Here is a 57,671-nt window from a genome sequence, read left to right as displayed (position 1 = left end):
TTGTCGTGATTGCCGGTCGGGGTTTCGAGCTGGCTGCCCACCGAGAACCGCGTACCGGGCCGGGTAAAAACATACACTTCGCCGAAGAGCGTCGTGTTGCCTAAACCCCATGTTTCGCCTGCCGGGCCCGAAAGATAGATCAGCGGCAGAATACCGCCCGCGCGAAAATAGCGGTGCTCGATAACCGCCGTGACACTGTTCTGCAGATAGCTGCCCTTGCCACCGATGTCAAAACTCGCGTAGCGCGTTTCGAGACCCAGCTGCGATGGCAGCACACCTGTACCCGCGAGCGCCCTCTCGTTGAGCCCCCCGGCAACTGGCAGGGGGCAAACACCCATGCCGCAGCTCGCCGATGCCGTAGTAGGATTCAGCAAAGCGGTGAATACAACCACTGCAATTGCAAATATTTTAGAAAAGTAATACATAAAATCTCCTCAAGATGAATAATTGATTTCTGTTACCGACAGATTTAGCCGCAGACGGCTTTGCCGTGTGCGATCAACATGAGTCGGCTTAGGCCTGACAGTTTCCTTTTTCAGAAAACTGTTGGTGAAAATCTGGCCTTGAGTGAACAATTATCCGGGAGGTACCGGTGGTGAAAGAGAATGCGACGTGGGTGAATGCAAACCCATGGGCAGATGACGTGAAACTGCCACCAGCCCCCGAATTAATTTACAGTCAGGTGACGATGAGACCAGCTTCTCAAACTGCGGGGCATGCGCGACGACATCGTCTGATTCACAGCTGCTGTCTGCCGTGGTGATACGAATTCTCGTCTTTTTCTTCTTGTTACAACCGCACGGACAGGGCTTCGTGCGTTCGATCTTCTGGCGCGTATGCTGGCAATGAAAGAATGCGTTGTGATTTTGGTGCGCGACCGATTCGGCGAAACTGCTGAAACTTGCCAGACTGACGAAAACGAGAAGAGTTGCCCAGACGCGTTTCACGAATGGGCCGCTTTTTTCATCCGAGCAGAATTTTGCTGATGGTCATGAGCTGCATGAAGCTCGTGCCCTCGTAAATTTTGCCGATTTTGGCGTCACGGTAAAGTTTCTCTACCGGGTAGTCTTTCACGAAGCCATAACCGCCGAAGCATTCGACCGCGAGCGAAGCAACGCGCTCTGCTACCTGGCTTGAATGGTACTTGGCCATAGCCGCTTCTTTCACGAAGTCTTTGCCAGCGTCTTTAAGGCGCGCGGCATTATAGACCATAAGTTTCGAAGTCTCGACGTCGATCGCCATTTGCGCGAGCTGAAACTGCATGCCCTGAAATGTCGCGATGGGCTTACCGAACTGGTTTCGGGTTTTGACGTATTCAACCGCGTGGTTCAGCGCCGCTTCGGCAAGGCCTACCATCTGTGCGCCGATGCCGATTCGGCCTTCGTTGAGCGTTTCGATCGCAACTTTATAACCTTTGCCTTCTTCACCGAGCAGGTTTTCGAGCGGCACTTCGCAGTCTTCGAGCACGAGCTCACAGGTCGACGATGCCCGAATACCAAGTTTGTTTTCTTTTTTCGAAACGGAAAAACCTTTGAAGCCGCGTTCGACGATAAACGCAGTAATGCCTTTATAGCCCGCTTCTGGGTTCAGGTTCGCGATTATAATGAAGATATCTGCTTCACCTGCGTTGGTAATCCACAGTTTTTGGCCGTTCAGAATGTATTTGCCGTCTTTTTTAACGGCTTTGGTCTTTAGCGCAAATGCATCTGACCCCGAAGAACTCTCTGAAAGACAGTACGAACCAACTTTGCCCGTAGCGAGCTGCGGCAGGTATTTCTTTTTGAGCGCGTCTGAACCCCAGCGCATGAACGCATTGTTTACGAGTGTGTTCTGCACGTCGACCATCACGCCGACCGAAGGGTCAACCTGTGAGATCGCCTGAACGGCGAGAATCGCCGTGAAAAACGAGGCTTCTGAGCCTTCGAGGCTCTGCGGCACTTCAATGCCCATGAGGCCCATTTCAAAGAGCTTCTTGACGATGTCTTTATTGACCTGTTGCGCTTCGTCCATCGCCGTGACGTGCGGGGTGATTTCTTTTTTCGCGAAGTCTTTTATCGCGTCAAAGTAAGATTGTTCTTCGTCTGAAAGAATGGTGAGGGCTGACATGGGTAAAAGTCAGGGCGCACGACAGTCTGAAAAGGAATATAGGCCTGAAACCTGACCGGCTGTGGCCAATTAGATTTTTCAGTCGGCGGCCAGTGGCCTCTTTCTAAAAGGCCCCGTTATGGCATTTGCACAGAAACTAACGCGTTCGGGCGCATTCTATATTGTCCGCGACGGCGACCCGCTGGTGGCACGGCGTGTGCGCAAATTGCCGATGCGGGGGCTGTTTCGCATTTTGTTTCCCCTGAGCATCATACGTATTCACCGCCCGGCCACCGACGCAAAGGTGTCGATTTTGCCCGATGCCGCAGGTTGGCTCGTTCTGGCGATTGCTGCAGGTGGCGTCGCTGTCGAATTTCTGATGCCTCGAAATAAGTTTCCCCGGGAATACCCTGCCATATTTCCGTTCGCGTTTGCGGCCGCATATCTGTTCAATCTGCTGCTCGACCTGTACCTGACCCACAAAGCCATAAAAAACCTATAGAGTCGAATTCGCGCGCCGCTTGCCTGTACGTGGCGGCGCGGGCAAATGGTTTATGACAACGAAGCCGGTTCTCACACAGATACACTCCACCGAAGGCGGCAAGATATACCAGATTACGATGAACCGCCCCGAGGTGCATAACGCTGTTAACGGCGAAATGGCAAAATACCTCAGCGAAGCATGGCAAAAATTTCGGGACGACGATGCGCTGGTCGTCGCCGTCTTACACGGTGCGGGCGATAAATCGTTCTGCGCAGGGGCCGATCTGACGGCACTCGGCGAACTCGCGCAATTGGGCGAGGGCATGACCCCGCAGGCAATCGAACGATATGCGATGAACGATGCTGGCCCATTGGGTGGCAGCCGCATTGTGCAGCAGAAGCCGGTCATCACGGTGAGCCACGGGTATACATATGCAGGGGGGCTCGAGCTCTTCTGCCACGGGCACATTCGCATCGCCGAGCCGCAGGCGCTGTTTTCGGTGGCCTGCCGGCGGTGGGGAGTTCCCCTCGTCGACGGGGGTACCGTCTATTTGCCCCGGCTGCTGAATTGGGGCGCTGCGCTGCCGCTGATTATCACCGGTCAGCGTATTCGCGCGCAGCGTGCTTACGAGATCGGCCTCGTGTGGGAGCTCGCGAAAAAAGGCAAAGGACTCGACCGCGCGCTTAAAGTAGCGGCACAAATATGCCAGTCGCCGCGCGATGCGCTCATCGCCGATCTTTCATCGGCACTCAACGGATCTCACCTGCCGCTCAGCGAAGCGCTCAGGCTTGAGGCGCGCAATTTGCATCCGGTAGCGACGAGTGAGAGCATGAAGAAGGGCGTTGAGCGGTTTAACAAGGGTGAAAGATTTTGGGCAATCTAGCGGTCGCTTCGAGCGCCTCAGCGACCGCGTGTCACGCCAATCGCACCCTGAGGCGCTCGAAGGGGGCGATCAAAGGTTTTCAATTACGGCATCAGCAAACTCAGAACACTTGATTTCTTTCGCGCCTTCCATCAGGCGCGCGAAGTCATACGTGACGGTTTTCTGCGCAATAGTTTTTGAAAGTGCCGCGATAATCATGTCTGCTGCTTCTTTCCACCCGAGATAGCGCAGCATCATTTCTCCCGAAAGAATGACCGATGAGGGGTTCACTTTGTCGAGACCTGCGTACTTGGGCGCGGTGCCATGCGTGGCTTCAAAAATAGCGCAGCCGTTCTGGTAATTGATGTTGGCGCCGGGTGCAATGCCGATGCCGCCCACCTGCGCCGCGAGTGCGTCAGAGAGGTAGTCGCCGTTCAGGTTGAGCGTCGCGACAACGTCATAGTCTTTCGGGCGCAACAGAATCTGCTGCAAGAATGAATCGGCGATTGCATCTTTTATCAGAATTTTTCCGGCCGGCGGGTTGCCGCCGCATTCATCCCACGAGACGGTTTCGTTCGCGAAGTATTTCTTGGCGGTTTCATAGCCCCATTTACAGAAGTAACCTTCGGTGAACTTCATGATGTTGCCTTTATGCACCAGCGTCACCGACCGGCGTTTGTTCTGAATCGCGTATTCAATCGCTGCCTTGACGAGGCGCTCCGTACCTTCGCGCGATACGGGCTTAATGCCAAAAGACGCAGTCGCCGGAAACCGCACCTTGCCCAGCAGCTCTGATTCTTCAAGCATTTTGATAATCTTCTTGGCTCCGTCGCTCGCTGGTTCAAACTCGATGCCCGCGTAGATGTCTTCAGTATTCTCACGAAAGATAGTCATGTCGACATCTTCGGGTCGCTTCACCGGCGATGGCACGCCGCTGAAATATTGCACGGGTCGCAGGCACACATAGAGATCGAGCATTTGCCGCAGCGCCACGTTGATCGAGCGAATACCTCCGCCGACCGGGGTAGTCATGGGCCCTTTGATCGCAATTTTGAACTCTTCGATTGCCCTCAGTGTCTCGTCGGGAAGCCAGGTATTGGGGCCATATACCAAGTTGGATTTCTCACCGGCATAAACCTCTAGCCAGTGAATGGCTTTGGCGCCCTGATATGCCTTCGCCACTGCCGCGTCGAGCACGCGCACACTGGCTCTCCAGATATCGGGGCCGGTGCCATCGCCCTCAATATAGGGAATTATGGGCTGGTCGGGTACTTTGAGTCTGCCTTTTTCCATGGTGATTTTCTCACCCTGGTCAGGCAGCTGAATCTTATCGTACGCCATCGGGTGTAGAACTGAACACAGCGTGTGGCTGTAAATCTAAACGGGGCCACAATTCAGGTTTAAGTGTGCGCTCTGCACAAAATTCTTGCCACCGCGTTACGCGCGGCGACTCGTCGCTATGCCCAAGATTCCCGTAAATCTTTATGTCATTCATCTCGCGATGATGCTGGCCCCGGCGATGTTCGCCGCTGTTACTTTCTTCATTATTCTGCCCGATGTCAAAGACGCTGCGATCGAAAAGCAAGATTTGCTGGTTTTTCAGACGGTGGCGGCCGCGATGGCAGTCATTGGCGTGGGCATGTCACAGCTCATACCGCGGTTTGTTATGCGTGGCGAGAAGAATGTGCCGCTGCAAAAATATATCACCATGAAAATCGTGCAATGGGCGCTGCTCGAAGGGTCAGCAATGTTCATCGGCGTGGTCTTTTTTCTCAGCCATGAAAAAAATATGCTGATACCGCTCGGCATTCTTATCGCGCTGATGGCCTTTATGCGGCCGACCGTCGAAGAAATGCAACGGCACAATGTTGGCGGCCAGTAGCGTGCAGCTGGCAAACCTCACCGGTCTTGCAGGCATCGCGGCGGTTATCGCAACCTGTTACGCGCTTTCAGCTACGCGCAACCGAATCGACTGGCGAACCGTAATCTGGGGGCTGGTGCTGCAGATTGCCTTTGCGGTGCTCATCATCAGGGGTGAGACTATCGCGCGACTTTTCGACCTATTTCTTCCCGGTGCACAGAGTGTTTATCTCATCGCTATTCTCTTACAGTTGGCAGTTCTCTTCGTTGTCGCGCGTTATATTGCGCCGCTGGCCGCTCGCACGCCGATGCTCTGGGTGCGGCGAATTGTACTCGCCGAAATCGTGATATATGCGCTGAAGTTTAACGTCGTCGGCGCTCTTTTTGACGCGCTAAAAAATGGCGCCGAACAGGTGTTGAAATATTCATCTACCGGCGCGGCATTTGTGTTTGGGGTGTTCGGCTCAGAAGAAGGAATGCGCTCTGCTTTCAGCACGGCACTCGGCGATAAGACGGCGTCGGTGGCCTTCGTATTTGCGTTTCAGGTTTTACCGACGATTATCTTCGTCGCATCGATCTTCTCGGTTCTTTATTACCTCGGTGTCATGCAGCCGATTATACGCGCCATCGCCGGGTTTATGAGCCGGTTTATGCGCGCTTCTGGGGCAGAAACTCTCGATGTTGCGGCGAATATTTTTATGGGCCAGACCGAAGCGCCATTGACGATTAAACCTTACCTTGCAAATCTCACGCGCTCAGAGCTTTTTACGTTGATGGTTTCTGGCATGTGCCACTGCAGCGCCGGCATTCTGGTCGTTTATGTTTCGGTTGCGGGTGTCGATATGCGCCACCTGATGGCCTCGGTCATCATGACTGCACCCGGGGCGATCATGCTCTCAAAGATGGTGATTCCCGAAACGGGCACGCCTGAGACCGCGAAGAACGGTGCAAAGACGCACAGCGAGGCAAGCGACACCAACGGCCCGGTCAATGTCATCGACGCTGCGGCACGCGGCGCGTCAGAAGGTTTGCTGCTTGCGGCCAATGTCGCTGCCATGCTGATCGCGTTTATCGCGCTCATTGCGCTGATGAACGGTATCTGGTCGTCGCTGCGCGACCTGGCGATTGCGCACACGACGGGCTCATTGCAACAGGTCGTCACTGCGGTTCCCCTCACCATTCAACAGCTTTTGGGATATGCCTTTGCGCCTGTGGCATTCATCACCGGTGTACCCTGGGGCGAAGCGGTGCAGGTGGGTAACCTGCTCGGCACCCGCATCGTGCTCAATGAATTTGTCGCTTACATAGAACTCGGCAAGATTAAAGCGCTGCTTTCACCCAAATCATTCATGATTTCAACCTACCTGCTTTGTGGTTTCGGCAGCCTGACTTCGATCGCAATTATGGCCGGCGGTGTTGGTGCGCTCGTGCCATCGCGCCGGGCCGAACTCGCGGCTCTGGGGCTAAAGGCTGTTCTGATAGGCGTCATGTCTAACATTCTGGCTGCGTCCATCGCTGGAGTGCTGTTTTAGGCTCTCAATGCAGCGCAAGCTACCCTAAAACAGCCAGGGAAACCATGCAAAGACTACTCATTATTTCAAAAAAATCCTTGGGCGATATCATATTGCAGACCGGCGTCATTCAGGCGCTCAAAGAAGCACACCCCCGCATGCAGATTACCGTTGCCTGCGACGCGCGTAACGCTTCTGCTGTGCAAAAACACCCCGACGTTGCTGAGGTATTGCCGCTGACTTTGAAGGGCGAACAAGCAGCCGGATTTCTAGGTGTTCTGAAAGCCATTCGCCACAAGCGGTTCGACGCCGTGCTCACATTTGGCCGTGACTCGCAGGCATGCCTTTGGGGCTTTCTGGCACGAATCAAGATTCGCGTCGGCGTGCGCAATCAACCGCTGAAGTTTTTACTCACGCGCACCGCAATCGAGCACGCAACCGAAGTGAACTCGTTCGAATACTATCACAAACTCGGGGCGCTCGTCTCACCACAGCTCAAGATGCAATACCCGGTGATCGGCGTCGAAAAGCAAGAGGTCTCGCGCCTGCGTAACCAGCTCTTTAAGCTGCGCCTGTCGCGCCGGTTTATCATATGGCATATAGGGGCAAGCATTGAAGAGAAGCGGTATCCGGTTTTTCAGATTATCGAGACGCTGCGTCTGTTCAAGAAGAAGCGCATTATCCACCCCGTGCTTTTCGCAGCGGGGCCGGGCGACGAAGCTTTCATTGCAGAGCTCGAGACCGCTGTGAACAACAGCGACCTGAAATCAATGAAAGTCTTCTTTGCCGACGAAATTGATTTCAGCGCAACCGCGGCTCTGTTCACTTTGGCGCACCTCGTCATTTGTAATGACGCCGCCCCTCGCCATGTTGCCGCAGCGATCGGCAAGAAGAGCCTGACACTGATGCCCCGCCACCGCAAGCACAGCTGGCAGGTTTATGGCGAAGCGCAGAAAGCGTATTTTCTCTTTTCAGACGTGCCGATTGAATCGCGGGCCGTCGACACGGTCGAACCCGCCGAACTTGCAGGCATGATTCGCAGACTGATTTGAGAGAATTATATTGGTTTTCGCCGCACCGCGGCGAAAACTAATTAACCCAGTCATGGAATTCAAAAACCTACTCGAAGAGCTTTTAGCAGGGCAAAACCTGCCTGCCGATCAGATAACCTGGCTCATCTCAGAGACTATGCATGGCCGTTTGACAATGGCGCAGATCGCAGCGTGGCTCGTGGCACTGCGCACAAAAGGCGAGACCCCCGAAGAAATTGCCGCCTGTGCAAAAACTATGCGCCAAATGGCGACACCGATCAAGAAAGATGAGCTACCTGAACTTTTTATCGATACCTGCGGCACGGGCGGCGACCGCTCACACCTGATCAATATTTCGACCCTTGTCGCGTTGACACTGGCATCGACGGGCGTTCCCGTTGCCAAGCACGGTAACCGCGCCGTCTCGTCGTCATCAGGTTCGGCCGACGTGCTCGAAGCAATCGGCTACCCACTTGAAGAAGACCCGCAGCGCATTGCAGCGAGACTCAGGCGCACGAATTTCGCGTTCTTCTTCGCACCGCTCTACCACCCGGCCATGAAGCATGCGGGCCCTGTGCGGCGTGAGCTCGGCGTGCGCACCGTGTTTAATGTATTGGGGCCGTTATCGAACCCGGCGGCCGCGCCGGTGCAGCTGATGGGTGTTTATGCAAGGGAACTGCTCGTGCCGGTCGCCGAGACGTTGAAACTTCTGGGACTCAAGGCGGCGCTCGTCGTGCACTCCGATGACGGGCTCGATGAAATATCGCCCCTCGCACCGACCCACTATGCACTTTTGCAATCCGGCAAAATCACAACGGGTATCTTTCAGCCGCCACCGCAGAAATATCTGTCGTCGCTCGATGCGCTGCGGGCAGATACAAAAGAAAAATCGCTCACCGACTTTCGCGCCGTATTGACCGGCCAGAATACGGCGGGGGTATATATGACGGCGCTCAACGCTGCCTTTGCGCGCAAACTCTTCGCAGCCGCAGCCAAGGCAGACGGCAATCCCGAGATTCTGCCTTCACCCGATGAAATCGTCACCGAGTTCAGCCATATCGCGAGCGGCGCGCTCGCCGATTTTTCGGTCTTTCCTTAGACGGCGGTTAGCGGCAACGCCGCGGTGCGATCGATGGCCGCCATCAATGAAAACGCTCGACCTTGACGCGTTTACCTATAGCCTGTCCTGATGCAAGAATGGATTCACGCCCATAAAGAACTGCTCGTCTACGCGAGCATGCCCGTCACGAGCGCATTCGTCGGCTGGCTGACAAACTGGATAGCGATCAAGATGACATTCTATCCCCTGACATTCTGGGGAATACCGCCTTTTCTCGGCTGGCAGGGTATTATACCGCGCAAGGCGCACAAGATGGCGTCAAAGTCAGTCGAACTCATGACGACCAAACTCATTAAAGTCGAAGAAATTTTCGATAAGGTGAAGCCGCATGAGATGGCGCTCGAACTTGCAGAGCCGATGAAAAAGGTGACGCATGAACTCGTCGACGAAGTCGGCCGCTCGGCCAACCAGACAGTGTGGGATCTCACACCGGGCGCGGTGCGCGAGCAGATTGCGAAGCAAGTCAACAAAGAAACCGGCCCCTTGCTCGAAGGGTCAATTAAAGAAATCAAACGCAACATTCTTGCGGTTTTTGACCTGAAGAGCCTCGTCATCAAAAACCTCACCGGCAAAAATGTGGTTCTGCTCAACGAAATGTTTATGCGCTGCGGCAAGAAAGAATTTACGTTTATTGCGCTCAGTGGCATCTACTTTGGTTTCCCATTTGGCATTATTCAGATGGCGCAGTGGTATTTTTACCAGGCGCCCTGGACTGTGCCGATTGTCGGCGTGATCGTCGGCTATTACACAAACTGGCTGGCGCTCAAGATGATCTTTCGCCCGCTGCGCGAGCAAAAAATTCTTGGGTTGGTAAAATACCAGGGCCTGTTTCTCAAGCGCCAGAAAGAAGTTTCAAAAGAATATGCCGACATTGTCGCGAACAAAATTCTCTCACCGCACCAGGTGCTCGAAAACTTCATCTATGGCCGCGCGGCTGAAGCATTCTTCAGCGTCATTCAATCCAATGTAATTCGCGCTCTGGCCAAGATCGAAGGGCTGGCGCAGCCGATCATGAGTTTTGCCGTCGGTTCAGAGAAATACGAATTTCTCAAGTCCCTGATCGTGCGCCGAATCAACGAAGCCGTGCCCAAGTATGCGATGAAAGTTGAGGGCTATCTCGGTAATGCGATGGATCTCGAAAACACGCTCTACGAGCGCCTCAGCAATCTGCCGCCAGAAGACTTTGAAGAACTGCTGCGCACGGCATTTCAAGAAGACGAATGGATTCTGATTCTCGTCGGCTCGGCGCTCGGCTTTGCCGTTGGTTTGATCCAGATGCTGTTTATACTTTGAAGCGGGCGTGCCCGCCTCAAAGTAGCTTATAGAGCACCGCTTTATACTCGCCCGATATTTCTGAGACAAAAGGCTCGTATTTTGTCTTATGGTGCACCGATGATTGCAAAATGCGCGCAATATCGGCGCCTTTGTCTTTGAGCAGTACCTCAAGCTTTTTAGCCAGCAGCTCTTTGATCTCGTCGTAACTCGCCGCATCGATACGGTCGTGGTCGCCTTCGTTATAGCTGACCTCCCACCGAATGACGAACTCTACCGTTTCAACTTCTTCGATATTGTCTGGCATACCCAAACGTGAAAAATAGACCTGCTGCATGCTCGCGTGAAACGGCAGCCCATTGCGCCGTCAATGGGGATTTATAACGAATCGCCACTTTTGCCCGCGCGATGCGCCGGCAAAAGTGCCTGACTTTCGAGATAATTTTCTTTACAGCATAGCCGTATTATGTCACATTAGGCCTCGCTGTGAAGATTCGCCTGCCCGTGCTCATTTTCGCCTCGCTCTTTATGGGCTGCGAAGTCAAAAGCTGCTATCAAGAGGCAAAAGAGAAGCATCTCGAGAAGCGTTATGGCAGCCGACCTGCCAGCAAGAGCCAGCTCGACGACTGGGAGAAAGAAATTTCCGGTTACGAAAAAATAATCAATGAGAAAATCGACGCCGGCATAAAAACCGGCAAGGTCTACCGCAAGATCGGCGAATCGTACGCGCTCATGGAAAATTATGAGCTCTGCATTAAAAATCTCGAAAAAGCAGCCGAGTACGGCGAAGCCGTCGCCGAAGTTTTCTACTGGCAGGGGCTCTGCCACGCGAATCTGTCGCGCACGCATAACTGGAACCCCGATGAGGCGCGCAAAGCCGAGCAGGCCTTTCTGAAGGCGCTGAACCTTGAAAAGACGATGAACAAGGTGAAATACGAGCTTGCGGTCATGTATTATGCCGGGTTTGCGCGCAATAACCAGTACCGCGTTCTTTCAGATGTGATCACCGTGAGCCAACAGCAATTTCAGGAGAAAGCGATAGAACTGATGAAAGAGTTCAAATCGGTTGAACCCGACCAGGCGAAGGCCTATTTCTTTTTGGCGGGTCTTTACAAAGAGCGCGGCGAACTTGCAGAAGCAAAGCGCGAGCTCACCGACCTCATGGCGGTGATCCAGAAGAATAATAAATCCGGCTATTTGCGCAACCCCGATTATGGGCGCGCCGAAACATATCTGAAAGATCTTGAGCGCAGGTGAGCCGCCATCGCATTGCGGTGGCTGCTCACCTATGCTTTTAAGGTACGCTGGTTTCGGTCTGAGGTACGCGACCCTCAGGCAGCGCGGAGTCTTTGTAAGAGCGCGTCTGGTTTTTACCCGAAAGAATAATGACGTCTATACGGCGGTTGAGTGCGCGCGCTTCAGGGGTTCCCGATTGCGTGAGCTGTCGCGTCTTGCCAAACGTCGCTGCTGAGAGTTTTTCTGCGGGCACGTCGTTTTTCTCTTCGAGAAAGCGCAAGGCATTGATCGCTCGCTGCGCGGCGAGTTCCCATGCTGACTCGTAAAATTCGCCCTGCGGTCTTGCCGTCATTTCGTCGTCGGCATAACCTTCGATGCGCGTGTATGAATCCATGCGGCCGAGCACATCAGAGATTTTTGTCAGAATCGTGCGACCTTGTTCTGTGAGCTTCGCCGACCCCGGAGCATAATAGCCGTCGCCGATGAGGCTGATAACGATACCGCGCTCTTCTTCGGTGATTTTGATTTTCTTCTTTTTTATTTCGTCTTCGAATATCTGTTTGACCTGGTACTTTTCTTTCGATTGTACCTTTCCTTTCACTTCAGCAGGCATCGCTTCAACGGTGAGGCCCATGTCTTCGAGTTTCTGTTTCGAGAGCGTGTTGCCGCCGGGCATGATGCCGCGTGAGCCCTGAAAGGGCGACAACATAATCCGCATTTCAGAAACTTTAACCGGCGTCGGCGGCTGGTAGATCGCGATAAAAAAGCAGAGCAGCAGGGTGATGAAGTCCCCATACGTCGACATGTATTCGGGTACTTTCTGTACGCATGGTGGGCACTTCTGCGCCATTTTTAGTTGCTGCCACCCTCGGCTTCACGCTGTTTAATGAGCGCTTCGCGCGCTGAGGGGTCGACGAAGCAGAGCAGTTTATCCATAATAACTTTCGGGTTTTCACCGGCCTGAATCGACATGACACCTTCGAGCAGCATGTTCATGAGCATCACTTCGGCTTCGGTACGGCCTTTGAGCTTATTGTTTGTGGGTATTGCAAAAACGTTGGCGAGAAATGAACCGTAGAGGGTCGTAATGAGGGCGGCGGCCATCGCTTTACCCAGGCCCGAAGTGTCACCTCCGAGGTTCGAAAGCATACCCACAAGGCCGATGAGGGTACCGAGCATACCAAACGCAGGGCCCATCGTGGCGAGCGTGTCGAACCAGCCGCGATTGCCCGCGTGGCGGCCTTCGAGGGCCTCGATTTCAATGCGCATAACGCGCTTGGCAATTTCGGGGTCGGTACCGTCGATGATCATCTGCAGCGCTTTGGTCAGAAACTTACTGTCGAGCTTATCGACGTGGTCTTCGAGCGCCAGAATACCTTCACGGCGTGCGATTTCTGAGAGTGATACGATCTGCAAAACGTAACGGTTAATATCGATTTCGTTCTTCAGCCATGCGAGTTTATAGATCTTGTGGATATTCATCGTCAGTTCAAAGGGGTTCTGCATCATCGTGGTCGCAGAAGCACCACCGAAGGTGATGAAGATCGAGGCAAGGTCATAGAGCGCGCTCCAGGCAACGCCCGAGGCTTCGACCCCCAAAACAAGGACGCCGAGGGCGACCCCGAAACCGATCATATATGCTTTATCCATGGCAGTCTACGATTCTATTTTCGGTCTGCCCGGTGTGGGATTGAAGTAATATTTTAGCCGGTAGGCGCCTGGGTCAGGCGTCACCCGCTTCCATTGCGCGCCGCATCTGGTCGAGCTTGAAAATCGAATTCACCAGCCCGAGATGGCTGAACCCTTGCGGAAAATTGCCCAGAAAGCGATACGGAGTATCTGCGGCGGTGTCTAAACATTCGCTGTAGAGGCCGAGCGGTGTTGCCATCGCAATCATTTGCTCGAGGGCCGCCCGTGCCTCAGGCAGTTTTTTCAGCAAAATCAGGCAATCGATATACCAGAACGACATCAGCAAAAAGCGGCCTTCGGGTTCGCGAATACCGTCGTCGAACGCACCCGAATCATAACGGTAGAATAGCGGGGTTAGCTCGTCGCCCAGCGAGTTTTTGATCTTTTCGAGTGTACTGACAAAACGAGCATCATTCACGTCGATAAACCCGGTTTCGGCCATGACGAGCAGAGCAGCATCAATAGTCGGTGAACCATAATATTGTGTGAAGCTCTGCAATGATTCGTTCCATGCGCCCTCAAGCACGTGCGCCTTAATGGTGTCGGCTTCACGTGCCCACGTTTCTACCTGGTCGACAAGACCCAGACGGCTTGCCAGCTTCACAGCGCGGTCGAGCGCCACCCACGCCCAGATTTTCGAATAGGTATAGTGCTGCTCTTCTGACCGCGCCTCCCAGATGCCTGAATCGGTATCGCGCCATTTGTTCATGACGAGAGCGATGATGTCTGTTAAGGCCTGCCATTCTGTTGAAGTGATCACTCCACCGTGCTGATAATATAACCAGGCGGCATCGAGCAGGCTGCCATAGATGTCGAGTTGGTGCTGCTCTGCGGCCCCGTTGCCGATGCGTACCGGGCCAGAACCAGCGTACCCTTCGAGGTGCTGCAGCTCAGCTTCGGTAGGGTTTTCGCGGCCGTGAATATCGTACAGAATGCGCAGATCACGCCCCTTGAATACCCTCTTCAGAATAAAATCAAAATAGGCTGTGCCTTCATCGATAAACCCCGCACGAAAAAACGCCCCCAGAATAAACGCAGAGTCGCGAATCCATGTGTAGCGGTAATCCCAATTGCGCGAGCCGCCTATCCATTCGGGTAATGACGTCGTCGGCGCTGCGATTATGGCGCCTGTCGGTTCGTAAGAAAGTAATTTCAGCGTTAACAGCGAACGTTCAACTGCATCACGGTATCTGCCGTGGTAGGCAAGTCGGCCAATCCATTGTCGCCACGCCTTGCGCGTTTCCCAGATGCGGCGATAAGTCTGGTAACTGCGCACCGGGTAAACTTCAGTTGCTCCCCAGTCGGCGACAAATGAAAGCTCTTCGCCTGTCGCCATTGTGAACGTGGTGCCGGCGGCTCCGTCGCTCGCTGACAATGGTGTGGGCGATGAAAGTGTCAGTGAATTTTCAGCAGCCGAGAAGATCGCCCCATGCGATTTCACCACCACATTTGCCTTTTCGCGGCCGTAGTTGAATCGAGGTGAAAAAAACAATCGCACGCGCACCTGGCCTTCGATGCATTCTACGGTTCGGTGAATTTCTGCCGTCGCTACTTTGCGATTCGGTACATAAGGCATAAAATCGCGCACTCGCAACCGACCCGAATCGCAGACAAATTCTGTAACCACGATGTTGGTTCCCGATTCATAAAATTGATGCGAGCGGTACGCATCGGTCGGCGCTATTGAGAACTCTCCCGCACCGCGGCCGAGAAGGCGGCCAAAAACTGAAGGGGAATCAAAATCGGGAAAACATGCCCAATCGATTGAGCCGGTGGCCGATACAAGAACCGCTGTGCGCGTATCGCCGATTACCCCGTAACTGGCCAGCGAGAGCGAATCGTAGTTAGTATTTTTCGTGCTTGCTTCAGTCATGCGTCAGAAAAAGCAAAAACCCTTGTCGCAAGCTTCATGAATACCATAAAGTCGCATGCAACTCATTGTCGTCTCGAATCGGTTGCCATTCGAATTCAGAGAATCGGGCGGTAGAATGCGCGTCAAGCAGTCGACCGGTGGCGTCGCCACGGGTATCAACTCGTATATTGCCTCGCGACGTAAAGAAACTGAAAATTTTCAGCACAAGTGGGTGGGCTGGCCCGGAGAAATTGCGCCCGAAAAATTCGCCGCATACAGTGAATCGGTAGGCGACACATTCGTACCGGTGTTTCTCTCGCCAGACCAAATGGAGAAATTCTACGACGGATTCTGCAACAAGACCCTGTGGCCGCTTTTCCATTCATTTCCGATGCTGACGCAATACGATGATGAATACTGGCGGGTCTATGTTGAGGTGAACATCGAATACTGTAACCGCATCGCCGAGATTGTCAAGCCGGGGGATATAATTTTCGTCAACGACTACCACCTGATGCTGCTGCCGCGCCTGTTGCGAGACCTTTTCCCGGAAAACCAAATTTGTTTCTTTCTGCACATTCCGTTTCCACATTTTGAACTGTTTCGACTGCTGCCCGGGCGGTGGCGGGCCGATTTGCTCGCAGGGCTGGTTGCTGCCGATCTCGTCGGCTTTCATACGCATGAATACCGTGAGCACTTTTTGCACTGCGTTCGCCGAATTCTCGGGTTTGAACACGCTCTCGGTGAAATTACCGTGCAAGACAGGGTATGCAAGGCTGAAACGTTTCCAATGGGTATCGATTATGATCTCTACGCGGGCGATGGAGCACAAGCTGGTCAAGAACTCTCTGTGCCTGGACTCAGAAAAATTTTGTCCATAGACCGCCTCGATTACACGAAAGGGATTCTCAATCGTCTCGAAGGTTATCGGCTCTTTCTTGAGAAATTTCCCGCAATGCACGGGCGCGTGCAGCTGCACGTCGTCGCAGTGCCGAGCCGGGTTGGCGTCGACAAATACCAAGACCTGAAGACGCAGCTCGACGAGCAGATTGGTCGCATCAATGGCCGTTTTTCAAGAGCTGACTGGGCGCCGATTTTCTACCAATATACAAACCTATCGACCCGTGAAGTCATAGGGCTCTACCGCACGACCGATATCGCGCTGGTGACTCCGCTTAGAGATGGTATGAACCTGATAGCGAAAGAATATCTGGCGGCGAGAACCGACGGTTCGGGTGTGCTGATCTTGAGCGAGATGGCGGGTGCGGCAGGTGAGCTGACCGGTGCGATCATGATAAACCCCAATAGCTGTTCAGAGATCGCAGACGCCATCAAGCAGGCGCTCGAAATTCCCCGAAGTGAGCAGATCGAACGCAATGAACCCATGCGTGCCTATCTGCGCGAACAGAATATCCATTCGTGGTTGGGCGAGATTATGGAATGCCTCAACGAAACGCAGCAAAGCAGAAACTCCGAACGTAAAAAATATCTTGCGTTTGATGTCGAACGCTCAGTCGTCGAAGCGTACAGATCTGCGAAGCGGCGCTCGCTGTTTCTCGATTACGACGGCACACTTGTCGGTTTTGCCGCCAAACCTGAAGATGCAGTGCCCGGCCCCGGGCTGATATCCGTCTTGCAGAACCTTTGCGATGACGCGCGAACGGACCTCTTTATCGTTAGCGGCCGCAATCGAGAATTCTTGAGTCTGCATTTCGCTGACAAGCGCATTGGCCTTGTGGCAGAACACGGAGCCTTTTATCGCCCGGCGCACTCAAGCGAATGGACGCCGCTGGTGCCGGCGGGCGCCGATTGGTTTTTGAAGATTGCCCCCATTATGCAAAAGTACCATCGGCGTCTGCCGGGTACAACTATCGAACAGAAAGAACGGTCGATTGTCTTTCATTACCGCCGGGCGCAAGGTGATATGGGCTTTATTCGCGAAAGAATTTTAGAACTGTATGACACGCTTCTGCAATTCACGGCGAGCATGAATATTGATGTTATTCAGGGCAATAACAATGTTGAGGTACGCAACAACGGTGTGAATAAAGGTGTTGCGCTTATGGCACTCTCTCGCCACCAGCGGTACGATTTTATTCTCGCTGCGGGTGACGACACGACCGACGAAGACATGTTTCGCATGCTGCCGGCGACGAGCCACACTATCAAGGTGGGCAGGGCACGCAGCGCCGCGCGCTATATTCTGCGTGATCAAACTGAGGTAATTTCGTTTCTGGCAAAGTTGTCTGCTCATTGAAAAATTGCAGTCATAATCGATTCTCGCTGCACTCCCTGCTTCAGCGAAAACGTATCGCGAAATCTTAAGCTTTCTGAGCCGCCGCGACGATGGCAGCAGCTTCTGCTGCCTCTTTGGCCTTTTGTTCTGCAAATGCGGGGTCGTATTCAATACGAAAGCGCTCCATCATTTTGCCCATCTCGTCATAGAGTTCTTTGGCCATGTCGATAATCACCGACGGCCGGCTTTTTGACGATTTGCCGCTGCCATAGAGCTTTGACAGGTAGCGGCGCGAACTATCCATAATAGCATATTTATCTTTGGGGTTGGTTGCCATCTGGTCGATGAACTTGCGTGTCAGATACGAATTCAAATAAATGACGCCATCAAATGCCCAGTTAAAGTCAAGCGATGGGCCGAGAATGTACGCCGATTCTTCCATCGGTTCAATGCCCGAGGTCATCGTGTCGAGCACCCGCTTGTAATAACGGGCGGCCTCGACATAATAAAAGTCACGCAGTTTATCATAGGGGCGATAGTTTGCTTCTTTGAAGAGATCGTCGAGCAGCCATGCGGCGCGTATCGCTGAAACGGCCTTTTTGGGGGTCGGTGCACTCGCCGGCCCACGCAGGTGGTAGCAGTCGACATTGAGCATGTACGCGATCGCGCCGTGAACGATGCTGCGGTTTTCGCCCATGTCATATTTGCCAAAAAACGTTTCAACGACTTTCTGTCTGTGCGCGACAGTGTTCTTTAACGCAAGAATTTCTTCTGAGGTGAGTGTCGTGAAATCTTTGGGAAAAGCAGCAAACAGGCATTTTGGGCACACCTGCACGTGGTAGACGAGCGGGTTGATTTTTCCCCACTTTTTATTGTCTTCGTAAAGGCGCTGCAGTTCTTGCGTCAGTTTGCCGGCAATGAGGCGCCCGCTGCCCGATAACAATTCTTCTTTAAAATGCGTCGTTGCGCAGACCGGGCATTTCGTGACCTCTTTGGCCCGGTATGAAATCTTCTTTTGGTTGTTGGCCGCGGCAGTTGCCATTAAGCTTCGGCTCCGAGATCGAGCGCGTTGGCATTCACACGCAGCTCGGCAACCCAATCACCGTCTTTTACTTTCGGGGGCAGTACAACCGGTTTGCCGTCATAGGTCAGGCGCTTTGCGGGGTAGATCAGTGTTTTCCAAAGATAAACCACAAGGCTTTTCTGCTCGAGCGCTGGGTGAATATGCGGATGTATAAGTCTGTTGTGGTATTCTGGCAGAAGGCTCCAATGCAGTGTTGGCTGGTCGTGGTGCATGCCGTGGTAACCATTGTTAAAGGCAAACCAATTGAGCAGCTTGCCGGTGAAGGTGCGCGAGTGGTTGTATTGATGGTCAGGGTCACAGCCGTCGTGCTGCCAAAAATTAACCCCGACAATGCCCCAAACGCCGTAGTGGTGCGGAATCAGTACGAGCAGCAGAAATGCTTTCCAGTTCAGGTATGCGAGCACTGCCTGCGTCGCGATAAAAATAATCATTTCTGTCCAGTATTGCCAGAACCATGCCGGACGCTCTTTGCGCATGGCGCTGACGAAGCGATTTTCATCGCGCATGATATCGGGTAGCATCGTATGAAAGAAAAACAGCTGGTTCAGAAGGTTCCAGCGCCAGCGCATCTTCGTCGTGCGCATCACATCTTTTTCACGCTGCGTGTATTTGTGGTGGCTGAAGTTGTGACCCGGTACGAACGCACTCACGGCGTGGCCGTAGCAAAAAGAGAGAAAATGCTGAAAGACTTTATTCATCCACCGTTGCTGAAATATGGGGCAGTGTATGGTATTATGGACCATGACTGCGCTGAAGAATGAAAAATTACACATCGCAATAAAAAGCAGCACGACCTGCCATATCTCCATTTGCTCCCAGAAGGCGAACCCCACATAAACCAGAGTGCAATAGATAGCGACAAAGAAGAGCGTGCGCCAGTCGGCAGCGTAACGGAGCATATCTGCCGAATGGCCCGCAAAATCAGCCCGTCAAGTAGGTTTTGGATTCAGTTGTTTATGGTTGACGCACAGCGCTGAAATCGGATGAACTGCCCAACTCGCGCATGCGTGGCCCTCGGCTGTGCCAAAATTTCGCGCGACTTTTTGAGGATATAAAAATGAAAAAACTATTCATCACAGCGCTCATCGGCGCGCTCACTATTGGCTTTGCTGCCTGTAGTTCAACAGAAGAAAAAAAAGCTGAGGTCACACCACCGCCTGCAGCGCCAGAGCCCGCGCCTGCCGCGAATACGCGTTCAGCCGGTCTTGACTCAGGCGTAGACTCGGCCAACGAGAAGCTCGCCAAAGTCGCGGTTGTGGGTTTGCCCGCTTTTGACGCGAAAGGCGCAGGTGCGTCGGCAAAAGGTTCGCTCGCAACCGTCAAAGAAGTTGTCGCTGAAATGCCAGAAGGTTACGTGCTCGAAATCACCGGCCACCATAACCAGCACCCTGAAAAAGATAAGCGCAAAGACGACGGCAAAGGCGGCCTCTCACGCCAGCGCGCCAAAGACGTTTACAACTATTTCGTGAAAAACGGAATCCCCAAAGAAAAGATGACGTATCGCGGTGCGGGCTCTGCAGAACGTGACGAGAACCTCTCGCGTGAAAAGAACCGCCGCGTGACATTTAAAGTCGTTAAGGCCGGCTGATCAGTACGCCGGTTACCGCCATATTGCGGTAGCCGGTGTTGCTTTCGAGGCCATTTTTCCCAGCCGTTTTCGCGAACAGATATTAACCCGTATCACTCGCGCCAGCTGAGGCTGAAATGGCCATCGGCTTCGGTGAATTTGACATCCGCACGACTCTTGAAAACTTCTCGCACGGCAGGTGTCACCAGAATTTCATAGGCTTTCGCTGTGTCTTCACCGAGTTTGCTCGCCGAATTGACCTCGTGGCCAAAAACATCGATATCGCCGATACGAAGCACCGGGCCGTAACCGAGACCGACGCAGAGTAGAACCTTTTCTTCGTCGGTCTTGTCGGTATTATACTGCAAGAGTTGCCGCTGCATCGCGACCGCAGCCTGCACCGCCTTATCGGGATTGCGAAAAATCACCAGCAGGCTGTCACCTTCGGCCTTCAGCAGAATGCCATCGTTTTCTTCAATCAGGGGAATCAACAGGCGCTCTGATTCGTATATCGTCTGCAAAAAGTGAATGATACCAAATTTCGCAACGTTGCGCGAAAACCCCGAAAGATCGGTGAACATAATAGCCCACGTTTCGCCGAAGAGATCCCATATGCGGCTGTCGATGCGCTCTTTATCTGCGCCGGGCTTCAGCCGGTCTTCGATCAGCTTTTCGAGTCTGTCTTCGCTCGCGCTTGCGCCAATCAGCCTTCGGTATGCCATGTTTACCCCTTAACGCGCGCCATGCTGCCGGTGCGCCGAATGATGAGGATATCAAACGTACTCGCAGTTCAGCCGTCAGCTAAATTAATTCGGCCGGGCTCTTCAAAAAAGATTGTCGCTGAGATTCAGATAATCTGACCAATGGCATGCACATGCGCAGGCGGGTTTTGAGTATCATAAAAATCGTTCTCACGCTCGCAATTTCGGGTGGCTGTCTGTACTTCGCCGCGCGCAATCTTGAATTCTCTGCAATTCGCAGCGAGTTTGCCGATATGCAGGTATTGCCTGCACTGATTGCTGCCGCGGTTGCGGTGATCGCGCTCTCGCTGCGTGCCTGGCGTTGGCACCAGGTAATTCGCCGCGAGCATGACTTTGCGTTCAGCAACACCTACTGGGCAAATGCTATTGGTTATCTCGCGAACAACATTCTACCCGCGCGCGCAGGCGAAGTGATACGTTCTGTGGTGCTGGCGTTGAGCGCGAATATTCGCAAGACCTTGGTGCTCGCGACAGCGCTCACCGAGCGCATGCTCGACGCAGCGGTTTTGCTGCTTCTGGCCTGGTGCATGCTGTTTTTCACGGTAGAGCTGCCGCCGGCGTTTCGCACCATTTGGACAATCGTGCTACCCGTGGTGCTGCTGCTCGTTGTGGTTGCGTTCATCGCCCCGAAAATGCAGGCGTTCTGGGTGAGGCTGATTCACCTAATGCCGCTCGGCGGCGCATTCAAGATGCGCCTTGAAGCCTTTTTGAACGGGTTGCTCGACGGCATTCGCGTGTTTCATCACCCGGCATTTCTCTTGCAGTTTCTGATCTATACCGTCATTATCTGGTTTATCGATGCTTTCATGTTCAAGTCGCTCGCGGCGGCCTTCGGGGGCGAATTGACGGTTGCGCAGTCGGTGATTTTTGTTGCTATCATCGGGTTTGCGAGTAGTGTTCCCTCGACGCCAGGCTATGTGGGTGTGTACCAGGCAATCGCTGTGGCTCTGTTGCCGGTTTTCGGCATGAAAGAAAGCCAGGCATTTCTCGCGGTGTCGTTCTTTCAGGTGATGTTTCTGTGTGTCACATTAGGGCTAGGCGGCTACGGCTGGTTCGTTATGCAGCGCCGAATCGGCAAGGCCAGACTTGCCCGTGAGATCGAAGAAGCAGAAAGCTGATCAAACAAAACGCAGCAAAAATTCTTTGTACCACGAGCGAGAATGCTCGCCTTCGAGGGCTTCGCGCAGTTTGAGCAAGAAATCCTCAACATCCAGTGACTTGAGCTCGGCTGTAGACCTGAATATAAAAGGGATTGCAGTGCGTACTGAATCTTTCTCCCAGAAAAGTTCTTCTTTCAGTTTTTCACCAGGGCGAATGCCTGAATAGACAATCTGAATGTCTTCATGCGGTTTTTTGCCCGCGAGTAGAATCAGCCGTTCAGCGAGTTCGACGATGCGCACCGGCTTACCCATATCGAGTGCCAGAATCGTTTCGGCCTCTTCGGGCAAAGACGCCGCTTGCAGCACCAGGCGCACCGCTTCGGGAATTGTCATAAAAAAGCGTTCCATATCGGGGTGTGTGACGGTGAGAGGGCCGCCTTGCTGAATCTGCTCCCAAAAGAGCGGCACGACAGACCCCGACGAACCCAGAACATTGCCGAACCGAACGCTTGCGGTCTGCAAGCGGCCAACACTTTTCATGCCCGAGTTATAAACAATCAGTTCTGCGAGTCTTTTGGTGATGCCCATAATGTTTTCGGGCGCGACCGCCTTGTCGGTCGAGATATTCACCAGCCGCACCGGCTCTGCGGCGCTGTTTTCTTTAAGGTATTTTGAGATCGCGCCTATCAGGTGCCAGGTGCCCAGAATATTCGTTTCGATCGCCTGCAGGTGATTTGATTCCATGAGGGGCACATGCTTGTAGGCCGCTGCGTGAAAGATCACCTGGGGTTTTTCTGCGGCGATAATATCGTGAAGCCGCCGCTCATTGCGCACGTCGGCGATCGCGCAGAAAATATTGTCTGCATTAAACTCTTGTTCGAGCTGGTAGACCCCGTGTTCCCACTGGTCGATCAGTGTGAGCCTTGCCGGTACCAGAGCTTTAATCTGCCGCGCGAGCTCACGGCCGATTGATCCTGCGGCACCGGTGATGAGCACGCGTTTAGATTTCAGCGCTGTAATCAGCCTCGATTCATCGAGTCTTATTTCGGGCCGGCGAATGAGGTCTTCGATGCGCAGCTTGCGCACATCGGGAGCAAACTGCGCCAGCTTGCGCGGTACCAGTTTGTACGTGATGCTCAGGTTTTGCAGATTATCCATCACCTCCCGCAAAAAATCGGGTGTCGCGGGCATCGTGAACCAGATTTCAGCGGCGTTGTGCTTTTCAGCGAGTGCCCTCAGTTCAGAACCGGCGTGAATACGGTAGGGGCCGACATGACCACCCGACTTCTGTTTGTCGTTGTCGACGATCGCTGCTATCTGGTATTTGCCGAGCAGATCTTCGGCCGAAAGGTCTTGCAGCAGGTGGTGCGCAACTGTGCCAGCGCCATAGATGATGACCGGCGTCAGGCCCTGCTTCTTGAACCGGGTTTCAGGGTTGAGGCGAAAGTACCAGAAGAGCCGGTGCACCAGCGTCGCCGAGTTCTGAAACACCATGAGCGCCGCGGCCTCTGCCAAATGGTTGCCACCGGCGTAAAAGCCATTCGCCACGGCGACCATGACGCCGACCAACGACACCACGAACAGAGTGCGCAAAGCGTAAAGACTCAGAAACCGCAGGTTCGCCCGGTAGAGCTTCAGCGCCACGAGCGCAGCGACGTGCAGCGCCGAAACAGGTATCGCCCAGTACGGCGAGAGATTTACCCAATGTAAGTAGACCGCATAACCACCCGCAAGCAGCAGAAAGTCACCGATTCCCGTGAGTGTCTGCGGTTTCAAACGTAACTGCATGCCGGGTCATTTTTTATGTGGCACCGCGGCTGCCACATAAAAAATGGTCGAATGAAAACGCCCCCCGTCACCGACGATGCGCTGCGTGATCTGTTGCAGGTGGCGCGCGACCTCAGAGACAAGAACGGCGGCTGCCCCTGGGATCTCGAACAGACACACGAGTCGCTCGCCAAACATGCCATCGAAGAAGCCTGCGAGTTGGTCGAAATCATCGAACGCGGCACCGACCCCGCAAATGACAGCGACCTGAAAGAAGAACTCGGTGACGTGCTCTTTCAGGTCGTCATTCACGCGCAGCTCGCCGCAGAAGAAGGGCGTTTCACTTTTGCCGATGTGGCGCGCGCGATTGCGGATAAACTTGTGACACGGCATCCGCACGTTTATGGCGACCTGACAGTCGGTGATTCGAAAACTGTTCTCAGAAACTGGGAGGCCATCAAGGCGCGCGAGCGCGACAAGAGAGCCGCGAGGGCGGGTGGTGGCAGGGTGTCGTATCTCGACGGAGTACCCAAAAACCTCGCCGCCTTGCAGCGCGCCGCGCGCCTGGGTGAAAAAGCCGCGCGGCTGGGGTTCGACTGGCCAGCCGGCGAAGAGGGTCTCGTCGCCGTACGGGAAAAGGTCACAGAAGAGTTCGAAGAGTTGCGGTTGGCCCGGTCTGAAGGTATAGAGCGCAGCGAAGAAGAGCTGGGTGATCTGCTGTTCGCCCTGGCGCAGTATTCGCGGCTATTGGGCATTGACCCCGAAGGGGCGCTGCGCAAGGCTTGCGGCAAATTTGAAACACGTTTCAGATTGATGGAGCAAGACTTGTCGGCGCCGCTCAGCAGCGGTGAAAAGCTCAGCGCCAAAACCTGGAACGAGGCCTGGGAGAGAGCGAAACAGGTTCAACGCTGATCGTCGTCGAACCGGTAAAGCGTCACGATCAGGCGAAAGCCTGAGGTGTCGAATGAATCGTTGGCGGCTTTGTCTGCCCATTTCCACTTGCTGTCGACCCGAGAGAACGAACCGAGTAGCATGCCGTCGGCGCCACACGCCGCTGCTTCAAGCCGCAATCGCCTTAGAATTTCGGGGCGTTCGTAGCCCGAGCCGTACTGTATCGTAATTTCGCCCAGGTATCGGTGCTTTGACACCGGCACGGCATAGCCAACCGTAATCTCTTCGGGCTTTTTTCTGGGTTCGGCGCAGCCCGGTTCGAATATTTTTTTATCCATAGAGAGGCAATTCGCCAGCGCGATGCAGGCGAAGAGCATTGAAATACGACCTGAATGGATTGGGCCAACGCGATGCATCTTTTACTTTGCGCATCGGCTCTGCGCCACACCCTGACAACATGAATCGCCTTTCAGGGCCGATTACCACCGGCAGCTTGCAGTCTGCCCTGGGCCAACTCGTCTCCATTGTTGGTACGGAACATGCATACTTTCCCGAAGATGAAAAATTTGAAAGATACCTCAGCGACGCGACCTATATGCGGGGCCAGGCGCTGTTGGTTCTGAGGCCTGGCTCGCAGAATCAGCTTGAGGCAATCATCACTGAAGTGAATGCGCTCCGTCGCGCTCAACCGGCCGAAGCCGCTGCACTGTCGTTGACATTGCGCGGGGGCGGCAGTGGTCTATCGGGTGCTGCGGTGCCCGCGTCAGGAATCGTACTCGACCTCACGCGCCTCAATCGCATCATTGAGATTGATGAGAGAAACCAGACGCTGCGGGCTGAATGTGGCGTGATCTTGAGCGACGTGAACGCTGCGCTCGCAGGCACAGGTCTTTGGTACCCCGTTGACCCGTCATCGTTGACGCTCTGCACTCTCGGCGGCAGCATTGCCACGAATGCTGCCGGGCCGTCGTCTCTCAAGTATGGCACGACGCGGCAGAACCTGGCAGCGCTGAAGTGGCTGAACGCGTCAGGCGAAATTATTGATGCGGGTTCGCTGCCGGTCAAGACTTCCATGGGGTTTTCGCTTACCGACCTGCTCTGCGGCAGCGAAGGCAGGTTGGGATTAATACTCGAAGCGACCGTCAGGCTCGCTGCTGAGCCTGCAGACACAGCGCTCGTGCTCGCAGGCTTTGCCGATGAACACGCTGCAGTCGAATTGATTCTGAAAATGCGGCGTAGTGGCATCGCACCCCGCTCGATTGAATTGCTCGACGCATTCAGTCTGAATCTCGTCGACTTTCCCGTCGCAGGGGCAGGGGCTCTGCTGATGATTGAGTTTGATGGTGACGCTGAAGATGTGAGTAGCGCGCTCGCAAAACTGCAGAGTCTTGACAAGAGATGCGAGTGGGTCGCAGCGCGTGATGAGAAGAGCCGCCGGCAGCTCTGGTCGAAACGCAAGGCGATCACGCTTGAACTGAAGAAGCGGTATCCCTACAAGCTCGGCGAAGATATTGCTGTGCCTTTGCCCGCGCTGGCCGCGACGATCGCCGCAGCCCGCAGCGATGCGGCGGCGCAGGGCCTTGAGACGGCGATCTGGGGCCATGCGGGTGACGGCAACTTGCACGTGAACTATTTGTTCGAAAGCGAAGCGCAGCTGGCAAAGCTCGAGCCCCTCATGTTTCGGCTGGCGCAGGCGGCGACGCGCGCCGGGGGGGCCATGTCGGGCGAACACGGTTTGGGCCGATTGAAGCGCAAAATTGCGCAGCAGGTTCTTTCGGCTGAATATTTCGCGGTGCAGCGCAGCATCAAGAACGCGCTTGATCCTCATTGTTTATTTAACCCCGCGCTCGAGCAAATTTCATGAACGAGTCATACGCGCGCGAACACGATTCGATGTTACCGGTTGTGCGCGAAGCCGGTGAAGCGGTGATGCAGTTTTACACGAGCCAGAAATATTCGGTACAGCACAAAGACCCCGAGAACCCTGTAACAGAAGCCGATTACGCTGCGCATCGTGTCATCGTCGGTGCGATAAAGAGACTTTTTCCGCAAGATGCAATACTCAGCGAAGAAAGCGATTCTGCCGAAGAAACTGCGCGCATGCAGCGCGACCGTTTTGAGCGCCCGCGCGTCTGGATCATCGACCCAATCGATGGTACGCGCGAATTCATCAAGGGTCGCGATGAGTTTGCAGTTTCAGTGGGCCTCGTCGCAGGCGATCGCGCCGTCGCCGGTTTTGTCTTTAACCCTGCCAAAGGCTATCTCTTGAGCGGTGCTGAAGGCATCGGGCTATTTTTAAATGGCGAAAAATTCACGCGTATGCCTGAAAAACCTTTTGCACCACCGCGCATCGTGGTCTCGCGCAGTGAGTTTAAGGCGGGCGAATTGAAACACCTCGAAAACGCGTACCCGAAGCTCGCCGATTATGCAGTCGGCTCAATTGCTTACAAGCTCGCCCTCATCGCCGATGGCACGTATGACCTCGCTGTCTCGGTGCGCCCGAAAAACGAATGGGATCTCGCCGGCGGTGCGGCGCTGATGAACATTGCCGGTCTTGAACTCGCCGACAAAGCGGGTGCGCCCATGCGTTTCAACAAACGCGCACTCGAATCTTCGGGTATTGTGGCCGGTACACCGGCAGCCTGCGCGTGGTACCGGTCGCTCGCGCAATAACAAGTTGCTATACCAGTAACTTGTTGGCTTATTTTTCTTTTTTGAAGAATTTGAAATACATGGTTTCAAAGAACCAGTACGCCACGAGTAACAGGCGGTGCCAGCGGTAGGGCTTGTTGATTGTGCGCCAGAGCCAAGTATAACCCGCTGCAGCCACGGAGTGTGGTGCTTTCGTTTTCGTACCGGCGAGCGTATCAAACGACCCGCCGACATTGACAACGATCAGGTCGCCGAGCTGCGCGCGGTTCTGCTCAATCCATTTCATGCCGCGGTGGTAGCCCATGCCGACAAAAAGAATGTGCGGGTCGGTCTTTCGCACTGCCTCGAGCACACGCTCGCCAGCCGCACCTTTGAGGTAGCCGTTGTGGCGCCCGACGATGCGCAGGCCCGCAAACGACCGGCGAAAATTGGTATAAAGTTTTTCAAGCACCTCATCGCGCGAACCCAGTAGAAACACAGTGTACTCTTTTGCATGCGCAATGCGAATCAGGTTCATGGCGTAACCGACCATAGATATGAGTTCGGGCAGGGGCTTACCCAGTGCGCGCGACATGTAGAGCATGCCGGCGCCGTCGGGCAGGTTAATGAACGATTCATCGACCATTTTCAACATACGCTTTCTGAAGCGCACCCAGACATAACGGTACGGGTCGAAGGGAAAGACCAGCTGCGCGCCAAACTGCCCGGTCGACTTGCTCTTCTTCTCGCGCATTTTGTCGAGCCGGTGGATAGAGTGCGCCACGAGGTCGGCCGACGTCGCCTGGTAGAACGGAATTTTGCCCAAAAGCACCCACCGTGCCGCGAGCAAAGACGTATCGATATTCTTGTATTCCAGAATCGGGTCTGAGTCGTCTTTATTGGTAAGAACCGGGTCGAGAGAGAAGTCGTTTCGCATCGTTAATGGCAGTGACTTCAGCCGAACTATGTCACTGGTTTACTGCCCCGCTCAAAGAAACAGGCTGTCAATGAAAACCCCGGGGCTAGCCTTTTTCGGCCAAAAAAATCACTACAGCAAACTTTAGCCCGGGTCGAAAATAAATTCAGGCCAAGGATGGCCCAGATTTCTTTTGCGCGGTCATAAGCTGCTTCTGGCAGCTTATGACCGCGCAAAAATGTTACAAGGAAGTAACTATGGCTCGCAGACTCGCCAACAAGGGCAGGCGAAACTTGCCCAAAACGACAGAACTCGGCAAGCGTTCGTACACGTCCACAGAAGCGCGAATTACTCAATATAAAGAGAGAATTCGTGACCGGGATTATCTCGAATTCGCTATCGACCACATCGCTATTGAATTGACCCATTTTCTCACGAAATAATGCACGACCTTCTCTTAGAAAAGGTAAGGGCGCGCAGCGTTGAGTTCAAAACTCTTCTGCCGACAAAAGACGACGCGGGTCAATATGTAACAGGCTTACTGGCGCTGCTGTTTGCGCGCTCGCATGGGGTAGGGCAAGACCGCAGCGCAGCTTGGCTCGACGAGCTCGCCGCCTCGCAAAAAGCCCTCACCACACTGCTTGAACCTTTCGCGCACGGCCAGGCGGCCGCACTCAGCGAAAAATTCTACACGACCGAATTACCGCAAATATACGACGTGCTTTGGCAAGACGCCGAGGCCGCTTACGCCGGCGACCCGGCTGCACAAAACCTGCAAGAGGTGGTGCTCGCCTACCCGGGGTTTTTCGGCGTTGCTGTCTACCGCATCGCACACTATTTTCATAGCCTCGGCATTGCCACGTTGCCGAGGCTGTTCAGCGAACACGCGCATGAGAAGACAGGCATCGACATTCACCCTGCTGCCAAAATCGGCCGCTCTTTTTTCATGGACCACGGTACAGGTATCGTGATCGGCGGCACTTCGGTGATTGCCGATAACGTTAAGATCTACCAGGGGGTCACGCTCGGCGCTCTCTCAGTTGACAAGAGCCTCGCGACGACCAAACGCCACCCGACGATTGAAGAGGGTGTTGTCATCTATGCAGGTGCAACGATTCTGGGCGGCGCCACCGTGATTGGCAAAAATTCTGTCATTGGCGGCAACACCTGGATAGTCGAAAGTGTCGCGCCTTATTCGGTCGTCTACAACAAGAGCTCGGTGCGCGTGCGGCCTTCGCGCGAAGTCACCACAGAGATTGATTTCTCAATATAGCAGTTTTCTCAAAAAGAAAACTGTTACATCGCCGCCGGCGTAAGCACAGGGAATTGCTTGTCGTCTATAACTCAGAGGTAAGGTTGACCCGATGAAGATTCACCACCTGCAAACTGCAAGCTTCTGCCCGCACGGTGGCGCCCTTCTGCACGACCGTGGGCTTTTTGGCGGCCAGGCTCATATGCTCTGCCACTCACTGCTTGTTGAAACCAACAATGGGCTTGTGCTCGTCGACACAGGCTTTGGCACCGAAGACCTGATCGCGCCGAAAGAACGGTTAGGCGCCGCCTTTCTTGCCCTGATTAATCCTAATTTTGACCCGTCTCTTACTGCGGTGCGGCAAATAGAAGCACTGGGTTTCAAAGCGAGCGACGTGCGCCACATTATACCGACGCACCTCGACCTCGACCACGCGGGCGGCATGCCTGATTTTCCGAAAGCGAAGGTGCACATCTACGAAGACGAATACCTTGCGGCGATGAACCCGGCGACTCTCGGCGAGAAGCAGCGCTACCGCCAGGTACACTGGAGCCACGGGGCAGACTGGCAGCGCTATACACTCGAGGGTGAAACATGGTTTGGCTTTCCTGCGGTACGTTCGCTGACCGGTGCGGGCGACGATGAGATTCTGCTGATTCCCGTTACGGGGCATACGCGCGGCCACACGGCGATTGCGGTGAAATCGGGTGACAACTGGCTATTGCACTGCGGCGACGCGTATTTTCACAAAGGCCAGCTCGACCTCGAACACGAGCATTGCCCGATTGGGCTCGAAGTGTTTCAGCGCCTGATGGCGGTCGACGACGAAGCGCGCGTTGAAAACGTGCAGCGCCTCAGAAACCTGAAGCTGCATCGCGGCCACGAAGTTGAACTTTTCAGCGCGCACGACCGCGACGAGTTCGAGCGGCTTGCGGCGCGCAAAGCGGTTTCGACAGGCTCACCGCAGGCTTCATGACCGGCAATTTCTCAGATACAATACAGAGGTCGGTCAACGGCTTCTTTCAGCGTTATTTGCCGAACGCGGGCTTCACAAAGTTCTTGCTTGGCCTAAGCGATTATTACTGGTTTGGTCGTCAGGTTTTCATTTCGGCGACGCATCTCAGAGGCAAACACCTCGACACGTTTGTGCGCGTCGTGGCAAACCAGGTACGCTTTACCGGCGCGCAGGCATTGCCGATGCTTTCGATCATCGCGCTCTCAATCGGCGCGACGACGATTATTCAGGCGATCACCTTCTTGCCGAAACTGGGGCAAGACAACTTTATCGGCAATCTCTTGCGGCTCGTGATCGTGCGCGAAGTCGGCCCGCTGCTGACCGCGATTATTGTGCTCGCGCGCTCGGGCTCAGCGATCACCGCCGAAATGTGCACGCAGAAAATGCACCGCGAGATCGACTCGATGGAAATGATGGGCATTAATCCGCATCTCATCATGGTATTGCCGCGCCTGTTCGGAGGCGTCATCTCAGTCGTGCTGCTCATCATTTATTTCGACGTCATCGCGATCATGGGCGGCTATCTGATTTCGCTGATGTTCACGTCTTTTCCGTTTGTGACATTCGTCGACCACCTCGCGCGTTCGATCACCATGACCGACCTGATGGCGACTCTCATCAAGGCCATCGTCTCTGGCATGGTGATTCCGCTGACGTGCACGTACTATGGCTTTAAGCCCGAGTCGCTGTTCCAGATTCCGATTTATGTTTCGAAGGCCGTTATCCGTTCGCTCTTTGTCGTGTTTCTTTTGAATGCATTTCTATCGGTCTTGTTTTACCTATGAAATATCGCGGATTGCGTGTTTCTTCGCGCGCTCTTCGCGTGCTGCAGTCTGCCACCTTCATGTTATGTTTCATGCTGACCGCTGCGGGTAGCGTTCACGCAGCGCCGCCCGAAGCTGCACGCGCGCGTTTCGTGCCCGCCGACAGCGTGCAACCTGCTGCACCGCTGCAGATGGCGGCGATCGACTTTCTGTTGCCGGGCTATGGCATGTACCGGCACAATGAAACCGGTTATGCCGCGCTCTATTTCAGCAGCAATCTGGTAAACCTGGGTCTCATCTACGTCGCGTACCGCAACTGGCAGTTTTATGAATCGGCGTATGTCGCCGCAGAGCTGAGGCAGAGGTCAGAGCCCGACCCGTTGCAGTTTGCCGACCCGGCCGGCGGCAGCGATTATCTGTCGCTGCAAGATATCAAGAACCGCGCCGAACGCGGCCAACTCTTTTTCGCCGTGTCGATTGTTACCAACGTCGCGCTACGCTTCTTGAGCGCTACGCACACATGGTCTCTGGCCGACGCGGCAAAACGCCGCTCAGGCCCGCGCTATGAGATGTTTCCCGATGCCACAGGCGGCCTGCGTGCAGCCGGAATGTATAGCTTTTATTTTTGACTCACCGTGGTAAAAGTTTCTTGTCATGCTGAGCCCGTCGAAGCATGACTTGACGCCAGATGCCCCGGCGCAAACTATCAGTCTATATAGTAGAATGCGCTGATGGTTCATACTATACTGGCGTAACTCATGATGTTGAACGGCGAGTTGCCCTGCACAATGATTTTCAATCTGCGACAGGTTTTACCAGCACGCGCTTACCCGTCCGGTTGGTCTTCGCTCAGCAGTTCACTTCACCCGCTGAAGCCCTTGCAATGGAAAAGCGCATTAAGAAATGGCGTCGCGAGAAAAAGCTCGCGCTGATTGAGGGGCGGTTTGAAGATTTGCCAAAGCTGGCGAAAACGGCACGTCACCCTTCGACGAGCTCCGCAGACGTAGACCTGAAACAGGTCGCAAGATGACATGCCCCGAATTGTTTTCAGGTCACCCTTCGACAGGCTCAGGGTGACAAAACTTTTCTGTTTTGATACTTTGTCATGGTGAGCCTGTCGAACCATGACCTTCGTTAGCCACCCTTCGACAAGCTCAGGGTGACAAGATTTGTTTTTTCAATCACCCTTTGACAAGCTCTGGAGACAGAGACCCGAAACGGATCGCAGGGTGACAATATACGTTACTGATTGCTCTTCGCGTTCGACGCCATCGTCAGGTAATACTGGCGCACGTTGTACCAGGTTTCACCCATGTACGAAAAGTTGGTTGCCTGAATGTGGTCGACGCCCGTGGTGAAAATGCCATAAGACGGGCCGCCTTTCCAGGTGCCCCACTTCTGTGACGACAGCGGCACAACGCCGTCGTTAGTACCGCCCTGGCCGTTAAAGACACCCCCTGTCCAGGTGATCGGGTAGGCAAGGCCCATAATCGGGTGCTGAATCAGGTCGGGCAGCGTGATGTGCGAGCCATAAGAGTAATATTTCACCCCCGCCATGTTAGGGTTCGTGTTGTTGAGCGCATTGACATTGGCAACGGTGAGAGATGAAGTCATCGCGATCAGGTCTTGCTGCGTTTTGCCATAGATCACTTTCGACAAGACATTGATGACGATGTTGACCGATGGCTGCAACCACGAAGGTATAACAGCAAGTGCTATATCCGCCACGGGCGTACCGCGGTTCACCCCGTTGATGCTCGTAATTGTAGAAACTTTGGGCGCCATGCCGAGCGAGCTGGTCATATAGCGCGAAACGAGCGCACCCTGCGAGTGCGCGATAATGTGCACTTTGCTGTAGCCGTTCGCCGCGATCCACAGATTAATCTGGTTCTTCTGGTCATTCGCGCGGTTTTGCACCGACTGCATCGGGTTCGTGCCCGGCGTCAGCACCGCAGCGCCCTGCGAGCGCAGGTGTTCGTCCATGCCGCCCCAATACTTGATCAGGCCGCCGACGAGGCCCTTCGTGTCGTCAAAACCGAGCACACCGTGAGAGAGCACAATCGGGTAAGAACCCTGCAGAGGCTTTGTCGAGCTACCCGACCCGGCCCATGCAAACGAAACTGCTAATAAAGAGAGAACGATAAACTTCATGTTGGCTCCCACCACGCGTTACTGATTTTCAGGCGCTTTTCACGCGATTTCCCCAAAAACTGTACATAGATGTCATTTGTTCACTATGCAGTGCCAAAAAACTTGCCCTGCGACGGAGTCTCTGCCCGCAGAGCCTGTCGAGGGGGGGGATTCATGACGCAATTGTTATAAAACATTGATGTTTTGGGCGTCCCGGCTGCGCCGTCGGGCTCTTCGCCCCTGCGGGGCTGCGATCCCTGACGCGGTTGAAATACGTTGCCTTCGCGACCGCAGGTCTCGCGTTCGCGAGCACTTCTGAAGCAGAGACCTGCGGTCGCAGGCAACGCCGAGACTGCACCGCAGCCGCGCAGAGCACCTCGCTAAAGCGAGACTTCGTCGCACCAGCGCCATGATGGCATCGCGGCCAGCGGGCCCTCGAATTGACTGAACCTCAAAAATCATGCTTGCCCGAATCTGAAATTATCGTTGCCTGAAGCCGAAATTGTCGTTGCCTAAGACCAAAAATTTTCGTTGCCTGAGGCGCTCGAAGGCAACGAATCGACTATGCCCTGGGTGTACATACTTGAATGCCAAGACGGCTCTCTCTACACGGGTAGTACTTGGAACCTCGAAAAGCGCCTGGCTGAACACCAAGCCGGCCTCGGGGCCAAACATACACGCAAGCGGCTACCAGTAAAGTTGGTGTTTTGCGAATTTTCTGATCGCATTGACGTGGCCTATGCGCGAGAGAAGCAAATACAGGGATGGCGCCGCGAAAAAAAGCTGGCTTTGATCGCAGAAAAGCATGATACTTTGCCGAAATTGGCTGACACAAACCCAAAGCCGAAAGCGAAATGAAGGCCCGCTGGCTTCGAGCCCCTCAGCCAGCGCCGAAACTTCGCCATTGCCCTTGGTCCGAATTCTCCGTCGCCTGAGGTTAATGTTATCGTCGCCTGAGGTCAAAATTATCGTTGTCTGAGGTCAAAATTATCGTTGTCTGAGGTCAAAATTATCGTTGCCTGAGGTGCTCGAAGGCAACGGAAAGTTCGCGTCGCTGGCTTCGCGACCACAGGTCTCACCTTTGCGAGCACCTCAGCTAAACCGCTCCCTGAGGCGCTCGAAGGGAGCGCAAGAAATGCCACGTTGCCTTCGAGCACCTCAGGCAACGCCGCCCCCCGCCCCCCGTTTCCGCACCGCACTAAACAAATACACTCGTTCACTTTTTTTGGCACCGAAAACTTCTGGCGGCCATATAGTACTATGTAGGGTTGGCATGACCTCTGTCTTTGCGCGCGCTCAGCGTCGTGTAAGGCAAAAAGGCATCGTCATACCGAAAAGAAAAGGCCGTAAATGGAGACAACAATGAGCAAATTCAAGAGACACCTGAAGGCAGGTCTGTTACTCGTGGCAGCAGCAGCTTTCGCTCTCAATTGTGCAAGGTCATCAAAGACCAAATTCGCACAAAATATGGAAAACGACGCAGGCAAAGCCGCACCGACCTATGAAGAATGGGTGGCACTCGTCGGCCAAGAAAAAACTGATCAGCTCTATGCTGGTATCGGCCAAGACAGTCTCAATTTGCTGGCGTATGGTATTGGTGTCTCAAACCTCGTGCAACTCATAGAGCAAATCACCACAGGCTCAGGTGCAGCCGCCACTTCAAAATTTGTTGCCCTCATCGGCAACGACCTGATTGTCGGTACGGGACCGGGCGGGCGAACCGGTTTGGGTGCAATAATAACTCTTTATCTTATCAAGCAGGTTGATATTGAAATGACGACTACCATTTCTGCCAATGTCAACACTGCTGGTGGCGCGGTTCCTAGCGACCAAGATACAGTCGGCAATTTGGCCGCAATTATCAATACGCTCAATCCCGTTTCCGAAGTGCAAGCAAAGCTCGTTGATCTAATGGGTCCTGCTGGATTTGATTTGTCACGGAGTCTCGCAGTCGCAACAACTGAAACCCCCGCGAATCAACAGGCTTATGTTCAGCGACTCGCGAAAATTGTCGCGCACGTCCAGCCGGGCGTTTCATCGTGTGCACTGAAGCTTTGTCCCCTCTTGACTAACCTGTCGGCAGCTGATGTTACAAACAAGCTTGCACCCATGATCAAGGGCGTCTCGAACGCAAACAGGCTCGTCGAAATTATGGAGTCTACGTCGGACATTCAGAGAATGCGGGCATTGCTGAGTACGACGCCTGTCGGCGGATATTCAACAATCGCTGGCGTCACGGTTGCAAACGTTACAGCAAAGTTGGTTCCGGTAGTCAACGCCGTGAGCGATGGCACAAAAATGGGGTATCTGATCAACAACGTTACTAATACTGATACTCTGATTAATATCATGAACAACGTTCTCTCACCCACAAATCTTGGGAGTTTCTTGAATCTGGCTGAAGATGGTGCTACCTGGACAGGCCAGGTTTCGCCGGCTGAGACCTGGGGTGTTGGTCCGGGTGGCCCGGCATCCCGCGGTTTGCCGTTTAGCACTGCAGGTGCCGGTTTAACTCATACCTATACCGTGACTGGCGGCGCAGGAAATATTCCAGTCGGCGCTTTTACTATTGGTGGTGGCAGCGGCGGCACTAACTACCTGCCGGGAGTTACAGTCAGCGTGACCGGTTGTACCGTACAGCCGACCATTCACTTGAATGTTCTGGGCGGTATTATTCAGACAACTGGGCATTATGTCGTCTCCGCTGGTTCGGGTTGTGGTGCCGACGGTCCCAAGACCCTCACTGCCGTGACGCCAGCATCTTCAAAAACGACTGTGGCTCGCCTCGCAGATATTATCAACGGCGTTACCCCGGCGGCTTCTTATTACAAGGTCATGAACCTCGTCGATGGTGTCTCGAGCATGACCAAAATGGTTCAGCTCGTCCAAGATCTCAAAAATGCGAATGATGTTTATGATCTGCTCAATAACCTCGGCGGTACTGCTGGCGCCGCGACCTGCACGGTTGTTGACGGGTCTGACGATGTGACTGTCTCGGGTGGTGGTGGTACTATCACTGCGGGCACGATAAAGGCTTTTATCGTCGGCCAGCGTATTGCCTATATCTCAGTCGTCACACCTGGCGGGTCGTCAGGTATCAGCGCTGCCACGACCTTTGCTGTCAGCGGGTGCTCAGGCATGACCATCACCGCACAGTTCGCAGGTGGTGTCATTACCTCGATGCAAGTTAATAACGACATGAATAACCTTGTTCAGGTTGTAGAACTATTGAACCCAGCAAATGTACCTCGTCTCGTGCAAGTGATGGACGGACAGCGCACTTTTGATAATCTCAACGAGGCGTTCCAGGCTGATGCGTCGCTGACAACCACCTACTTGGGCAAATTACGCGTATTGATGCAGACGTTGTCACAAGCGCAAGAAGGGCCTCTCAAGGTCGGTGATTTGCTCAATGGCGTAACAAACACAGATAAGATTATCGACCTGATTTGGGGCGTTACGAATACGACGAATCTCGCGACGGTCATTAATGGCATCTTCAAACAATCAGAGATACCAGGTTGCTCAAATGGTGCTTCAAGTGATGCCGACGGCAATTCTGCAACGCAGGCCAGTGGCGCAGATTACCAATATAATCTTGGCGCTGCTAACACAACCGCTTCTGACGCGGGGTTGTGTGAAGCATCTGGCAACGGTGCTTTCTGGGGCGAACGCGATAGGGCTGTTTTGACTCTGGTTCATTTGGTCGAAAACGTGACCTCCTCCACAAAGCTCGTCACGATGATCGATAGCATAACCCCAGCGAAAATTATTGATTTAGTGAATCATGTGTCTACCTACTCTCAGCACAACGATGCGGATGTTCATGTGTATCCACGCGGTCCCGCAGGTGATGCGCTCAATACCGCAGCTCTCTCTGCCGGCGGCCGTCGCCTGGTCAAGATTGTGGAGAATACGACGACCATTTCTCAGCTGGTATTCGTAACCGAAAACGTGAGCTCAATTATCAGAATGTCGAAGCTCGTGTCATTCATGGCAATCGGCACGGCACCAGATAACGGGACAGGTAAGCTAGCGGTGCTCATCAACACAGTTACGGGCGCGAACGCATTTCTGCCAGGCACTGTTCCGGGGCGTGGTAATCCTTCGGGTAACGCAACCGGTATGGGCAAGATGGTCAACGTAATTGAGTTCATCTCAGGCGCGACCACGTCTGCAGCGATGGTGCAGCTCAAAAATCTTCTCAATGACGTCTTGGATATCAACAAGATGGCCGATCTCATCAATCAGACTGTTAGCTCATCAAATATTGTTGGGCTTCTCAATGGTGTTACGGACGTACGCTATGGCACATCGACTACCGATCTCGTCGCATTGATGAACAACCTGCCAAGGGGAGAGATTAGCAAGCTGGTATCTCTGATCGGGGCGATTGGGAGTGCTTACGAGACCCCGACGGCTACCTTCCCAGGGCCTGACCACGAGTTGATCGCTCAGCTCATGGCGACACACGCGACTCTTGGGACTGTCCCAGCAGTAGTCACGGCTACGCCGGCAAACGAAAATATAACCTGGGCTGGCCACGGTCTCGCCGTCGATCGCCTGGTCATATTTTCGAATGTGGGCGGCACGTTACCCGCGCCGCTGGTCTCCGGGCAGGCGTATTTCGTCGTGACGGTTGTAGATGCGAACAATATTCGTGTTGGCACCACGCGCGGCGGAGCAGTGATTGATATCACAACTGCTGGCACTGGCACGACGACAGCAAATGCAGGCGGTGTCACGTCGACCTCTGGTGTTGGTGTTGCTGATATGAACGCGCTGATTGGCTCGTTGGCGATGGCCGGGGGATCAGGTTATACTGGTTCTATCACCATTAGCGGCGCAACAACGACGGCTGGCGGTGGCAGTGGTGCCATTGCTCAAAGCATCGTCTCGCCCGCGCCATCCGGGACGACATTAACTCGTCTCACATTGACTGCTGGTGGCTCATTCACCGCGATGCCTACAGGTTTAACAATCGGCGGCACCTGCCCCGGCGCAGAGGCGCGGGTTGTAGGGGCCCGCATTGATGGCACTGCGAACTTTCAGGTTGTCGGGGTTTATTTGACGAATAATGGTACTGGTGGCTGCACGGCACCGACATTTACTTTTGTGCCCGCACCCGCCACAGCGCCGACCCTCACATATGCTACAGGCGGAATCATCGGCTTCAGCGTAACAAACGGGGGCACTGGCTACACAGATAGCTTCTTGATCTCGGGTGCACCCATGACTGGCAGTGGCGGTACAGGCGCCCAGGCTACAGCCCTTGTTGCCGGGCCCATAAACACCACGCCGGGCACGGGTCTCACGAACTTCAATGGCGGTTCGGGATACGTAAACGGCCAGGTTTGCCCGGTTATTGGTGCCGGTGGCAGCGGCGCAACATGTACCGTTCAGGTCACGGCTGGCGCGGTGACAGGATGTTCAGCCATCACGGGTGGGACCAGCTACATTGATAACCAGGTCGTTACCATCGGCGGCGGGGCCCAAGCTAAGGCAAACGTGAACGTCGGTACCGGTGCCATTACCAGCTTCACCATCACGAATAGCGGCTGTGGTTATACGCCCGGCACTATATCTGCGAGGCTTCTCTCTGGCGCAAATGAGTGCGCAACGGCAGGCAGCTATAATGCGACAGTATCTGCCGGCGGCGTTGTCACCGCTATCAACGAGGTCGTAGCAGCAACTGGCTGTCCGGTAAACCCCACCGTCATAATTGGTGATAGTCCGTATGCTGGCCACGGAGACAACGCAACGGCACTTGTAGGCCAAATAAATGGTGGCACTGTGGTAGCGCTGAGTCTATCAACACCTGCTGACAACTTGGCGCAGCTGCTTGCGAATACGGAGAAGGCGCCACTCTACAATGCGGCCACTTACGCCAGTACTTCGCCTAATATCTCGGCCCGCGAGGCAATGGTACGTCTGATAAAGGAAGGCGTAACATACATCAGTGCGGGCTGGCCGGCAGGTTACTTCAACTTTAGCGGAGTTGGTTCCGTATATATTGGGCGTAATATTCTTGGCAATCTCACCGGATCAAACAGCACAATGACGGTAATCAACCTGCTGGGAAGCGATACAACTGGCCTTCAAGAGTTTCCTGTCCTGATGGGTTGCGCTGACCGAGTTCAGACCGGCGGTGCTGCGGCGACGACCTTTTTCACCGGCTGCAGCACGCATACGCCAAATTTGTGGTAATCTTTGGGGGCGCGCATTCACTAATGCGTGCCCTCAGCCTCAAGAGTGTCTGGTGAAAAGGTCTTCTGTAGATTGTCCATGGGACAATGCAGGTCAGGTTCATTACCACGTCGAGCTCGTGTAGCCGCACTGAAACGCGGTTGCCATTATGGCTGAACATCTTGCGCGACGCAGAGAAGAATTTGAGCCTGGAATGTCTTGCCACCATTCGACAGGCACAGCGTGACAAAATGTGGCCGTCATTTCGTAACCGTTTGACGTGCGCTGGGCCATTGTCACCCTGTGACCGGTCTCGGGTCTCCGTCATCGGAGCTTGTCGAAGGGGCGAGAGTACAAAGACGTGACTTTTATTCAGCGCAAGCTTTTTGCGCTGTGAGGTAAGATGCATCAAGGTATGAGCCTTTCAGTCAGTATCTCAGCCAGCATCATGTTCGTCTGCGGGCTTTACCTTCTTGGTCTGGGCCTTTCGAAAATGCTTGCGGCGCGACGCATGCAAAAGGGCTCATAACTTTCTGCCAGAAGGTCGCGAACTTCGTAAATCAAACGTCCGATAATATAACAATGCGCCGGCGCAGACTTATCTGTTTCTCACTCTTGGCGCTTATCTGCGCTGCGCCCGTCGCAGCAGAAACCAGGTTGTCATTGGGCTATGGTATGCAGCTGAACTCGATGCTGAACAGCACACTGAATGACAATCTACAGAAGCAGGTTCTAAATTCAGGTGCTGCGCCGATTGTGGGGCAAAGTGCGGGCACCGATTATCGTTCAACCTGGAAGGGTGAAACCGGTGAGACACTTTCGGCATATCACCTGATCAGTTTGCCCGAGCTGCGAATCTCGTCTGACTTTAATGCAGGGCAGGCGAAGGTCGCCTTTTTCGGCGCGCTCAGCGGCATTGTGCCGCAGACATCTGCATACTATGCCGGCAGCTACCAGCTCAGCGAAGCGACAACTTGCAGCGGCGTGCAATATGCAACCTGCCCGCTGGCTGCGGTGAACTTTGTCAGCGCCTCGGGCAAGGCCACTTATGATTCTGAGATCCGCACGAATCTGCGCTTCTATGCAATCACAGTCGGTATGTCTTATACGAAAATTTTGGGGCCCGCCATCGGTGGTGAATTTGCGCTGGCGGGCGAGCTGGGCATCATGACGCAGGTCTATGCAGCGCGCACCGAGTTTTCGGTTAACCGCTGCACAACGGGTGGGTCGGTGCCATGTGCGCAGATTGCCGACGTGCGCGCGGTGCAGGGCGAGCTGACCACCGAATCGGTCTATGCGTTCGGGCCGGTTCTGGGCACAACGCTGCGTTACCAGCGGCCCGACACGCGCGTCTATTTTGAACTCGGCGCTTCGGCGGTGTTTCTGTTGATGCGCCTGCAGAACTCAGGCTACACGAACTTTGTCGGCGCCACGTCGGTCGCTTTCACGCAGAGTTCTCAGGCGTTGGGAGTTCAGAGCGAACAAGATACTTTCTCGATTTTGCCGTCTGTCACTGTGCGGTGCGGAATCAAACTATGAAGCAGGGCAAAGCTGTCGTCTTTTGTACTCTGTTGGCGTCTCATCTTGTATGGAGCGAGAGCCAGTGAAAAAGCTGTTCTTTTCGCTTGCTCTCTGCGCGCCGACGGCAACGGTGTTTGGCAACACCTGGGCCGGGGCTGCAACCGATGCCGTGGTGAATGAAAAGGGCGATAAATCCATCGGCCGGCCGGGCTACTTCAGTTTCTACCTCGGCGGCCGCGCGGCGATGCCGCTAGTTAGCGACCCAACGTCTTACGCGGCGGCCGAATCTTTTGCCAACACGCATATTCTCAGAACGCAAGAAATAATCTATAAGGGCACAGGCCCGGGTTTCGAAAATACATCCTCATCATTTCTGACGATGCCAACCATTCGCGCTGAGTGGGAGATACCCTTTGAGCGCATCCGCTTTTTGCCGAAATCGCCGTCTCTTTCTGCGTTGTTTTCGTTAGAGGGCGCGATGTCGCTGCGCTCGCAGGTATTAGACGCTGCGGGTAATTTTCGCTACCAGAACGCGCAGGCGCAGCATGTGGCGCTGACCGACGTGACGTATTCGGGGTCGCTCAGCGTTCGTGAGCGCCACCAGTATATTGCGCCGATGGTGGGGCTAGGTACCGAGCTCGGTAATCCGCAGGGCTGGCGGTTTATCGGTTCGCTGTCACTCGGCGTGGCCCTGCAAAATGGCCAGCGCGATTACGAGTTAAACCTTGCTCCGCAGCAGATCAGCGCGGGGGCATTTACTGACACATACACGATCACTGCAAGTGCGACAGAATCGTATGCCATGGCATTTTTGCTCGCGGGCAGGGCAGAGCTGGGCGTTCGCATGCGGCTCACCGCTAAGTTACACATGGCTCTGGTAGCTTCGTGTGCGGTGCACTATGGAGTTATTAACTACTCAGGTACCGGCATTTTCGCCGAGCGCGCCGGAGCGGCGGCTGACAAAAATATCTACCAAAAAGTAGTTTCAACCACAAGCGACGAAGTCTATTTGGGACTTGCCCCTGGCGTTTTTTTGGCACTCAGTCATGAACTATGAACATAATAAATAAACACGTGTTCACTAAGTTTCTCCGGTTTCTGTCGGCAGCCTTCGCTGCGTCCGTGGTGGTCTGCCTTGTTGCGCCTGCGGTGACGCACGCCCAAGAGGCTGGTACGATTCAGTTAAAGAAGAAAACTCTCAAAAAGCGTATCGACGCAAAGGGTAATCTTGTCACCGAAGAGGCGGCAGTCGAAGATCTCTATAACGAAACCAATATCGGCTCGATCACGCAGCTCGACCCGCGCGCCAACCGCGCTTTCTTTACGCACACCTGGTACATCAAGGCATCTACCACCGTGAATTATTTTAATCTCGGTTCTGAATTTCAGGGCGTGATCAAACAGATCGAAGGCGCCTTTGGCGGAGACACCCTGAACATGAAGGTATTAACCTTTAATTCAGATATTACCATGTCTACTGCGCAAAAAGTGCAGCGCGCGCCGACTCACTTTCTGCCAACGGGTAATCTTTCTCTTGGTTTCTATTTTGGTAAACACCAGGTTGAACTTGAGTTTGGTTTGGCGGGTCTCGTGCCGCTGAAAACAGTCGACCTCGACACCAAGATGACGCTGAACGAGACTTCGGGTGGTTGCACCGGCACCGATTGTCCTCTCGCAAAACTCGGCTTCGTCGACCCGACAAGCCGACGTGGCGAATACGATTTCAAAATGACCATGAACGAAGACGTGTGGATTCTCACACCTTCGATCGCGTACGATTATGTATTTCTCACGCGCAAATGGGGGCGCATGAGTGTCGGCGGCGCTGTCGGCGCAATGATTCTCTCGACTTCACAGCAGATTGCTTTCAAGGCGGTGCGCACCGACCCGGTGACTCCGGTGCCGCCATACGATGCGCTTGCATCGCGCGTGCTGCAGGGTACAGCCAACTCGACGAACGTCACCGACATCGGCCCGATCTTTCGTCTTCACCTCACATACCGGCCGCCGCCGTGGTCGAAATTCTTAAACACACAGACAGAATTTCGTATCGGGGCCAATTATGGCTTTGTTTATTTAAATCGCGATGTCGACGGCACTGGCCAGGCGATTCTCGGCGATACGCTCGTGGGGTCGTTTCCGCTCAGTTCGCTCGGTTTCAAAACGCAAGAAGTCAACAAGTTTGAAATGCTCGGTGGTTTCATTCAAGCGGGGATTGTGTTTTGAAAGTCATGCTTCGACAAGCACTGGGGGCGGAGACGCGAAGCACGTCACAGCATTTCGTGTGGCGCGCAGCGGTCGTTGTCGTTGTCACCCTGAGCCTGTCGAAGGGTGACATCTACGCGCAATCACTAAAACCTACAGAATCTGCGCCAGCAGATTCGTCGGTCACCACCGGCCCAATGGATTTTCCGGCGCCGGGTGAGGGTGCGGCGATCAGCAAAATGCCGAAGGTCGATGGGGCGCTCGCGCAGATGCGCAAGAAATACTTTTATCTCGGTGAGCTAACCTGGCGGGGTGGCATCGTGCTTGCTAAAGAAAGTTCTGACTGGGCAGAGACGCGCAAAACTTCTATTGAACAAGATATGTTTCGGCAGGCGAGCTCTTCGAACAGCTCGACAAACGTGCCGGTGCCGCTGCAGCAGAACGGTGCGATGAACTACGCCGTCGGTATTGAAGGCCTTTTGGGTGTGAACATCGACCAGTTGCCGGGGCTGCGCAACGCGAAATGGGCGAAAGACAAGAAATTTCTGCGCATTGGCTTTCATGCCTATATGGCGCCACTCTATAAGCAGACGGCGCAGACGCTTTCAGGTCCATTCGCCTATTATGACCCTGAGGCAACCTGTGCCAACTGTACTGCAACGCGTAGCTATGAGGGCAAGCTCACGGTTGATGAGAGCCTCTTGACTGTATCGCCCGGCATGAGCTTTTTCTACTGGTATGAGCGTGGCCTGTTTGACCGAAAGCTGATGCCTTATGGCGGTTTCGAGGTGGGCCTGTCGCTCGTCTATGGCAAGCGCAAGTACACGATTAACTCCTCACCTTTTTCAACGGTTGCAGGCGGCGATCAGGTCTTGTATACGCTTGAAGCGAACCTGCAAGAGAGTATTATCAACGATTTTGGTTTTCGTTTTATGCCGGCGATTGGTTTTCAGTACCACGTGACGAGCGGCCATTATCTTGATTTACGCATCGGCTACCAGTGGCAAGAATACAACGTGACGCTGAACCGCCGTGGCTCACTCACCGAAACCAAAAACACCAACGGCAATTTTGCCGTGACCTACAGTGAAGACTTTCTTGTCAAAACGCGTACCGCGCGGCTGTCGCAGAGTGGCATTGTCATTCTTTTGGGCTATACAGCGGGGTTATTTTAATGGTTCGGCTGCGCTCACCACAAGTGCGATTATTGACTCGCTTACGCTCGTCAATATTCGCGATTGCGCTGCTGCCAGTGCTTATTGCCTGCATTGGTAGGGCAACGCCGCCTGAGCAGGTGAAACTGACCCAGGCGCAGAACGAAGTGCTCGGCAAGTTTGCGCGCCGTGTCGGTGAAGCTGAGCTCAACATTTTACTCAGAAACCCAAACGACACCACGCTGCCGGGAATTCCCGTCGGCGATCTGCTATATATTCTTGCGAAAGTCAACGAAGATAAACTGATTACGTTGGTGAAGGGGATTGGCGCGACGTATACGCTTGAACTTATTCTCGCGATCAAACGCGTGGGTTGCACGCGTGCGAACACAGTGCCGGTTGCATCGGGTTATGGTTTTGATGCGCGATCCGTTGCCAACCTCAATGGTTGTACTTGGCAGCATTTTCATGTGCCCAATCTAATGGTGCAGCTACTCAATGGCGTCAGCAATCGAGGCCTACAGGTTTTGATTGATGGTATACGCCATAATTATCCCGAATATGGTTTGCCAGCTAATCAGGCGCTTCAGGTTTCTTGCGCAATTGCGACATGTCCAACGCTACACGTGGCACCTTATCTCGTTACCGTGGAGCACTATCGCTATCTCATGAAGCTGGCTTATGTCGTTGCAGCCTTCGACACACCGACGCTGACAGATGCAAATCTCAGCAGTGAAGCCCTAACTGGCCCACGAAAACTCTACGACCTTCTAAATTTGACCTATGATGGGCGCGACATGGTATTCCTCTTGGACTCATTTGATCGCAATGCATGTCCGGTGGGTGGGCAAGTCAACTCGAATTGCGTTTATGTCGACGCAGCCAATGTACTGACAACCTATGATGGCACCGGAGATCTGTGGACCGATATTGCGGTGAACACCTACCAATTGCAGGGCCTGCAGAATCTTTTGGCGATCCTCAGAGATGTCCAAGATACGTCCAAAATGGGGGTGCTAATCAATGGTCGCCGCACTCAGAATCCCGCTTCTCTGGCGATTCGGCTCGCAGAAGATGAAGCGCAAATCCGCTATTTCACGGACAGGCTAACCGTTGTTATCGAACATAGGGGTGGGGTGGGGCCATATTGTCCGGCCGGGGGGCCTTACGCACCGTTCATAGTCGATACCTCCTTAGCGGTCGCAGAACAGGATAAGCAATGTAATTTTCAAAACTTTACAGCGCCACAAGGCGGCAGTACAGAATGGAATAGCAAACTGGTTGGAACCATCAACGATGTCACCAACGTCAACAGGATGATGGATTTAATTTACCAGATTGACGATGGCTTCGATTCAGCGACACACATTGCCACAGCTACTTTCCCGAATCGTGGTATAGATAATCTCATGGTGCTGCTCAACAACATTAATCCCAACGCGGTACACCCAGGGCCGAGTACCAATAACGAACTGCGTACGGCTTCATATCTAATCGATAATGTGGCCCCAGACCCGGGGAACAACATCATAGCGAAACGCAACCGTATCTCTTACCTCGTGCAGTACCTAGGTACAACATACGATGTACTAAAAATGGCTTGCTACAACGCTGTGGCAGAAGGCGGCACTGCGGGCATGTCATGTTTCAAGCGAGGACTTGTTAATCAGGTTGCTAGCGGTTCAAAAACAGACGACGCGGCCTTGCCTGACCTTTCTGCCGCAGGTCAAAAATTGTCTAATCTAATCGGCTTCATCAGCGAGATTGAAGATATGCGATTCTTGATTAACAAAGTTGATATGACTCAACTCAGAGATATCATTGCCGGTCTTTTAATCAATAGTACTCAAAATACTGCTCTGCTCGTTAATCAAATTACTGGCAATGATTGCTGGGCTACGCCAACCAATTCGGCGGGGGCAGCACTGCCATTATCAGGCGTGACAGGTGCCGCAATAACACCAGGTCTCGGAACCGCATATTCAGGGCAAACAACTGTTACAATTCCGGGTGGCGGTACTGGGCGCGCTCTGGTCGACGCGAGTGGCCGTATAGGTGCAATCGTAATTCTTTCTGAGGGGTCTGGGTTAGCGCTTGGCTCAACTCCAGCGATTACCATCACTGATGCTGGCGGCGGAACAGGCAGCACTGCTACCGCCATCACTGGGCGATGTGTCTATAATCCCCCCAATGATTTTAGAGGGTTTCCTACTGCGACCTCGACTGGTGCTACTGGACTCGGTAAAATGGTCAATGTTATCAACCATATAACCGGTTCGCCCGGCACAATCGTCACGCTCATAAATGGCGTGACAGACGGAGATAAGCTAGGCGCACTCATAAATGGAGTAACGCGCTCGAGCAATTTAGTCGGCGTGGTGAACGGCACAGTTGATGCTTCACGAAACAACAATGCGAGCATAAATGACCTGATAAATCTATTGAATTCTCTTGCGCGCGAAGATGTTTACAAGATGGTCCACTTGATGGAGAACTTAGGCGATGCACGGGAAGTTGATGCGCTGGTCACAGTGCCGAGTATTGACCACGATATGATTGCCCAGCTGATGGCACCGTACAATTCGGCAGCCATCAATACCAGTTCAGGTATTGGCGTTGCGGCTTTGACTGAATTGGTTGCACAACTTCGGTATAATGGAGGCAACGCCGTAACAGCGGGTGCCGTAGCGATAGCTGGCGGAGGTGGTGCTGGTGCGACAGCAACATTTGGCACCACGACTGCAAACCAGGTCTCCGCAATCGAGCTGACTTCTTACGGCGCGGGATGTACGAGCGCGCCAACCGTGAATATTGCTGGGGTAGGTACGGGTGCTGCTGCAACGGCTATTTTTGATTCTTCTGCGCAGCAAGTTAGTCGTATTCGTATCGACAATGCCGGCAGCGGTTATACTGTAGCGCCTGCTGTCTCATTTACCGGAGGTTGTACAACCCAGCCCGTCGCAGCAGCGCGCGTTAATAGAATCGGGGCAGTCACGGTCACCAATGCCGGCAGCGGCTATGCAGCGAACCCCACTTGTACGGCAAGTGGCGTCAATGTTACGTGTCAGGCTAGCGGCAGTATTGCGGCGCCCCCTGGGGGATTATCCAGTTTCTACGGGGGCTCGGGCTACACAACTGGCGACGTTTGTCCAATTTCAGGTGCGGGTGGCTCAGGCGCAACTTGTACGGTGACGGCAACAGGTGGCGCCCTTACTGGTTGTTCAATAATTGGTAACGAGGTCGGGTATCCAGCCGGTGGTATAAATTACGGTCACGGTCGAATTGTCAAAATTGGCGGTCGGGCAGAGGCTGTGGCAACCATAACCGGTGGTGTTGTGACAGGCGTTACGATTACAAACGCCGGCTGTGGGTATCCGAATTTCCCCCTACCTGCGCCCGTAGTGGAAGTCGTGGGCTGTACTGGTGCGGCTCTGACTGCTACAGTCACGGCTGGCCGCATTACTGCAATTTCTGGTTTCCCAACGGGAACCGGCTGTCCGGTTGGGGCCAAAGTGGTGATAGGGGAAAATCCTTTCGTCTCGCATGCTGACGGTGCATCGGCGATAGTTAATCAATTAGTTAACGGGCGGCTGACTTTTGTTAGCGTCTCAGAGCCCTCGGTGAACGCCGCCCAGCTCATTCAGCTGATTGACCGCGATGCGACGGGCATCACTAGCACCGCTGGTGTTACCCGTGGTTATTCAATCACCTACAACGGCGCAACGCCGAACATTTCTGCCCGCGAAGCCATGGTGCGTCTGCTGCACCACGGTGTGACGATACCTGCCGCGAGCAGCAAGGGCTACTTCAGCGAAAACTTTGGTTTGGGCAGCGTTGTCGATATCGCCTCAGACGGCCTGACCGACAACCTCAAGTCAGGCGTAGCCCTGGGTGGCGCAGGCATTTGGACAAACGCTTATGCAGTGAATTTACCGGGTCTTGGTCCGCAGCACATCGCGGGTTCCATTCTGAACAATCTCAGCGGCGTCGCGCCGACGCAGACGCTGATCAACATGGTGAACACGAACACAATCGACCTGACAGATACGCTGCTCTTGCTCGGTTGCGGCGACAGGTCGACCTACAGCAATCTCACAGCTTCACCATTCTCGTGGCAGCAAATCTGCGCACAGATCGGCCCAGGGCTGTGGTAAAGGGAACGGACCAAGAGCCCACACGGTCATGCCCGCGCAGGCGGGCATCCACGCCCATGACGACATCAGCCTAAATTCCCGCTTGCGCGGGAATGACTTAATTAGTGCTATCTTTCCTCCGTGCGGCTCTGTGTCCTCCGCGGCTGATATTACCGAATGGTCATTACTCTGTGTATTGGTGATCAAAGCATTGCTAATTTCTTGACGAAGCGAACGGCCTTGCTTAAGTTCTGGTTATGGCATGCTCATGATTATCGCAACTGCAGTAACATTTGCCTTTGCTGCGTACTTATTTGCTGTTGGTCTCTCGAAGATGGTCGCACGTGAAGTTCGTAAACAAATTCCCAAGTGAACGAGCGGCTCCTCGTTGCATTGAGTATTGGCCTCGCAATCTGCCAGGGGCCATTGACGCCCCTCGGCTTGGTCTACCGGTAAATTCTTGACCGGCTGCCGTCGAAGCCCGGTCGACTTATCTTAATTTGCGTCTGCTCTATGCCTATCTGATCTTTGCCGCAATGCTGGTGCTCTCGCACTGCATTTTTCACATTCTGTTTCTGACGACCGCGGCCCCGCCAATTGCGTGGCTCGTGGCGCTGCGCTTTACTCTGGCCACCGTCGCGCCCGCGCTCTTCTTACCGGGGCTTGTGTACATCTTGTCGCCCAGCGGCGGCCGGGTACGCAAAATCGCGCTTTGGGTTTGCGGATTTATCACGTACTACGGCCTCACGATTGTCGTCGGCGATCTCGCCTATTATCGCCAGGCAGGCAAACACTCGACTGTTGAGCTGTTGCTCTATTACCAGAATTTCTTCGATGTCTCGCTGATGGCGCTGAAAGATTACACGTATGTTCCCCTGATCTACCTCGTTGCGGGCGTCGCATTCTTCTTTGGTTGGCGTGTGCTGGTGCGCAGCGAAAAGCAATTGCCTTCGGCGTCGGGTGGTGGCCGGCATTTCAGGCAGGCGGCCGTGGTGGCTGCTTTTGCTTTTCTTTCCCTGTTATTTACGCGCGGCGGTTTGCAGGGTAGGCCTGTTCGGCCTGCCGATGCGTTCGTGCACCTTTCGCAGGCGCACGGCGATTTTGCGCTAAACGGTATTTACACCTCGTTTTACTCGATGTTTAACCGCAGCAGCTTTCCCGTGATATCTGACGGCGAGAGTGTGGCGCGTGCGCGCAGCATTATCGCCGGTGATAACGAGCGTTTCATCAGCGACGCCCTACCTTTTTTGCGAGTTCAGCAAGGTTCACCTGCCATCAAAAAGAACGTCGTCTTTATTATTCTCGAATCGTGGTCGGCAAAACGGCTCGGGGTTTTTGGTGACAAGACAGGGGCGACACCTTTCTTCGATTCGCTCGCAGCGAGGGGCTGGTTTTTCACGAATGCCTATGCGACGGGTCGACGTTCGATTGCTTCGCTGCCATCGGCAATCAGCAGCATACCGACGCTTTTTGGTTCGCTGTACATAACGTCGCCCTTCGAGCAGAATTTTCAGCGCGGCATGGGCTCGGTATTCAAATCTGCCGGCTATTCGACCTCTTTCACCTATGCAGCCAGCGCCGGTTCAATGGGATTCAATGCGTTCGCCCGGCTTGCCGGTTTTGAAAACATTGTCACACGCGAAAGTTTCGCTGCAGACGCGCCGCACGACGGTGTCTGGGGCGTCTATGACCACGTCGCGTTCAGCCGCGTGCTCAGCGATATCGACGCCGCACCCAAACCATTCGTTTCTGTCATGTACACTCTGCATCCTCACCCGCCTTTTACTCTGCCTGCGGGCAATGCCTGGTATAACGAGACCATACCGCGCGCGAAATATTACAATGCGCTGCGTTACAGTGACCAGACGTTGCGGGAATTTTTCACCGCTGCCGAGAAAAAAATATGGTTTCGTGAAACCGTCTTTGTGCTTATGGCCGACCATGCGTTCGACGAAGCGCAGGGGCGCGATTCGTACCATATACCGTTGCTGATCTATTCACCCGGCTTCGTGACCCCGCGGCGTGACGCGCGTGTCGCGTCTGAACTCGACGTGCTACCGACGCTCGTGTCGCTTTTACAGTTACCAACCCTGCACGCCGCGATGGGTAAATCGCTGACAGCTAAAGGTGAACGTTTTGCCTTTATTGACATTGAACACGCGGGGGGATTCATCACCGAAAAAAACGGTGCGCTGCTGAGCGTTTTATTCGACACTGAGGGTTATAGCGGTCACTACAACATGAGCCAAGACGCGGCGTGGCAAAACCTGCTGCAGCCTGCACCGCTCGCCGCGGCAAAGCTGCAGGCTCTTAAAGACTACCTCGGCGTCATGGGCTATGCCATCGCAAAAAACCGCATAGCCCCTGCTAACCAGGCGGAAACTCGCTGATGCGCATTATCTTGCCCTTGCGAATTGCTAATCAGCGCAAATTCCTCCGCGAATCGAAACGATCCGCTATGCTAGGGGCGCAAAGCCGCCCGAATTTGCGCTGATTTGTCGCTCTTGGCGGCATCGCAATTCGCAACGCCAAGAAATTGCGCGGTGTGTATTAGGCTTCGCAAGTTTCCGCCTAGTTGGCCTGCGGGCTCAAAATTGCCCGATGGTTGACGTCGTGTCGAAATGGTAGCCTTAGACTATATGCAACACAAACGAGCAAAAATCGCGCTCATCGGCGCAGGACAAATCGGCGGCAACCTCGCCCTCATGGCGGTACAGAAGGGCCTTGGCGATGTCGTACTTTTCGACGTGGTAGAAGGCGTTCCGCAAGGTAAAGCCCTCGACCTTTACCAGTCAACACCCGTTGACGGTTATTCAAATACCCTGATCGGCACCAACTCTTATGACGATGTCAAAGACGCCGACCTCGTGATCATCACTGCGGGAATTCCCCGTAAGCCTGGCATGAGCCGCGACGACCTCTTGAACACCAACGCGAAGATCATGACCGACGTGGCGACGAACCTCAAGCGCGTTGCGCCTAACGCGTTCGTGATCGTGATTTCTAACCCGCTCGATGCGATGGTTTATTTGTTTCAGAAGGTTTCTGGCTTCGCGAAGAACAAGGTCATGGGTATGGCGGGCGTGCTCGACGCTGCGCGCTTTCGCACTTTTATCTCGATGGAAACCGGCGTGAGCGTGGCTGACATCAGCGCCTTTGTACTCGGTGGCCACGGCGACACCATGGTGCCGCTGCCACGCTACAGCTATGTCGGCGGCGTACCACTGCCTGATTACCCGGGCTTGACTCCCCAAAAAATTGAAGAGATGGTCGTGCGCACCCGTAACGGCGGCGGTGAAATCGTGGCTTTACTTAAGACTGGTTCTGCGTTCTTTGCACCGGCGGCTTCGGCGATTGCTATGGCCGAAAGCGTGCTGCGTGACCAGCGCCGTGTTTTTCCGGTGGCGGTTTACTGCGACGGCGAATACGGTTACAAAGACCTGCACATCGGCCTGCCTGTAATTCTCGGCAAAAACGGCGTTGAAAAAATCATTGAGATCAAACTGACAGCCGAAGAGAAGGCCGCCCTCGATAAGAGCGCCGAAGCGGTCGAAGGCCTAAAAGCCGACCTGAAGCGCCTGAACTTTATCTGAAAGTAAATAAGGAAGTGGCGTTCGCCACTTCCTTATTTACGCAGTAGCTGGCGCCGATAATGTAGAGTATGCGGCGGGTTTCCCTTGGGTTCTTGTTGCTCTCTGCGTTCGCGTCGGCAGAGCTTAAGGCCGAGACTGTCTGCGGCCCCGTGACCGTCAGCGCGACCTCAGGTGCGCCTTTTCAGACAGAAATCGAAAACGAGGTCTGTTCGCAGATCAATTCAAAATTTCAAACCGGCAACCTCTCTTCGGTGTTAGGGTATATGGCGCGCGCATACGCTGTCGCGGCGCAGGGCCGGGTTGCCGATTATGGCTCGAACATGCAGGTTTTTTCATTCGGTGCCGCGACCACGCTCGCCGTGAGCAACATTTCTGTGCCGACGGGCTATGGTGACCTTGAAGCCCTGGGCAAACGCCTCAGCGCGCAGACGGTGCCCGATGTGGGCACAGGGTTTTCGGCGACGGCGACGCTCGGCATCAGCCTAAAGACAACGACTCTTCGAAAAAGGGGTTGGTTTGATCCGAAGAACCTGAATATCTACGCTTCATTCTTTTTGCTGCCTTCAGTCAGCTACCAGTCTTACAGCATCGACGCGCTTTCGGGCAGTCTCTACCTACAATATAAGTTGCTGCAACCCCGCAAAGTGCCGTTTGCGCTCGTGACCTGGGGTGGCTTGGATATCGGGCTCGGCTACACGTACTCCACAACAAAGTTTAAAGTAGAGAGTACCGAAAAACTCGCGACGATCAACTTCACGAGCAACGGCAAGAACATCGTCTACGAGCCGACGGGCTCGCTGAGTCTCGCGTACACGACGCACGTGATTCCGCTTGAAGTGTCGACGAACGTATCATTGCTCTATTTCTTGTCGCTCGTCGTTGGCGCGGCTGCTGATTTTCACGTGCTGACAAATGCCGAACTTGCCGCGAACGTCTCGGGCGCGGTAAAGGTCGATGGCACATCGACGGCGGGCGACTATGCGCGCTTCAACACAACAGAAACCGGCAAGGTTAGCGGCGTGGGTTTTCGCATGTTTGCCGGGCCGCAGTTCAATATCTGGAAAATGCGGCTTTTCACTCTCGCTCATATGACCAGCGATTCGACCTATGGCGTTACCCTGGGGGCGCGTTTTTCATGGTGAGGATTTTTACCGGTTTCGCGCTGCTCGCCGCACTGCAATGTGGCCGGCCCTTTGTCATGAAGCCGCAGACCACGAACCACCCGATTATGGTGGGTGAAATTCGGCAGATCGGCGGTGAGAGGGTGCCCGTCGACGCGGCACGCAAGTTTGATTTCTCGACAGAGATTGAAATTCTCGACACGCCGACGGCAAACTCATTCGACTGGTACATTCACCAGCAGCACAAGCTCGACCACAGGCTCGCCGCCGCCACTCTGCTCGGCGCGCGTGACTGCCGCATCAGCGAAGTCAAATTCGGCAGCTACGTTTTTATGGGTGTCTTATTCTATCTCGACAAAGACTGGATTCGCGTATCGGGCTATACGGGCTCAAAGCTCACGCGCGACCCTGAGCGTTCTTATTATCTGACACCCGTGACAGTCAATCCTTCAAAAGCAGTTCGGGGTGATCGGCCAAAGCCAGGCCGCCTCAAGAAAGAAAAGCGTGCAGGTCGCAAACGCCGATGAGAAACGTGTCTTGGGTAATCCTCATTTTACTCGTGCTGCACTGCGCGGGCAGCCGGCATACCGTTTCTCTGAACGACATGCAATATGCCGTGTCGATGTCGCCGCAGATCTATGGCTCTGACGGTAAGATTAAAGCGAACGGTGCGGGCGTTGACATTATCGGCGATATTGAAGTGACGAGGCGCTATTGGTCGCTGGTGTACAGTTTTGTGCCGATCGGCGATACGAAGAAGCAGGTAGCCGATTTCAATCAGGTGATTGCGACGCGTGGGGCGCACGGCGTCGTGAACTTTGAGATCGAGAACGAAGGCTGCGATATGAATAATTTCGCCTATGTGATTGCCCCGGCTGTATTGCCGTTTTTTCCCGGTTGCAGCAAGATTACCTTCAGGGGTAAGCTCGTGCGCGAAAGCGGGCGTTAATGTTTGCTTTTGCAGACCGAATTGACAGCCACCGCCGCTGCTGTGGCTTGCTTCTGCATGGCCAAGTCTACCGCTAAGAAATCTACAAAGACAAAAAAAGCCGCTCCAGGCTCTGGCAAGCGCAACAGGGCAACGAAGGTCAAGACCGCTAAAGACGCGCGCAGGGTTATCAGCGACAGGCGGTATGAGGCGCGTAAACTCGTGACCCGGCTGACATTTATCGGCTTTTCATTCGATATCAGCTTTTTGCAACTGCCCGGCAGCATTTTCGTGCCGCAGCTGAATGCCCTGCTCGTCGACCAGTCGGCGGGCGGCTGCTCGCTCGTGTTTATGCGCGCTAACCCGCTGACCGCAAACCTGATCGTCGGCAACACCTGTATCATTCAGATTGAACCCGAACGCGTGCTCAAGGCGTCGATTCGCTGGGTAAAAGAACTCGACGGCAAGCTCGTGAATGCAGGCTTTGAATTCGAAGCCGGTTGATGATCGCCTCATCAACCGGCCCAATGCTTTACGGTGGGTCTTAATTCGTAAGACTCGTTCTTATGCTGTCTGACCTCTCGCGCGATCTGGTTTCGCGTAAAATATCGCCCGTTGAGCTCTTAAACGATACGCTGACCCGCATCGACAAACATGACGGCACCATTCGCGCGTTCATCGAGGTTGAACGCGATCTGGCGCAAAAGGCTGCGGCCGCGTCGGCAGAGCGCCATGCGCAGGGTAAAGCGCTCTCGCCTTACGACGGTATACCGATCGGCGTGAAAGACAATATAGTGACGGCCGGGCGGGTGACGCAGTGTGCCTCGAAAATTCTCGACGGTTATGTGTCGCCTTTTTCGGCAACTGTGATCGAAAAGCTGCAGGCACTCGGGTTTGTAACAATGGGCCGCCTCAATATGGACGAATTCGCGATGGGCTCGTCGACAGAAAATTCGGCGTTTCAAATGACGCGCAACCCTTTCGATACCGAGCGCGCACCCGGTGGTTCGTCGGGTGGTTCGGCTGCTGCGGTTGCGGCAGGCTTCTTGCCGGTTGCGCTCGGTTCAGATACCGGCGGTTCTATTCGTCAACCTGCGGCGTTCTGCGGTCTTGCGGGCCTTAAGCCCACCTATGGCACTGTCTCCCGTTTTGGTCTGGTTGCTTTCGCATCGAGCCTCGACCAGATCGGCCCGCTCGCGCACACTGTCAGCGATGTGGAGATAATCCACAATGCAATTAAAGGGCACGACCCGAAAGATTCGACCTCGATGCCCGATTCTGCATACCAGAAATGGTCTGGCTCGCTCAGTGACGTGACACTCGGCATCGACGAGAGCATGCTCGAGGGACTATCACCCGAGGTACGTGCATCGTTCGACAAGACGCTGGCATTTCTCAAAGGCAAGGTAAAGGCTGTTAAAAAAGTTCAGCTTGTGAACCAGAAATATGGTATCCCTGTTTATTACCTGACCGCAACGAGCGAAGCTTCGGCGAACCTGTCGCGCTTCGACGGCATTCGTTATGGCCACCGAGCCGCGAACGCAAAGAATCTGAACGAAGTTTATGAGCGTTCGCGCACCGAAGGTTTCGGCCCCGAAGTGAAACGCCGTATTTTGCTCGGCACTTACGCCCTTTCGAGTGGATATTATGATGCTTTCTATGGAAAGGCACAGGCTGTGCGCGCGCTGATTCAGAAAGACTACGCCGACGCATTTTCTGAGGTCGATGCGATTCTGATGCCGTGCACTCCGTCGCCGGCGTTTAAGCTCGGTGAAAAAACTTCAAACCCCGTACAAATGTACCTCTCAGACGTGCTGACCGTTGGCGCGAGTCTCGCTGGCATACCCGCTTTGTCGGTTCCCGGGCCGGCTGATGGTGACGGGGCTCTCAGCCTCCCGATTGGCATGCAGCTGCAGGGGCCGAACTTTTCTGAAGACCGGCTCTTTGCGCTCGGGCGCGCCATCGAGGCTGAGTTTCCGCAGAAACGAGCGGTACTCTAAACAAAATAAACTTTAGGTTCATAGCGCATGAAAATTTTTATTACGGGTGGCAGCGGTTATGTTGGGCGAAACCTGATTCGAGGCCTAAGAAAAAAGAAGCACAGCATTATCGCCCTGGCGCGCAGCGAAGCCTCAGCCGCGAAACTTCGGCAGCTCGGGGCCAAACCTGCGCTGGGTGATGTGCTCGATCATGCGGCCCTTGCCAAAGCGATGAAGGGATGCCAGGTGGTCATTCATGCTGCCGCAGACACCAACCACGGCGAGGGTACACCCGAACAAGAGCGCATCAATGTCGAGGGAACCCGCACCGTCTTTGCTGCTGCCCGTGAGGCAAAAGTCAAATTGGGAATTCACATAAGTACCGAGGCGGTTTTGGCCGATGGCAACCCGCTCATTCGCGTCAATGAATCGCACCCGATACCCGACCGCCATGCGGGCAATTATTCACGCACAAAGGCGCTCGCCGAAATCGCAGCGCTGGGTGAATCAAAGGGTAACCTTGCCGTTTGTGCCATTCGCCCGCGTTTCGTCTGGGGCCGCGATGATACCACCGCATTACCGCAATTGATCGATGCCGCCAACACGGGAAAACTCAAATGGATCGACGGTGGGCACTATCTGACTTCGACGACGCACATCGCGAATCTCGTGGCAGGTGTAGAGGCTGCCCTGGCAAAAGCAAAAGGAGGGGAGATCTACTTTGTCACCGACGGCGCACCCGTCTCGTTTCGCAATTTTGTGACTGAACTGCTCTCAACCCAGGGTGTCACCGCGCCCTCTGGCAGCGTGCCGCGCTGGCTCGTGCGGCTGGCATTGCATGTGACGACATTTATCAGCCGGGTCACCAGGGGGCGTATAAAGCCCCCGATGTCTTGGCAGGAGTATGGTACGGTGGCGCACGAAATGACAATCGATGACAGCAAGGCGAGGCGCGAATTGGGTTATCGGCCAACAATATCTGTAGAGAAAGGCTTGGCAGAGCTTCGCGTCAAATAATGGCACAGCTCTCGACACAACCCTATAAGGGCACGCGTGACTTTTTTCCCGAAGACATGCGCTTTCGTGAAGCGATGTTTTCAGTCATGCACCGGGTGGTGCGGTCGTATGGTTTTGACCAGATTGACGCTCCGATCGTCGAACCAGTCGATCTGTATCTCGCCAAAACCTCAGAAGAAATTGTCGGCCAGCAGATTTATTCGTTCAAAGACCGCGGCGACCGCCTCGTGGCAATTCGACCCGAGATGACACCGACGGTCGCGCGAATGGTGGCGCAGCGTTTTCAGCAAACGCCAAAGCCGATACGCTGGTATTCGATACCCAACGTCTGGCGTTACGAGCAGCCGGGCAAAGGTCGCCTCAGGGAGCACTGGCAGCTGAATTGCGATATCTTCGGTGCAGCATCAGAACAACTTGCCGATCTTGAGCTGTTGCAGCTCGCGGTCGATTTGCTGCGCGGCTACGGCGCAAGCGACGCGCACTTTAAAATCTATCTCTCACACCGCGCCATCTTGAATGGCGTGCTGGGCGATGAACTGCAGCTGCCGCAAGATAAATGGGCGAACGTCGCGCGCATGATGGATAAGCGCGCTAAAGTGAAGCCCGAAGCATACGCCGCGATGCTTGAAGCTGAGGGCGTCTCGGCGGGGCAGAGGGCAAATCTCGACCTTTTTCTGAATGACAAAATCGATTACCTGAAAGCCAGGCCGCAACTGGG

At 54.2% G+C, this 57,671-nt stretch carries 50 protein-coding genes (2 of these 50 running past the window's edge); 36 read left to right on the top strand and 14 right to left on the bottom strand.

Annotated features, from left to right (window positions below; translation table 11 throughout):
• Both TURPA_RS01840 and TURPA_RS01830 read right to left on the bottom strand, forming a co-directional pair.
• On the bottom strand, positions 1-425 hold the 5' portion of the coding sequence (locus TURPA_RS01840; RefSeq protein WP_014801579.1) for a hypothetical protein. It extends 409 nt beyond the left edge of the window; only the first 425 of its 834 coding nucleotides appear in the window; it begins with the start codon at positions 423-425; its stop codon lies off the left edge, out of view.
• Between the two features lie 538 nt (positions 426-963).
• Positions 964-2,106, bottom strand: coding sequence for an acyl-CoA dehydrogenase (locus tag TURPA_RS01830; RefSeq protein ID WP_014801578.1), 1,143 nt, complete (start codon positions 2,104-2,106; stop codon positions 964-966).
• 118 nt (positions 2,107-2,224) lie between these two features.
• On the opposite strand from TURPA_RS01830, the gene TURPA_RS01825 reads away from it, so the two are divergent.
• Together TURPA_RS01825 and TURPA_RS01820 are read left to right on the top strand one after the other, a co-directional pair.
• Complete coding sequence (locus tag TURPA_RS01825; RefSeq protein ID WP_014801577.1) at positions 2,225-2,587, top strand: hypothetical protein; 363 nt, start codon at positions 2,225-2,227, stop codon at positions 2,585-2,587.
• A 52-nt stretch (positions 2,588-2,639) separates the two neighbouring features.
• Complete coding sequence (locus TURPA_RS01820) at positions 2,640-3,452, top strand: enoyl-CoA hydratase-related protein (RefSeq protein WP_014801576.1); 813 nt, start codon at positions 2,640-2,642, stop codon at positions 3,450-3,452.
• A gap of 69 nt (positions 3,453-3,521) precedes the next feature.
• Here the strand turns inward: TURPA_RS01820 and icd are convergent, their stop codons facing one another.
• Positions 3,522-4,772, bottom strand: coding sequence for an NADP-dependent isocitrate dehydrogenase (gene icd / locus TURPA_RS01815; RefSeq protein WP_014801575.1), 1,251 nt, complete (start codon positions 4,770-4,772; stop codon positions 3,522-3,524).
• A gap of 118 nt (positions 4,773-4,890) precedes the next feature.
• Between icd and TURPA_RS01810 the strand changes: the two genes are divergently transcribed.
• The 5 genes from TURPA_RS01810 to TURPA_RS01790 all read left to right on the top strand — a co-directional run bounded on the left by TURPA_RS01810 (position 4,891) and on the right by TURPA_RS01790 (position 10,246).
• Positions 4,891-5,313 carry a hypothetical protein gene (locus TURPA_RS01810; RefSeq protein ID WP_014801574.1) on the top strand — a complete coding sequence of 141 codons (423 nt, stop codon included), beginning with the start codon at positions 4,891-4,893 and terminating at the stop codon, positions 5,311-5,313.
• 1 nt (position 5,314) lies between these two features.
• Positions 5,315-6,823, top strand: coding sequence for a NupC/NupG family nucleoside CNT transporter (locus TURPA_RS01805; protein ID WP_217157606.1), 1,509 nt, complete (start codon positions 5,315-5,317; stop codon positions 6,821-6,823).
• Positions 6,824-6,867: 44 nt separating this feature from the next.
• Entirely contained in the window at positions 6,868-7,854 is a 987-nt protein-coding gene (locus tag TURPA_RS01800; RefSeq protein WP_014801572.1) for a glycosyltransferase family 9 protein, read from the top strand.
• Between the two features lie 52 nt (positions 7,855-7,906).
• Positions 7,907-8,932 (top strand): anthranilate phosphoribosyltransferase, encoded by a 1,026-nt coding sequence (gene trpD / locus TURPA_RS01795; RefSeq protein WP_014801571.1) that lies wholly within the window; start codon positions 7,907-7,909, stop codon positions 8,930-8,932.
• A 90-nt stretch (positions 8,933-9,022) separates the two neighbouring features.
• Entirely contained in the window at positions 9,023-10,246 is a 1,224-nt protein-coding gene (locus TURPA_RS01790) for a DUF445 family protein (protein ID WP_014801570.1), read from the top strand.
• Between the two features lie 16 nt (positions 10,247-10,262).
• Here TURPA_RS01790 and TURPA_RS01785 read toward each other — a convergent pair whose 3' ends face one another.
• Positions 10,263-10,562 (bottom strand): hypothetical protein, encoded by a 300-nt coding sequence (locus tag TURPA_RS01785; protein ID WP_014801569.1) that lies wholly within the window; start codon positions 10,560-10,562, stop codon positions 10,263-10,265.
• A 149-nt stretch (positions 10,563-10,711) separates the two neighbouring features.
• On the opposite strand from TURPA_RS01785, the gene TURPA_RS01780 reads away from it, so the two are divergent.
• The gene (locus TURPA_RS01780) at positions 10,712-11,482 is read left to right on the top strand and encodes a tetratricopeptide repeat protein (protein ID WP_014801568.1); all 771 of its coding nucleotides are present in this window, start codon (positions 10,712-10,714) and stop codon (positions 11,480-11,482) included.
• A 37-nt stretch (positions 11,483-11,519) separates the two neighbouring features.
• Here TURPA_RS01780 and TURPA_RS01775 read toward each other — a convergent pair whose 3' ends face one another.
• The 3 genes from TURPA_RS01775 to TURPA_RS01765 form a co-directional block, all read right to left on the bottom strand.
• Entirely contained in the window at positions 11,520-12,311 is a 792-nt protein-coding gene (locus tag TURPA_RS01775) for an OmpA family protein (protein WP_014801567.1), read from the bottom strand.
• A 2-nt stretch (positions 12,312-12,313) separates the two neighbouring features.
• Positions 12,314-13,111 carry a motility protein A gene (locus TURPA_RS01770; RefSeq protein ID WP_041948236.1) on the bottom strand — a complete coding sequence of 266 codons (798 nt, stop codon included), beginning with the start codon at positions 13,109-13,111 and terminating at the stop codon, positions 12,314-12,316.
• Between the two features lie 73 nt (positions 13,112-13,184).
• Positions 13,185-15,023, bottom strand: coding sequence for a glycoside hydrolase family 15 protein (locus TURPA_RS01765; protein ID WP_014801565.1), 1,839 nt, complete (start codon positions 15,021-15,023; stop codon positions 13,185-13,187).
• Between the two features lie 55 nt (positions 15,024-15,078).
• Here TURPA_RS01765 and TURPA_RS01760 point away from each other — a divergent pair, with 55 nt between their 5' ends.
• Positions 15,079-17,259 (top strand): bifunctional alpha,alpha-trehalose-phosphate synthase (UDP-forming)/trehalose-phosphatase, encoded by a 2,181-nt coding sequence (locus tag TURPA_RS01760; RefSeq protein ID WP_014801564.1) that lies wholly within the window; start codon positions 15,079-15,081, stop codon positions 17,257-17,259.
• A gap of 64 nt (positions 17,260-17,323) precedes the next feature.
• Here the strand turns inward: TURPA_RS01760 and TURPA_RS01755 are convergent, their stop codons facing one another.
• Both TURPA_RS01755 and TURPA_RS01750 read right to left on the bottom strand, forming a co-directional pair.
• Complete coding sequence (locus TURPA_RS01755) at positions 17,324-18,280, bottom strand: DUF2225 domain-containing protein (protein ID WP_014801563.1); 957 nt, start codon at positions 18,278-18,280, stop codon at positions 17,324-17,326.
• Entirely contained in the window at positions 18,280-19,221 is a 942-nt protein-coding gene (locus tag TURPA_RS01750; protein WP_014801562.1) for a fatty acid desaturase family protein, read from the bottom strand. Before TURPA_RS01750 ends, TURPA_RS01755 begins: the two co-directional genes overlap by 1 nt.
• Positions 19,222-19,379: 158 nt before the next feature.
• On the opposite strand from TURPA_RS01750, the gene TURPA_RS01745 reads away from it, so the two are divergent.
• The gene (locus TURPA_RS01745; protein WP_014801561.1) at positions 19,380-19,910 is read left to right on the top strand and encodes an OmpA family protein; all 531 of its coding nucleotides are present in this window, start codon (positions 19,380-19,382) and stop codon (positions 19,908-19,910) included.
• A gap of 92 nt (positions 19,911-20,002) precedes the next feature.
• Here the strand turns inward: TURPA_RS01745 and TURPA_RS01740 are convergent, their stop codons facing one another.
• Positions 20,003-20,611: an adenylate/guanylate cyclase domain-containing protein gene (locus tag TURPA_RS01740; protein ID WP_014801560.1), complete on the bottom strand. Its 609-nt coding sequence runs from the start codon at positions 20,609-20,611 to the stop codon at positions 20,003-20,005.
• A 152-nt stretch (positions 20,612-20,763) separates the two neighbouring features.
• Here TURPA_RS01740 and TURPA_RS01735 point away from each other — a divergent pair, with 152 nt between their 5' ends.
• The gene (locus TURPA_RS01735) at positions 20,764-21,768 is read left to right on the top strand and encodes a lysylphosphatidylglycerol synthase transmembrane domain-containing protein (RefSeq protein WP_157210361.1); all 1,005 of its coding nucleotides are present in this window, start codon (positions 20,764-20,766) and stop codon (positions 21,766-21,768) included.
• Here TURPA_RS01735 and TURPA_RS01730 read toward each other — a convergent pair whose 3' ends face one another.
• Complete coding sequence (locus TURPA_RS01730) at positions 21,769-23,538, bottom strand: polysaccharide biosynthesis protein (protein WP_014801558.1); 1,770 nt, start codon at positions 23,536-23,538, stop codon at positions 21,769-21,771. It abuts the gene before it with no gap.
• A gap of 51 nt (positions 23,539-23,589) precedes the next feature.
• On the opposite strand from TURPA_RS01730, the gene mazG reads away from it, so the two are divergent.
• Positions 23,590-24,429: a nucleoside triphosphate pyrophosphohydrolase gene (gene mazG / locus TURPA_RS01725; protein WP_014801557.1), complete on the top strand. Its 840-nt coding sequence runs from the start codon at positions 23,590-23,592 to the stop codon at positions 24,427-24,429.
• Here mazG and TURPA_RS01720 read toward each other — a convergent pair.
• Complete coding sequence (locus tag TURPA_RS01720) at positions 24,420-24,746, bottom strand: hypothetical protein (RefSeq protein ID WP_157210360.1); 327 nt, start codon at positions 24,744-24,746, stop codon at positions 24,420-24,422. The two genes, mazG and TURPA_RS01720, sit on opposite strands and share 10 nt — an antisense overlap.
• A 119-nt stretch (positions 24,747-24,865) precedes the next feature.
• Between TURPA_RS01720 and TURPA_RS01715 the strand changes: the two genes are divergently transcribed.
• The gene (locus TURPA_RS01715) at positions 24,866-26,272 is read left to right on the top strand and encodes an FAD-binding oxidoreductase (protein WP_014801555.1); all 1,407 of its coding nucleotides are present in this window, start codon (positions 24,866-24,868) and stop codon (positions 26,270-26,272) included.
• Entirely contained in the window at positions 26,269-27,081 is an 813-nt protein-coding gene (locus tag TURPA_RS01710; RefSeq protein ID WP_014801554.1) for a 3'(2'),5'-bisphosphate nucleotidase CysQ family protein, read from the top strand. The genes TURPA_RS01715 and TURPA_RS01710 overlap by 4 nt, the downstream gene beginning before the upstream one ends.
• 28 nt (positions 27,082-27,109) lie before the next feature.
• Here the strand turns inward: TURPA_RS01710 and TURPA_RS01705 are convergent, their stop codons facing one another.
• On the bottom strand, positions 27,110-27,976 hold the full coding sequence (locus TURPA_RS01705; protein WP_014801553.1) for a WecB/TagA/CpsF family glycosyltransferase: 867 nt from the start codon (positions 27,974-27,976) through the stop codon (positions 27,110-27,112).
• A 236-nt stretch (positions 27,977-28,212) separates the two neighbouring features.
• Between TURPA_RS01705 and TURPA_RS01700 the strand changes: the two genes are divergently transcribed.
• From TURPA_RS01700 to TURPA_RS01675, 6 genes are all read left to right on the top strand, one after another.
• Positions 28,213-28,398, top strand: coding sequence for a hypothetical protein (locus TURPA_RS01700; protein WP_014801552.1), 186 nt, complete (start codon positions 28,213-28,215; stop codon positions 28,396-28,398).
• The gene (gene epsC, locus TURPA_RS01695; RefSeq protein ID WP_014801551.1) at positions 28,398-29,228 is read left to right on the top strand and encodes a serine O-acetyltransferase EpsC; all 831 of its coding nucleotides are present in this window, start codon (positions 28,398-28,400) and stop codon (positions 29,226-29,228) included. Before TURPA_RS01700 ends, epsC begins: the two co-directional genes overlap by 1 nt.
• A gap of 91 nt (positions 29,229-29,319) precedes the next feature.
• Complete coding sequence (locus TURPA_RS01690) at positions 29,320-30,183, top strand: MBL fold metallo-hydrolase (protein WP_014801550.1); 864 nt, start codon at positions 29,320-29,322, stop codon at positions 30,181-30,183.
• On the top strand, positions 30,180-31,007 hold the full coding sequence (locus TURPA_RS01685; protein ID WP_014801549.1) for an MlaE family ABC transporter permease: 828 nt from the start codon (positions 30,180-30,182) through the stop codon (positions 31,005-31,007). Before TURPA_RS01690 ends, TURPA_RS01685 begins: the two co-directional genes overlap by 4 nt.
• Positions 31,004-31,615 carry a hypothetical protein gene (locus TURPA_RS01680; RefSeq protein ID WP_014801548.1) on the top strand — a complete coding sequence of 204 codons (612 nt, stop codon included), beginning with the start codon at positions 31,004-31,006 and terminating at the stop codon, positions 31,613-31,615. The genes TURPA_RS01685 and TURPA_RS01680 overlap by 4 nt, the downstream gene beginning before the upstream one ends.
• Before the next feature lie 59 nt (positions 31,616-31,674).
• Positions 31,675-32,016 carry a GIY-YIG nuclease family protein gene (locus tag TURPA_RS01675; RefSeq protein ID WP_014801547.1) on the top strand — a complete coding sequence of 114 codons (342 nt, stop codon included), beginning with the start codon at positions 31,675-31,677 and terminating at the stop codon, positions 32,014-32,016.
• Positions 32,017-32,228: 212 nt separating this feature from the next.
• On the opposite strand, the gene TURPA_RS01670 is transcribed toward TURPA_RS01675, so the two are convergent.
• On the bottom strand, positions 32,229-33,137 hold the full coding sequence (locus TURPA_RS01670; protein ID WP_014801546.1) for an esterase/lipase family protein: 909 nt from the start codon (positions 33,135-33,137) through the stop codon (positions 32,229-32,231).
• A 543-nt stretch (positions 33,138-33,680) separates the two neighbouring features.
• Here TURPA_RS01670 and TURPA_RS01665 point away from each other — a divergent pair.
• The 16 genes from TURPA_RS01665 to hisS all read left to right on the top strand — a co-directional run.
• Positions 33,681-33,974, top strand: coding sequence for a GIY-YIG nuclease family protein (locus TURPA_RS01665; RefSeq protein WP_014801545.1), 294 nt, complete (start codon positions 33,681-33,683; stop codon positions 33,972-33,974).
• A gap of 504 nt (positions 33,975-34,478) precedes the next feature.
• Positions 34,479-39,323: a beta strand repeat-containing protein gene (locus tag TURPA_RS01660; RefSeq protein WP_014801544.1), complete on the top strand. Its 4,845-nt coding sequence runs from the start codon at positions 34,479-34,481 to the stop codon at positions 39,321-39,323.
• A 561-nt stretch (positions 39,324-39,884) separates the two neighbouring features.
• Positions 39,885-40,841, top strand: a complete 957-nt coding sequence (locus TURPA_RS01655; protein WP_014801543.1) for a hypothetical protein — start codon at positions 39,885-39,887, stop codon at positions 40,839-40,841.
• Positions 40,842-40,905: 64 nt separating this feature from the next.
• A complete protein-coding gene (locus TURPA_RS01650; protein WP_041948233.1) occupies positions 40,906-41,880 on the top strand; it encodes a hypothetical protein in 975 nt (324 codons plus the stop codon).
• Positions 41,877-43,049, top strand: coding sequence for a hypothetical protein (locus tag TURPA_RS01645; protein ID WP_014801541.1), 1,173 nt, complete (start codon positions 41,877-41,879; stop codon positions 43,047-43,049). Before TURPA_RS01650 ends, TURPA_RS01645 begins: the two co-directional genes overlap by 4 nt.
• Before the next feature lie 56 nt (positions 43,050-43,105).
• A complete protein-coding gene (locus TURPA_RS01640) occupies positions 43,106-44,203 on the top strand; it encodes a hypothetical protein (protein ID WP_157210358.1) in 1,098 nt (365 codons plus the stop codon).
• Complete coding sequence (locus TURPA_RS01635; protein WP_014801539.1) at positions 44,203-48,336, top strand: hypothetical protein; 4,134 nt, start codon at positions 44,203-44,205, stop codon at positions 48,334-48,336. The genes TURPA_RS01640 and TURPA_RS01635 overlap by 1 nt, the downstream gene beginning before the upstream one ends.
• 479 nt (positions 48,337-48,815) lie before the next feature.
• Positions 48,816-50,705 carry an LTA synthase family protein gene (locus tag TURPA_RS01630; RefSeq protein ID WP_041948231.1) on the top strand — a complete coding sequence of 630 codons (1,890 nt, stop codon included), beginning with the start codon at positions 48,816-48,818 and terminating at the stop codon, positions 50,703-50,705.
• A gap of 249 nt (positions 50,706-50,954) precedes the next feature.
• The gene (gene mdh / locus TURPA_RS01625; protein WP_041948230.1) at positions 50,955-51,908 is read left to right on the top strand and encodes a malate dehydrogenase; all 954 of its coding nucleotides are present in this window, start codon (positions 50,955-50,957) and stop codon (positions 51,906-51,908) included.
• A 68-nt stretch (positions 51,909-51,976) separates the two neighbouring features.
• On the top strand, positions 51,977-53,050 hold the full coding sequence (locus tag TURPA_RS01620; protein ID WP_014801535.1) for an Lsa36 family surface (lipo)protein: 1,074 nt from the start codon (positions 51,977-51,979) through the stop codon (positions 53,048-53,050).
• Complete coding sequence (locus tag TURPA_RS01615) at positions 53,044-53,556, top strand: hypothetical protein (protein WP_014801534.1); 513 nt, start codon at positions 53,044-53,046, stop codon at positions 53,554-53,556. The genes TURPA_RS01620 and TURPA_RS01615 overlap by 7 nt, the downstream gene beginning before the upstream one ends.
• Positions 53,553-53,978: a hypothetical protein gene (locus TURPA_RS01610; RefSeq protein ID WP_014801533.1), complete on the top strand. Its 426-nt coding sequence runs from the start codon at positions 53,553-53,555 to the stop codon at positions 53,976-53,978. Before TURPA_RS01615 ends, TURPA_RS01610 begins: the two co-directional genes overlap by 4 nt.
• A gap of 57 nt (positions 53,979-54,035) precedes the next feature.
• Positions 54,036-54,461, top strand: a complete 426-nt coding sequence (locus tag TURPA_RS01605) for a hypothetical protein (protein WP_014801532.1) — start codon at positions 54,036-54,038, stop codon at positions 54,459-54,461.
• A 62-nt stretch (positions 54,462-54,523) separates the two neighbouring features.
• Positions 54,524-55,957 carry an Asp-tRNA(Asn)/Glu-tRNA(Gln) amidotransferase subunit GatA gene (gene gatA / locus TURPA_RS01600; RefSeq protein ID WP_014801531.1) on the top strand — a complete coding sequence of 478 codons (1,434 nt, stop codon included), beginning with the start codon at positions 54,524-54,526 and terminating at the stop codon, positions 55,955-55,957.
• Positions 55,958-55,984: 27 nt separating this feature from the next.
• Positions 55,985-56,953, top strand: a complete 969-nt coding sequence (locus tag TURPA_RS01595; RefSeq protein ID WP_014801530.1) for an NAD-dependent epimerase/dehydratase family protein — start codon at positions 55,985-55,987, stop codon at positions 56,951-56,953.
• On the top strand, positions 56,953-57,671 hold the 5' portion of the coding sequence (hisS, locus tag TURPA_RS01590) for a histidine--tRNA ligase (protein ID WP_014801529.1). Its footprint extends 553 nt past the window's final position; the window shows 719 of its 1,272 coding nt (coding positions 1-719); its start codon is at positions 56,953-56,955; its stop codon lies off the right edge, out of view. Before TURPA_RS01595 ends, hisS begins: the two co-directional genes overlap by 1 nt.

It is taken from the genome of Turneriella parva DSM 21527, assembly GCF_000266885.1.
GTDB lineage: Bacteria > Spirochaetota > Leptospiria > Turneriellales > Turneriellaceae > Turneriella > Turneriella parva.
The sequence above is the reverse complement of the archived record's forward strand: the minus strand, read 5'-3'. Positions and strand labels throughout refer to the sequence as shown.

What these genes read in the sequence shown, in the direction of transcription:
- TURPA_RS01830 (WP_014801578.1), bottom strand. Translation starts at nt 2,106, where the DNA reads ATGTCAGCCCTCACCATTCTTTCAGACGAAGAACAATCTTACTTTGAC.
- TURPA_RS01825 (WP_014801577.1), top strand. Translation starts at nt 2,225, where the DNA reads ATGGCATTTGCACAGAAACTAACGCGTTCGGGCGCATTCTATATTGTC.
- TURPA_RS01820 (WP_014801576.1), top strand. Translation starts at nt 2,640, where the DNA reads ATGACAACGAAGCCGGTTCTCACACAGATACACTCCACCGAAGGCGGC.
- icd (WP_014801575.1), bottom strand. Translation starts at nt 4,772, where the DNA reads ATGGCGTACGATAAGATTCAGCTGCCTGACCAGGGTGAGAAAATCACC.
- TURPA_RS01810 (WP_014801574.1), top strand. Translation starts at nt 4,891, where the DNA reads ATGCCCAAGATTCCCGTAAATCTTTATGTCATTCATCTCGCGATGATG.
- TURPA_RS01800 (WP_014801572.1), top strand. Translation starts at nt 6,868, where the DNA reads ATGCAAAGACTACTCATTATTTCAAAAAAATCCTTGGGCGATATCATA.
- trpD (WP_014801571.1), top strand. Translation starts at nt 7,907, where the DNA reads ATGGAATTCAAAAACCTACTCGAAGAGCTTTTAGCAGGGCAAAACCTG.
- TURPA_RS01790 (WP_014801570.1), top strand. Translation starts at nt 9,023, where the DNA reads ATGCAAGAATGGATTCACGCCCATAAAGAACTGCTCGTCTACGCGAGC.
- TURPA_RS01785 (WP_014801569.1), bottom strand. Translation starts at nt 10,562, where the DNA reads ATGCAGCAGGTCTATTTTTCACGTTTGGGTATGCCAGACAATATCGAA.
- TURPA_RS01775 (WP_014801567.1), bottom strand. Translation starts at nt 12,311, where the DNA reads ATGGCGCAGAAGTGCCCACCATGCGTACAGAAAGTACCCGAATACATG.
- TURPA_RS01770 (WP_041948236.1), bottom strand. Translation starts at nt 13,111, where the DNA reads ATGGATAAAGCATATATGATCGGTTTCGGGGTCGCCCTCGGCGTCCTT.
- TURPA_RS01765 (WP_014801565.1), bottom strand. Translation starts at nt 15,023, where the DNA reads ATGACTGAAGCAAGCACGAAAAATACTAACTACGATTCGCTCTCGCTG.
- TURPA_RS01760 (WP_014801564.1), top strand. Translation starts at nt 15,079, where the DNA reads ATGCAACTCATTGTCGTCTCGAATCGGTTGCCATTCGAATTCAGAGAA.
- TURPA_RS01755 (WP_014801563.1), bottom strand. Translation starts at nt 18,280, where the DNA reads ATGGCAACTGCCGCGGCCAACAACCAAAAGAAGATTTCATACCGGGCC.
- TURPA_RS01750 (WP_014801562.1), bottom strand. Translation starts at nt 19,221, where the DNA reads ATGCTCCGTTACGCTGCCGACTGGCGCACGCTCTTCTTTGTCGCTATC.
- TURPA_RS01745 (WP_014801561.1), top strand. Translation starts at nt 19,380, where the DNA reads ATGAAAAAACTATTCATCACAGCGCTCATCGGCGCGCTCACTATTGGC.
- TURPA_RS01740 (WP_014801560.1), bottom strand. Translation starts at nt 20,611, where the DNA reads ATGGCATACCGAAGGCTGATTGGCGCAAGCGCGAGCGAAGACAGACTC.
- TURPA_RS01735 (WP_157210361.1), top strand. Translation starts at nt 20,764, where the DNA reads ATGCGCAGGCGGGTTTTGAGTATCATAAAAATCGTTCTCACGCTCGCA.
- TURPA_RS01730 (WP_014801558.1), bottom strand. Translation starts at nt 23,538, where the DNA reads ATGCAGTTACGTTTGAAACCGCAGACACTCACGGGAATCGGTGACTTT.
- mazG (WP_014801557.1), top strand. Translation starts at nt 23,590, where the DNA reads ATGAAAACGCCCCCCGTCACCGACGATGCGCTGCGTGATCTGTTGCAG.
- TURPA_RS01720 (WP_157210360.1), bottom strand. Translation starts at nt 24,746, where the DNA reads ATGGATAAAAAAATATTCGAACCGGGCTGCGCCGAACCCAGAAAAAAG.
- TURPA_RS01715 (WP_014801555.1), top strand. Translation starts at nt 24,866, where the DNA reads ATGAATCGCCTTTCAGGGCCGATTACCACCGGCAGCTTGCAGTCTGCC.
- TURPA_RS01710 (WP_014801554.1), top strand. Translation starts at nt 26,269, where the DNA reads ATGAACGAGTCATACGCGCGCGAACACGATTCGATGTTACCGGTTGTG.
- TURPA_RS01705 (WP_014801553.1), bottom strand. Translation starts at nt 27,976, where the DNA reads ATGCGAAACGACTTCTCTCTCGACCCGGTTCTTACCAATAAAGACGAC.
- TURPA_RS01700 (WP_014801552.1), top strand. Translation starts at nt 28,213, where the DNA reads ATGGCTCGCAGACTCGCCAACAAGGGCAGGCGAAACTTGCCCAAAACG.
- epsC (WP_014801551.1), top strand. Translation starts at nt 28,398, where the DNA reads ATGCACGACCTTCTCTTAGAAAAGGTAAGGGCGCGCAGCGTTGAGTTC.
- TURPA_RS01690 (WP_014801550.1), top strand. Translation starts at nt 29,320, where the DNA reads ATGAAGATTCACCACCTGCAAACTGCAAGCTTCTGCCCGCACGGTGGC.
- TURPA_RS01685 (WP_014801549.1), top strand. Translation starts at nt 30,180, where the DNA reads ATGACCGGCAATTTCTCAGATACAATACAGAGGTCGGTCAACGGCTTC.
- TURPA_RS01680 (WP_014801548.1), top strand. Translation starts at nt 31,004, where the DNA reads ATGAAATATCGCGGATTGCGTGTTTCTTCGCGCGCTCTTCGCGTGCTG.
- TURPA_RS01675 (WP_014801547.1), top strand. Translation starts at nt 31,675, where the DNA reads ATGCCCCGGCGCAAACTATCAGTCTATATAGTAGAATGCGCTGATGGT.
- TURPA_RS01670 (WP_014801546.1), bottom strand. Translation starts at nt 33,137, where the DNA reads ATGAAGTTTATCGTTCTCTCTTTATTAGCAGTTTCGTTTGCATGGGCC.
- TURPA_RS01665 (WP_014801545.1), top strand. Translation starts at nt 33,681, where the DNA reads ATGCCCTGGGTGTACATACTTGAATGCCAAGACGGCTCTCTCTACACG.
- TURPA_RS01660 (WP_014801544.1), top strand. Translation starts at nt 34,479, where the DNA reads ATGAGCAAATTCAAGAGACACCTGAAGGCAGGTCTGTTACTCGTGGCA.
- TURPA_RS01655 (WP_014801543.1), top strand. Translation starts at nt 39,885, where the DNA reads ATGCGCCGGCGCAGACTTATCTGTTTCTCACTCTTGGCGCTTATCTGC.
- TURPA_RS01645 (WP_014801541.1), top strand. Translation starts at nt 41,877, where the DNA reads ATGAACATAATAAATAAACACGTGTTCACTAAGTTTCTCCGGTTTCTG.
- TURPA_RS01635 (WP_014801539.1), top strand. Translation starts at nt 44,203, where the DNA reads ATGGTTCGGCTGCGCTCACCACAAGTGCGATTATTGACTCGCTTACGC.
- mdh (WP_041948230.1), top strand. Translation starts at nt 50,955, where the DNA reads ATGCAACACAAACGAGCAAAAATCGCGCTCATCGGCGCAGGACAAATC.
- TURPA_RS01620 (WP_014801535.1), top strand. Translation starts at nt 51,977, where the DNA reads ATGCGGCGGGTTTCCCTTGGGTTCTTGTTGCTCTCTGCGTTCGCGTCG.
- TURPA_RS01615 (WP_014801534.1), top strand. Translation starts at nt 53,044, where the DNA reads ATGGTGAGGATTTTTACCGGTTTCGCGCTGCTCGCCGCACTGCAATGT.
- TURPA_RS01610 (WP_014801533.1), top strand. Translation starts at nt 53,553, where the DNA reads ATGAGAAACGTGTCTTGGGTAATCCTCATTTTACTCGTGCTGCACTGC.
- TURPA_RS01605 (WP_014801532.1), top strand. Translation starts at nt 54,036, where the DNA reads ATGGCCAAGTCTACCGCTAAGAAATCTACAAAGACAAAAAAAGCCGCT.
- gatA (WP_014801531.1), top strand. Translation starts at nt 54,524, where the DNA reads ATGCTGTCTGACCTCTCGCGCGATCTGGTTTCGCGTAAAATATCGCCC.
- TURPA_RS01595 (WP_014801530.1), top strand. Translation starts at nt 55,985, where the DNA reads ATGAAAATTTTTATTACGGGTGGCAGCGGTTATGTTGGGCGAAACCTG.